The sequence below is a fragment of the Desulfocurvus thunnarius genome, from assembly GCF_055390965.1.
In genome coordinates this window covers 845,175-902,314 of record NZ_AP042411.1, presented here as the reverse complement: position 1 = coordinate 902,314, position 57,140 = coordinate 845,175, and the positions used below count along the sequence as shown (strand labels likewise).

Here is a 57,140-nt window from a genome sequence, read left to right as displayed (position 1 = left end):
GCACCACCGACCCGGGCGGCGCGCGCCTGCGCGACACGCTGCACAACACCGCCGTGGCCGATCTGTTCATCCCCGCCGGAGGCCGCCCCGACACCATCAACGAGGACAACTGGCAGGACTTCCTGCTGCCCGGCGGGCAACCCTCGGCCCGGGCGGTGGTGGAGGGGGCGAACCTGTTCCTCTCGCCGGAGGCGCGCGACCGGCTCCAGGAAAGCGGGGTGCTGGTGGTCCACGGCGCCAGCGCCAACAAGTGCGGGGTCATCAGTTCGTCGTACGAGATACTGGCCGGGCTGGCCCTGTCCGACGACGAGTTCCTGGCCATCAAGGACGAATACGTGGCCCAGGTGCTGGCCATCCTGCGCCGCCGGGCGCGCGACGAGGCGCGGCTTCTGGTGCGCGAATACCGCGCGGCGGGCGGCGCCCGGCCCCTGACGGCGCTGACAGTGGAGCTTTCGCGGGAGATCAACGCCCTGGCCGACGCCCTGGACGCGGCACTCAAGGCCGGCTTGGGCGACGCGCGGGCCCTGCGCGACGACCCGGCGCTGTACGCCCTGCTGCTGGACTACTGTCCGCCGGTGCTCGTGGAGCGCTACGAGGAGCGGCTGACCGGGCGGGTGCCCCTGGCCCACGTCACGGCCCTGGTGGCGGCGCATGCGGCCTCGCGGGCGGTCTATGCCGAAGGCATCGGCTGGATGCGTGCCCTGGCCGGGCGAAGTGCGCCCCTGGAAGCCATGCGCGCCTATCTGGCCCAGGAGCGGCGGCTGGCCGGAATCATCGAAGGGCTGGCGGCCAGCGGCGCGCCGCAACGCGAGGCCGTGGAACGCATCCTGCGGGCCACGGGCCGCAAGTTCCTCACCGAACGGGCCCTGGGCATGGAGCCCGGCTAGCATGCCTTGACCCTGATGCGATCCATTCGCAGGAGTGGACCGGCCCCGGGTGCCGTTTGTGGAAACGATGCCCGGGGTTTTTTCATTCTCCGTTGGGGGTGGTGAAATAAGCTGGCTCCTGCTTCGGTGGGCAAAGCATGGCCTCGCGCCAGGGCACCCCGGCCCCGGCCCGGCCCGCCGCGTCCGGAGGCGACAACGACGCCGCCCGGCCCGGGGAGGACGCCCGGGCCGAAACCGTCAGACAAGTCACGAGGCCCGGCGTCACTGGGCCACATGGCAGGAAGGCTCGCCCATCGATCTGGAAGCTGTGGACGTATTGGAGGGCGGGGCAAAACGTCCGGGGTGCCGTCCAAGAGGGGGAAAGACAAAAAGCGGAATTCCCGCAGGACCGGAGCAGCTATGAGACTCCGCTCTGGCCAAAGACGTTGCGGTTTCCCCTCCGCAATGCGCACACCGAAACTGGTGCCCCTTCTGCCTCTGCGTGATTGAAAACCGAAGAACCCGGCCCGCCGGGTGACGCCCCGGCGGCACCTGGGGCGCGCAGGAAAAAGACGGCGGGAGCCCTGGGTTCCCGCCGTCTTTTCGGCTGCTGCGAGTCGTTCCTGGTGTTTTGCGGAGGCCTTCCGGGGTTTCTAGCGCAGGAACAGGCGTACCCCGGGTTCGGCACCGGCGGCAGGCGCCGGGGCTTCCACCAGTTGCATTCGCGCCGGGTCCGCCCCGCGTTCGACCAGGGCCTCACGGACCCTGCGCGCCCGCCGCTGGGCCAGGGCGGGCAGGTCATCCGACCCGGGGGCCAGATGCTCGCGCAGCATGCGCTCCATCTCGGCCACGGGCTGGTCGGCCACGAAGCCGAGCATGGTGGTCGGCTTGTCGAAGGGGGCCTTCTTGTAGGCCTCGGTCAGGGCGTCTTCGTATTCCTCGGGCGAGAGCGGGGTTTCCTCCACCGACGCCGGGGCCTGACCCTGGTCCTTGAGTTCGTTGTAGCGCGCCAGGCGCACGGCGCGGCGGAAGCGCCGCTCGGCCAGGGCGGGCAGTTCGCCGGGCAGGGCCACCCCGCCGATTTCCAGCACCAGCCCCGGGCGCTCGGCCAGGGCCTTGGCCACGGTGTCCAGCTTGGCCCGGCTTTCCGGGCCCAGTTCCGTCCGGCCCGGAACCATGACCAGGGTGTCCAGGTCCTGGCTGGCGCCGCCGCCGAACATGCTGCCGATGAGGGCGAAGGGCGAGGTCATGGCCTTGACCAGCAGGTTCATCACCGCCCGGAACACCACACGGCTCAGGCGGAACTCGGGGTCGTCCAGGTTGCCGCGCACGGGGATGTCCAGCACGATGTCGCCGTTGGAATCGCGCAGCAGCGACAGGGCCAGGCCCACGGGCGCGTCGCTGGCGCCCTCGACCTGCTGCTTCCGGCCCAGGTCGAAGCGGATCAGGCGCAGCAGGCTGTCCGCGCTTACGTCGCGCCCGGCCACGGTCAGGCGTGCATCGGCTTCGAGCACGCCGGTGCTTACGGGATGGGCGATGGCCCGCAGGGCGTAGGGCGAGAGTTGGGTCAGGTCCAGCCCGCGAACGGTCAGCCGCAAGGAGGGGTTCAGGCCCTGGTCCGTGGGCGCGGTGTTGCCGGTCAGCGCCAGGGGCGCGTGGCCGTCCAGGGTGGCCTCGGCGCTCAGGCTGGCCGGGGCGCCGGGCGCGGTGGACAGACCCTCCAGGCGCAGGGTCAGGTTCTCCATGGTCGAGGAGAAGGCGGGGCTCAGGCTCTGGTCGCGGAAGCGCACGGCTCCGCCGTCCACGGCCAGGGTGTCGAGGCTCAGAGTGAAGGGTTCGGGCGCGGGCGTAGCCTCGGCCCCGGGGCCGGGCGCGGCGGTGCCCTGTTCCTGGGCGGCGCCGGAGGCCAGCGCTTGTTCGGGCGCCTTTTCGGGCAGGCCCTGGGCGCGGCGGGCGATGCGCGCGAGGTTCAGGGTGCCGTCGGGCGCGACCACCAGCCGCAGTTCCGGTGCCTGTACATCCACCATGGCCACGGCCACGGAGCGGGCGGGCAGATCCACCCGGGCATCGCGCACGGTGAGGGCGGCCAGGGCGGCGGCGTCGCGGGGCTGGCCGGGATCGCGCAGCGCCAGCCCCTTGAGGCCCAGGCTCTCCAGGGCCGCTACGGGCTGCGGGGCGCCCAGGTCGGCCACGCGGACGGTCAGCCCGCGCAGGTCCAGGGCTTCCAGAGCCGCCAGGGGGCTGCCCCCGGCGCCCAGGGCCAGGCCGCGCAGGCCGCCGCCCAGGCGCAGGTTCAGGGCTGGCGCCCGGTTCCGCGTCTGGCCGGGTGCCTGGCCGGAAGCTTGGCCCGGGGCCAGGGGCTCCAGTTCGTAGCGCCCGCCGAGGGACAGTGTGCCCCGGTCCAGGCTCAGGGCCGAAGTTGCCGGGCTCGCGGCGAGGTAGGGCCCGAAGGGCGCCAGAGGCACGGCCTTCAGTTCCAGGTCGCCCGCAACGCGCGCGGGCAGGCCGCCCTGGGGCACGAGGCTGCCGCTCAGGAGCAGGCCGCCCGTGGCCCGGGCGTCGCCCAGAGCCGCGTCCAGAGTGTAATCCATGGTGTTTTGCATGGGCCAGGAGATGTCCGACAGCGTCAGTTCGTTCACGCGCAGGAGCAGGGCGGCGGGCGCGGGCAGGGTGCGGTCGGCGAAGCGCAGTTCCCACTCGCCCAGGTGCAGCCGCTCCAGCGTCGCGCTCCAGGCCGCTCCTGGCTCGGCCGGGGCGGACGGCGCGGCTGCGGGGCGGGCGCCCTGTTGCCCGTCGGGGGCGGCGAGCAGGGCCGCAAGGTCCACTTCGCCGGACTCCAGGCGCGTGGCGGCGAGGGCGGCGCCATCCAGGGTCAGGGATTGGACGCCGACCTGCCGCGCGGCGAGGTCCACGCGGCCTCCGGCCAGTTCCAGGCTGGTCAGGGTCAGCAGAGGGTCTGCGGCCCGGGGCGCGGCCAGGGCGAACCGGGCCAGCCCCAGGGAGAGCTTGTCCACCACCACCTGCACGGTGCCGTCGGACCCGGGAGCCAGCGTGCAGTTGGCGCCCAGGCGCAGGGTGCCCGAGGCCAGCCGCAGGGGCAGCAGGTCCGCGTAGTAGGGGGCGTAGGCGGGCAGGTCCAGCCCGGAGAGGCCCAGGCTGGCGTCCACGGCCAGGGGGCTCGCGGTGGCCGTTCCGGCGGCCACGAGTTGCTCGCCGTCCGCCGGGCCGACGGCCAGGGAGAAGGACGCCGGAAGGGCGGGGTCCGGGGCGCTGGTCCAGTTGTCCACGCTCAGGGCGATGGGCGCCAGGGTCTTGTGCAGGCGTCGGCCGCCGGGATGGTCAGTGAATTCAAGGCGCCCTTCGGAGACTTCCAACGCCGCGACCTCCACCGTGAAGCCGGACGGCGGCGCCTCGGCCTCGGGCGCGGCCTCGGCGTCGGCGGCGAGTTCGGCCGTGGCGTTGTCTGCTTCCCGGGAGGCGGTCCGGGCCGCCTTCGGCGTCGCCTCGGGCCCGGGGGCGGCCGGGGGCAGCAGGCGGGTCCAGTCCAGCCCGCCGCCCGCGTCGCGCTCCAGGGCCGCGTGGGGCCGCACAAGGCGCACCGCTGCCAGCCGCAGCAGGCCCTGGTCCAGGCTCAGGCGCTCCAGGTCCAGCTCCAGGCTTTCGAAGCCCGCCAGTTCGCGTCCGTCGGCCCAGGTCAGGTTCAGGCCGTCCACCCGGGCCGTGCCTTCCAGGGCCAGCCCGGGCAGCACGCCGCCCGAGCGCTCGAAGGCCAGGCGCATGTCCAGCGAGAGCGTACCGCCCGTGGGTCGCACTTCCGGCGGCAGGGGCGCGTAAGGCGCGTAGGCCAGCAGGTCCAGGGCGTCCAGGCGCAGTGAGAATTCCGTGCGCAGGGACTGGGCAAAGGGCCGGGTGCGGCCCGTGGCCTGCACGGCGGTGCCGTTGACCACCGCCCGCAGCAGGGGCTCCACGTCGCGCTCGGTGTCGCCGGGCAGGGTGGAGGTGAAGGGCACCACGAGGTCCAGGTGCTCCACGGTGTGCGTGCGGCCCGCGGGCCGGTCCTCGAAGATCAGCCCGCCGTCCTCGATGACGAAGTTGCTGACCACCAGGGGGAAGGGCCCGGCGGGGTCGACCTGGGCGGCGTCCTCGCGGGCCTGTTCGTCGCCCGCCAGCCGCCGGACGATGTCCGAGAAATTGTATTGCCCCTCGCCCTGGTGGATCAGATGGACCCTGGGCCCGGTCAGGCGCACCTCGTCCACCAGCACGGCCAGGCGCAGCAGGGAGAACGACGAGGCATTGACCTCCAGACTGCGCACGGACACGAAAGGCGCCGGGGCGGGCGCGGCGGTGGCGTTGGTTGTGGCGTTGGCTGCTGTGGTGGCTGCGGATGGAGCCGTGGCATTGGCCGCAGGTGCTCCGGCGTCGGCGGGCGCTCCGGCAGGGGCCTCGGCCACGGTCAGGCCTTCCAGGGTCAGCTTGTGGGTCAGGGGGTTGAAGCGCACGCGCTCCAGAGTCACGACGCGGCCCAGGGCCTGCCCGGCCTGGGCGGGCAGCACGGCGCGCAGCACGGCGGGCAGCACCAGGAAGCCGCAAAACAGATAGAGCGCCACCGCGGCGCAGGCCAGGGCGGCCCAGCGCCGCGCGCGCGGCAGGGCCCGCCAGCGGGCGCGCAGGCCGGGGCGCGGGGTGGACGGGGCGGGTGCGGACATGGAACTCCTCCTGGGAACTGGAAAACTCTCGGCAGGAACAGTCTAGCGTATTTCCGGGATGCTGAGAAGGGAGTGGGCCGGGTTTCGCCAACCGGGTTGCGTTCCGGCTCCGGCGGGCTCCGCCCGGTGCTTCGGGACCGCCCGCGGGCAAATCAGAGGTTTCCCCTTGGGGGCGTTTGTGCTATGGGCGACAATGCGCCGCGCGGCGGTTTTCCGTGCTCCGACGCGAGCCGGTCCTGGCGCAACCGGCCACATCCCGTCCCTCCCCCGCAACCAGCAACCGGCAGGTTCCCCACGCATGCTGCTCAACGAACACCAGAGCAAAAAACTGTTCGCCGAAGCCGGCCTCGACGTTCCCGAAGGCTTGTTGCTCACTCCCGCCACCCTGGAAACCGTACACCCCGCATTCCCCCTGCCCTGGTACCTCAAGGCCCAGGTGCCCGTGGGCGGGCGCGGCAAGGCCGGGGGCGTCGTGCGGGTGGACGCCGCCGCCGACTTGGCGCCCCTGGGCCGCAAGCTGCTGGAGATGCACATCGGCGGGCACAAGGTGCCCCTGCTGCGCCTGGAGGGCGCGGCCCGGGCCGAGCGCGAGTTCTATTGCTCCTTCGCCGTGTCGCGCCAGCGCGGCGGGCTGGTGTTCACCGTGGGCCGCCAGGGCGGCGTGGACATCGAGGGCCAGAGCGGGGACAACCTCCTGGTGCAGGACATTCCCGCCGGAGCCGGGCTCCTGGAATTCCACCTGCGCGCGGCGTTTTTCCACCTGGACGTGGACAAGGTCTGCTGGTCCACCTTCCGCGAGTTCGTGAAGACGCTTTACGCGGCCGTGCGCCACTACGGGCTGCTGCTGGCCGAGGTCAACCCCCTGGCGCTCACCGCCGAGGGCACCTGGACGGCCCTGGACGGCAAGGTCGAGGTGGACGACAACCATCTGGCCCTGCATTCGGACATGGAGCGCTTCTACACGCCCGAGCACGCCTCGCGCGAGGAGAACATCGCCCGCGAGGCCGGGCTGTCGTTCCACAGCCTGTCGGGGCGCATCGGGCTCATGGTCAACGGCGCGGGCCTGGCCATGGCCACCATGGACCTGCTGAACCACTCCGGCCTGCCCGCGGCCAATTTCATGGACCTGGGCGGCGCGGCGGACTACGACCGCATGCGCACGGCCATGGCCCTGCTTTTCGAGGATCAGGCCGTCACCGCCGTGCTCATCAACATTTTCGGCGGGGTGCTCTCGTGCGAGAAGGTCGCCCTGGCGCTCTCCGAGGCCCTGGAGGGCCGCCCCCCGGCCAAGCCGCTGGTGGTGCGCCTTGCGGGCAACCAGTCCGTGCGCGGCCGCGAGATCCTGGCCGGGCTGGCCGGCGAGCGGCTGACCATCGTGGGCGACATGAGCGCGGCCATCGCCCGGCTGAAGGAACTGGACGGGCAGGACGGCGCGGCGGCCCCGCGCCAGACCGGCGGACCCCTGAGCCTGGAGTTCGCCCCCGCGCCCTTCCCCCCGGCGCTGGGCTTCGAGGCCGGGCTGCCCGTGCTGGTTCAGGGGCTGACGGGGCGCACGGCGCAGCTCCACGCGCGGCTCATGCAGGGCTACGGCACGAACATCGTGGCCGGGGTCACGCCCTTCAAGGGCGGCCAGGAGGCCTGCGGGGTGCCGGTGTACAACAGTGTGCGCGAGGCCCAGCGCCGCCATGCGGCCCAGGCCAGCATCATCTTCGTGCCCCCGGCCTTCGCCCCCGAGGCCATCGTGGAGGCCGCGCGCGAGGGCCTGCGCTGGATCGTGTGCATCACCGACGGCCTGACCCAGCAGGACATGCTCTGGGTGCGCGAGCAGTTGCGCCTGACGGACGCGCGGCTCGTCGGCCCCAACTGCCCCGGGCTCATCGCCCCGGGGCGGACCAAGATCGGCATCATGCCCGACCACGCCTTCCGGCCCGGGCCGGTGGCCATCGTTTCGCGCAGCGGCACCCTGACCTACGAAACCGCCGCGCGCCTGTCCGCGGCGGGCATCGGCCAGAGCCTGGCCGTGGGCATCGGCGGCGACCCATTCGGCGGGGTGGATTACATCGAGCTGTTCGGGATGCTGCGTGACGACGCGAACACCCGGGCGGTGGTCGTTCTGGGCGAGATCGGCGGCAGCGCCGAGGAGGACCTGGCGCGCTGGGTCGCGGCCACGGGCTTCCCCAAGCCGGTGGTGGGCTTCATCGCCGGGCAGACCGCGCCCCCCGGCAAGCGCCTGGGCCACGCCGGGGCCATCCTGGAATCGGGCACGGGCGTGCGCTCCAAGCTGGACACCATGAGCCAGGCCGGGTTCGCCCTGTGCCCGGACCTGTCGAGCATCCCGGCCACCGTGGCCCGCGTGCTGGGGCTGTAGGCACCGCCCGGCGCTGCGGTACCGCTCAAAACTGACGGGCCCGCCAGGAACAATCCTGGCGGGCCCGTTGCGTTTTTGGCTGGGCGCGGCGGCGTCGGCGCGGGCCGCCCGGGTGCGCTCAGGCCTTTTGGGCCTTGGCCCGGGGCTTTTTGGGGGCAGGCTTTTCGGTGCCACCGGCGCCGTTGCCGTTGTCGGCCAGGGCCATGGCGGCCCACATGGCCGGGGGCTGGCCGAAGGCCTTCTCGGCCTCGCGGTAGCCCATGTTCAGCGCCTTCACGTTCACGTCCACGATCTTGGCGGGCAGGGATTCCTCCAGGCTCTTTTTGATGATCGAGCGTTTGGCGAAGGGCAGGAGGAAGGTCACCGCACCGAGCACGATGGTGTTCATGGCCTGGGGCAGGCCCAGGCGGTCGATGCTCATCTCCGTGAAGGGCAGGCCCAGGTACTGGTTGGTGGGAATCTGCTTGACCAGGGTGGTGTTCACCAGCAGCACGGCCTGGGGCTTCATCAGCGGGTAGTACTTGTTGCACGCCTCCTGGGACAGGGCCACCAGCAGGTCGATCTTGTCGGTCTTGGGGTAGCTGATGGGCCGGGTGCTGATGACCAGGTCCGTGCGCGAGGCGCCGCCCCGGGCCTCGGGGCCGTAGCTCTGGGTCTGGGCGACGTTGAAGCCGTGGCCCAGGGCCAGGGCCTTGCCCATGACCTTGCCCAGGGTGATGACGCCCTGGCCGCCCAGGCCCGAGAGGCAGATTTCAAAGCGGTCGATCTGGATGTCCGGTTTCATGGCCTACCCCTTTGCGAACTTGGCGCGCATGGCCGCGTAGCGGGTTTCCAGCGCCGGTTCGTGGTTGTCCACGAAGACGCCGATGGGGATGCGCCCGGCGCGCTTGTCCGGGTCGAGCTTCTCGTATGCCTCCAGGGGCGTGGCGGTCTTCTTGAGCCACTGGTACATGTCCACCGGCGACTTGAACTTGTTCTTGCGGCCGAACTGGGTGTGGCAGGGCGTGAGCACCTCCACCAGGCTGAAGCCCTCGTGGGTCAGGGCCTGCTGGATGAGCTTGTCCAGGGTCTTGACGTGGAAGACCGTGCCGCGCGAAACGAAGTTGGCCCCGGCCGCGCGGGTCATCTCCACGAAGTCGAAGGATTTCTCCATCTGGCCGTAGGGCGTGGTGGTGGACCAGCAGCCCAGGGGCGTGGCCGAGGAGCACTGCCCGCCGGTCATGCCGTAGATGAAGTTGTTGAGCACGAGCACGGTCAGCCCGATGTTGCGCCGGGCGGCGTGGATGAAGTGGTTGCCGCCGATGGACAGGGCGTCGCCGTCGCCCTGCACGACGATGACGTGCATCTCGGGCTTGGCCATCTTGATGCCCGTGGCCACGGTCAGCGCCCGGCCATGGACGGCGTGCACGGTGTTGAAGTCCACATACACGGCCACGCGGCCCGAGCAGCCGATGCCCGCCACCAGGGCCACGTCGTCCTTGGCGATGCCCAGGGCGTGGACGCTGCGGATCAGCGAACCGAGCACGATGCCGTGGCCGCAGCCCGGGCACAGCACGTGGGGGAACTTCTTGTCGTGGCGCAGGTATTCATGAATGAGCTGGGTGACTTCGGCCATGACTATCCCTTCCTGATGCTTTCAAGGATCTGCTTGGGCGTGATGATGTGGCCGTCGACGCGGTTGATGGTCCACACCGTGCTCGTGCCGGGGTTGACGCGTTTCACCTCGCGCGAGATCTGGCCCATGTTCATCTCGGGCACGATCACCGTGCGGCAGCGGCGCAAGAGGCCCTCCACCGCCGCCCGGGGGAAGGGGAACAGGGTCTTCAGGTCGATGAGCCCGGCCTTGATGCCGCGCTCGCGGGCCTGCTCCACGGCCAGATGCGCCGAGCGGGCCACCGAGCCGTAGGCCACCACGCCGACCTCGGCGTCCCCGGTCAGGAATTCGTCGGTGATCTGGATGTCGAAGAAGAACTGGTCGATCTTGCGGAACTGGCGCGAGATGGCCGCCGTGACCTCGTCGGGCTTCTGGGTCGGGTAGCCGTGGTCGTCGTGGGTCAGGCCCGTGGCGTGGAAGCGGTAGCCCGAGCCGATGGGCGGCATGGGCGGCACGCCGCGCACGGTCTCCTCGAAAGGTTTGTACCATTCCGGCGGCATGGAGGGTTGCAGGCGGTAGAGGATTTCCAGGTCCTTGGCCTGAGGCACGGTGATCTTCTCGCGCGTGTGCGCGGTCACCTCGTCCAGCAGCAGGATGACCGGGGTGCGGTATTTCTCGGCGAAATTGAAGGCCTTGACGGTCATGTGCAGGCAGTCCTGCACGTCGGTGGCCGAGAGCACGATGATGGAGTGGTCGCCGTGGGTACCCCAGCGGGCCTGCTGCACGTCGCCCTGGGCCGGGCTGGTGGGCAGGCCGGTGCTCGGCCCGCCGCGCATGACGTTGACCAGCACCAGGGGCGCCTCGATCATGCAGCCGTAGCCGATAAGCTCCTGCATGAGCGAGAAGCCCGGGCCGGAGGTGGCGGTCATGACCTTGCGCCCGGCCAGGGATGCGCCGATGCACGCGCCCAGGGAGGCGATCTCGTCCTCCATCTGGATGAACACTCCGTCCTCGGTCTTGGGCAGGCGCTCGGCCATGCCTTCCATGATCTCCGACGAGGGCGTGATGGGGTAGCCTCCGTAGAAGCTGCATCCGGCCAGCAGCGCACCCTCCACGACGGCCTCGGCCCCCAGGGCGAATATCTCCCTTGCTGCGGTCTTGCGTTTGGCGCTCATGGTCAGTCCCCGTTTTCCTGGGGGGGCCGGGCGGCCCCGTTTCTGGTCTTGCCCCTGGGCGTCACCACGATGGCGAAATCGGGACAGTGCAGCTCGCAGAAGCCGCAGTTGATGCACTCCTCCTCGCGCACGGCCCGGGCGCAGCCCGCCGTAACGTCGATCTCCAGCACCTTTGCCGGGCAGAAGGCCACGCACAGGCCGCAGGCCTTGCACCAGTCCGGATAGATGGTGATCCTGGTCTGTCCTTTCTTCGGGTTGGTCATGGGCTCCTCGCTGTCTCCCGAGCCGGGGCGCAGAAAAGGGGTGATCGCCCGGTGGCGATCACCCCTGACAAGCCTGGTTCATGTGCCCCGCGTGTGTCGCTGACGCATGGTAAGGTTCCGGAAAAGGTCGAGATTGCAACACGAATGCAAGCCGATGAACACCGGGTGTACCTCAAGCGGAAGACTATGGCAACCGCACGGGGGCGCTTTTCCGGGTTTCGGGCGCGGTTTATGGCTTTTTGGCCGCTCCGGGCCAGACCTCCATGCGCCAGCTCGTGGGCAGGTAGTACTTGGTGTGCGGGCCGAACCAGCGGTTGTAGAGCCGCATGTACTCGCCCGAGAGCCACAGCCGTTGCAGGGCGAGGTTCACGCGGTCGCGCAGGGCGGAGTCGTTCTGCGGCAGGCCCAGGGCGAAGGGTTCGTCGGTGATGTAGTCCCCGGCGATGGTCCAGGCGGCGGGGTCCTGGTCGGAGTTCTTCAGGCCGAGCAGGATGGTCGCGTCGGCGCTGATGGCGTCGACCTGCCCGCGCTTGAGGGCCAAAAAGGCCTCCGCGTAGCCCGGGAAGGGCAGCGGGCTGCACTCGGGCTGGGCCTCGCGCAGGGCCTGGGCCGCGAAGGTGTCCTCCACGACGCCCACCCGCCGGGCCGCGAGGTCCGCCGGGGAGCGCACGGGCGAGCCCGCGCGGGTCAGCAGCTTCTGCCCGTCCATGAAATAGGTGATGGAGAAGTCGAGGTCGGCCTCGCGCCCGTGGTGGTGGGTCAGGGTCGCGGCGATGCAGTCGATGTCGCCCGCCAGCAGGCGCGGCAGGCGCGTGGAGGGCGTGACGGCCACCAGCTCGGCGCGCAGGTCCATCTCCTGGGCCAGGGCCCGGCACAGGTCGGGCTCGAAGCCGATGATCTGCCCGCTGGCGGCGTCGGCAAAGGCGAAGGGGATGATCGCGTCGCGCACGCCGCAGCGCAGCACGCCGCGCTGGCGGATGGCCTCCAGGCGGCCGGGGGCGCCGGGCCGGGTCGGCGCGGGGGCGGCCTCGGGGCAGGGCGGGCAGGGCGGGGCCGGGGCGCCGGACGCCTTGGAGGCCCCGGGCGCGGGGTCGCTGCCGCAGCCCGCCAGGGCCAGCAGCGCCAGGGCCGCCAGCAGGGCGGCCAGGGCGGCCAGGGGGCCGCGCGGGGCTCGGGGCAGGGGCATGCAGGCTCCGCAGGGTTGGGGTCCGCCCGCCGGGTGCGGGCACAGTGCGGAGTTGTCGGTCATGGACGCGCGGCTGTCAAGGCGCCGGGCAGGGTGAAGCCCGGCTGCAACGCCGACCGCGCGGAAGGGGGCTGCCGGGGGCTTCAGTCGTCGCGGGCGGCCACCAGCCGGGCGCGCAGGCCCCGGGCGGCCAGCTCGCGGGCGTAGTGCTCGGCGCGCTGCTGGTCGGCAAAGCGCCCCGCCACCATCTGGACGGTGTTGGCCTCGTCCCAGACCCAGACGCATTCCGCCGGGGTCACGCCCAGGGCGGCGGCGTGGCGGCGCAGGGCCTCGCGGGCGCGCTCGCGCTGCCCGAAGTCGGCCGGGTCCAGCGCCTCGCCGCAGACCAGCACCCACCAGCGCCCCGGCGCGGCCACGGGCAGCGGGCCGCCCCAGGTTGTTCGCGCCGTGCGGCTCATCTGGTCGATGATGGACTCGATGTCGTGGGGTTGGAGCATGGCGGGCCTCCGGATGTGCCCAGGATACGGTGCCGATTGCCCATTATGCGGCCAGGGGCCGGGCGCTGACAACAGGAATTTGACGCCGCCCGGCCCAGGCACTATATCGTTGCATGGCGCACCCGCACCGGGCCGCCACCACTTCCCCGGAGAAATCGCCATGCCCGCACGCCGTTTCGCTCCGCCCCGGAGCATCCGGGCGGGGCTGCCGTTTCTGGCCGCCCTGGCCCTGTCCGTGCTCCTGGCCGCCTGCGCCACGACGCCCTACACCGGCCGCAGCCAGCTCATTCTCGTCTCCACCGGGCAGGAGGCCAAGCTCGGGGCCGACGCGGCCAAGGAGGTGCTCTCCAAGGAGAAGATGAGCACCGACAAGGCCAAAATCGAGCGCGTGCGGCGCATCGGCGAGCGCATCGCCGCCGCTTCGGAGGTCGAGCAGGCCTGGGAGTTCCACGTGGTGGACAACGACGAGATCGTCAACGCCTTCGCCCTGCCCGGGGGCAAGGTCTTCGTGTATACGGGGCTCATGCGTCTGGCGCGGTCCGACGACGAGCTGGCCGCGGTCATCGGCCACGAGGTGGCCCACGTGACCCTGCGCCACGGCGCCGAGCGCATGAGTCAGTCCATGGCCCTGGGCCTGGGGCAGCAACTGGCCGCGACCCTGTACGGCGGCTCGTCGGCCGGAGCCCAGGCGGCCATGGTCGCCTTCGGCATCGGGGCCAACGTGGGCGTGCTGCTGCCCTATAGCCGGATCCACGAATACGAGGCCGACCACGTGGGGCTCCTCTACATGGCCAAGGCCGGATACGAGCCCGGGGCGGCCCTGGACTTCTGGGAGCGGATGCTCGCCCACAGCGAGGAATCGGGAGGGAAGAGGCCGCCGGAGTTCCTGTCCACCCACCCGGCCACCGCGAACCGCATGGAGGCCATCCGCGAGATGCTGCCCGAGGCCCGCAGCCACCTGCCGCGCAAGGGGCAGGCCGCACCCGGGGCTCCGGGCGCGGCGGCCAGCCCCGCGCCTCCCGCCGCCCCGGCGGGCACCCTCTGACCGACGGCTGAAAACATCGGGCTCCGCAGGCCGTTCAGCAATGGTGCGGTGCAGGGGTGCGGGAGAACCCAGGGCGCGCATGGGCATATAATGCACTGCGCGCCCTGGATTTTTTCGCTTCTTTGCGCCTCGCCGTCGGGGGCGGTCCGTTAGGCTCCGGCCCCGCCCCGCCCGCGCGGGCGCGTGGACAGCCGGTTGTAAACGGCCAGAATCTCCAGTTCCCAGCGCGCGCGTTCCAGGGCGGCGGCCACCACCTGGCGCGAGGTGCGCCCGGCGAAGCGCCCGGCCTCCTGACGCGTGCGCACCCATACGGCCAGGTGCGAGTCCAGGTGCAGCAGCAGCAGGCGGGCGGTCTGGTCGCCGGACAGTTGCAGCGAGCCGAGGGTCGTGCCGTCCAGGGCCAGCAGGCGGCCCAGGAATTCGCCGTCGCGGTTCTGGTCGCTCCCGGAGCCCGGCGGGCAACTGCGGCGCAGGTCGGCCACCAGATCGCGCACCGGGCGGGCCTGCACGGCTTCCAGGGCCTTGGCCAGGGTCGCGGCCTGGGCCTTGGCCGCCGCGCCGCCCACGCCCAGGCGCTCCAGCGCCTCGCGCGTTCCCGGCGCCCCGCGCAGCAGGTCTTCGGAACTCACGCCCCCCGCGCGTCCGCCCAGGGCCGACACCGCGAAGTACACCGGCTTGATGCGGGTGGACACGGCCTGCTTCAGTTCCTTGGATTCCAGACAGGCGTTGGCGAACAGCAGCAGCCGCCCCGGGGAGGTGAACACCCGGTCCAGGGTCAGGCGTGCGTCGCGCAGGCCGTCGAGGTAGGCGGCGTCGGCCTTGAGGGCGGTTACGTCGGCGGGCAGGCGCGGTTTGGCCAGCACGGCGGCCAGGGCCGTCAGGCGCTGGTCCGTCAGGGCTTCCAGGGCCTGGCGGGCGTCGTCGGCGTCGGCGGTGTCCAGGCTGTGCAGCAGGGCGCGCAGGGCGCGCAGCACGGACTCGGTCAGGTCGCGTTCGGCCTGCTCCAGGGCCGGGCGCGGCGCGCCGGGCACGATGGCCAGGGCCAGGGCCAGGTAATGGTCCAGCCTGCGCAGGTTGGCTTCCAGCAAAATGCCGCCCGGGGCGATGAAATTGCGGCCCAGGCCGAGGATCAGGCACATGCGGTCCAGCCGCCCGGTGATGTCGCGGGCCACGTCGGGCGGCAGGGCGATCATGGCCCGTTCCTTTTCCTCGCGCTCGGCCTCGCGCTGGGCGGCCGCGTCCTCGGCGGTCAGCCGGTTGTAGCGGCGCACGGTTTCCAGGGTCTGGCGGGCCCAGGCGCGCAGGGTACCCAGCAGCCTGCTTCCGGCCTCGGCGTTTTCCAGAGGCTCGGGGGGCAGGGCGGCCACGGCCTGGGCCAGCAGGCGCGCCAGCGGGTCCGCCGGGGGCTGGCCCGTGTTCAGGGCCGCCAGGACCTGGCGCAGCCGGGGTGCGGCCGGGCCGCGCAGGGCGGGCAGGGCCAGGGCCAGCAGGGCCCTGGGCTCCAGGGCCGGGGCGTCGGGGTGCCCGGGCTGGTAGAGGGCGCGCAACAGGGCCCGGTCGGCCTCGCCCGCAGGCCCGGGGTCGGCGGGCATGGCCGCCAGACGGCGCACCAGTTCGCGCGGGGCCATGGCCCGCAGTTCGCGCAACTCGGCCTCCAGGGGCGCGCAGGTCTGGGCCCGGCCCAGGGCGCGCAGGGTTTCGCGCAGGGGGTGCAGGGTCCGGTCGGGGTGTTCCAGCAGGGCGTCCAGCCCCGGCGGATCGGGCGGACGCAGGGCGCCCACCACGGCGTCCAGGGCCCGGGTCAGGGGCGCCAGGGCCTGTTCCAGGTTGGCTTGGGCCCGGGGCGAGCGCAGGGCCAGACGCAGGGTCCGGGCCATGGCCAGCCCGTCCCCGGCCAGGGCGGGCGGCTCGGCCTGCCCGTCCAGCAGGGCGGTGACGGCCTCCAGGTCGGCCTGGGCCGCCTTTTCGCTGAGGCGCGGCCGGGGGCGCGCGGCCAGGGCCAGGGCCGCCGTCTGGTCGGCCTCGGTGACGGCCGCCAGGGCCCCGTCCACGGCCGGAGCGTCCACCGTCCTGGCTTCGAACAGGGCGCCCAGGGCCAGCAGGGCGTCCACCAGCCGGCGCGCACCCGCGGCCTGGGCGTCCAGCAGCGGGTCGCGGGCGATGACGCAGGCCACGTCCGGCCCGGGGAAGGCCGCGTCCAGCGCCAGCAGCAGGTACAGGGCCAGGCGCTGCGCGTCGTCGGGCACGCGCGAAACGCTCTTGACCACGAAATCCGCGCCCAGGCCCAGCTCCAGGGCCAGGCGTTCCAGGCGTGCGTGCACGGCCTCGAAGGTCTCCTGGGGCAGGCGCTCCTGGCGCACCTGGACCCAGGTCTCGCCACGCCAGGCGTAGCTGCTCAGAATATTTTCGCCGCGCAGGACGAAGGCGGGGGCGGCGGGGTCGTCGCCGGTGTCCAGGGTGAAGGTGTCGCCGCGCAGGGCCAGGCAGCGGCCGGGTTCCAGGCCCCAGGCCAGCAGGCGCTCGGGGCCGAAGACCGCCCCGGCCAGCCCGCGCAGCCCCGCCAGCCGCAGGTCGCCGCCGTGGCGCAGGGGCGGCGGCTCCTGGCGCAGCATCTCGTGGTGGATGACCAGATCGCCGTCCACGATCAGGCGGTGGGTGAAGGTTCTGGCCACCACGCGTGCGCCCGGGGCCATCAGCGCCCCCCGCACGCGTTTGATGTCTTTGGGGATGTCCAGGTTGCCCACGTCGTCGGAGAGCACCAGATCGGCCAGCCAGGTGCCCTGGCGGAAGAGGATGCCGATTTCGCCGCTGTCGGGGTCGGGCCCGATGCGCGTGCGCGCGGCCAGCGATTCGAGAAAGCGCGTCCACACGGCGCGGTTGGCGGGGGTGTCGGCCACGCCCGCCCCGGGCAGGAAGCCCACGGCGTAGCCGCCGGGGCCGTCGCCGCCCAGGCGCAGTTCGCGCAGGGGCGCGGCCTGGGGCTGGCCGCCCTGGGCGCGCTCCACGGCCAGGGCCGCCAGCCGCGCGGCGCGGGCCGGAGCGCCCCCGTCGGCAAGGCCCAGCCGTTCCAGGGCGCGCAGGGAGAACACTTCGAGCTGCCTGCGGGCCTCGCCTTCGTCGCCGCGTTGTTCGATCAGGCGCAGATAGGCCGAGGCGATTTTTTCCAGCAGGCGGCTTTCCAGGGATTTCTTGATGGTCATTGCTCTCCGGGCCGGATGGGTCGTGGGCAGGGCGGCGCGGCGATGGTAGGGCCTGCCCGGGGCGGGCGTCAAGGGGCAGGCGGGCGGCGGGCGCGCAATCGCGCGCCGCTCCGGCGCGTTCGCGTGCTAGGCCTCGATCATGGTGCCCTGATAGAAGAGCAGGTCGCCGTCGTCGTCGCGGATGGCGCGCACGTTTTCCACCACGTCCAGCTCGGAGCCGTCCTTGCGGCGCACCCGGGCCGGGAAGCCGCGCACGACATCGCTTGCGCGCATGGCCTCCAGGAAACGTTCGCGATGGCCGGGCTCGGAGTAGATTTCGCGGCGGATGCTGCGCACCGAGTCGGTGACCTCGGCCGGGGAGGCGTAGCCCAGCAGCCGGGCCAGGGCCGGGTTGGCCAGCACGAAGCGTCCCAAAGGCGTGCTCACGTACATGCCCTCCACGGCGTTCATGAAGAAATCACGATAGTTGGATTCCGCCCGCCGCAGGGCTTCCAGGGCGCGCATCCGGGGGGTCAGGTCGTTGTAGACCGCGTAGACGCCCACATTGCCCTCGGGCAGGGCCACGGGAATGCCCACAGCCGAAATGTGGACGAGGGAGCCGTCCTTGCGGCGGCGGGTCGATTTGAGTTGCGTGACGTGGCCCTGGCGCAGCCGTTCGGTGACGGCGCGGAACTCGGCCAGCTCGGCCTCGGGCACGATGAGGTCGGCCAGATCCCGGCCCCAGGCCTCGGCCTGGGTGTAGCCGAACAGGGCCTCGAAGGCCGGGTTGACCCTGGTCACCAGCCTGCGGGAATCGAGCACGGCGATGGCCACGGGCGAGTTGTGGACCAGCCCGCTCTGCATGGCCAGGGCCAGGGCGCCTTCGCGGCGGGCCGTCCCCTCGCGGCGGGCCCGCCAGGCCGCCAGGGGCAGGCGGTCCAGTTCGGCCTGATCGAAGGCGTCGAAGGCGCCCAGGCGCACGGCCAGCATGGCCCGGGGCCCGGAAAGGCCCGGGGCGAATGCCACGAAGGGCGGGTGCCCGGGCGCCGCCGCCAGCAGGGCCGCCAGTTCCACGGGGTCCAGGTCGTCCAGGCCGGGGTCGCCCAGCAGCAGGTCGCGCGGGGATTGCAGAGCGGCGCGCAGCTCCTCGCGGGTGCGCACGGCGGTCAGCCGCGCCGGGCAGTCGCCTTCGGCCAACAGGTGGGCCACGACCGCCTCGTCCGTGTCGGGGCGGGCCAGCAGCAGGGTATCCAGCAGGTCGGTCATGAAAATATGCCTCAAAAAGTTGACCGGAAAGGGAATGAGGTGTCCACGCGATCACGATGCCACAGTTGCGGCGTTCTGGCTACTGGCTGGCGAAAAATCCTCGCCAGTCGCCCCCGGTGTTGCCTTGGACGGCCCGGGAGGGTACACAGGCCCCACCCGGCGCAGCCCGTCGGGCAACGCCAAGCACGCCAAGCGATGGACGATTGATGCGCACGCAATTGGAAAAGAGCCTGTGTTCGGGCCGGGTCTGCGACCTGACCCCGTTCCTGGTGATGGAGGTTCTGGAGCGGGCCCAGACCATGACCCGCCAGGGCATCGACGTGATCCACCTGGAGGTGGGCGAGCCGGACTTCGACGCGCCCCCGGCGGTGGTCGCCGCCGCCGACCGCGCCATGCGCGACGGCCATACCCACTACACCCACAGCATGGGCCTGCCCGAGCTGCGCGAGGCCGTCTGCGAGCACTACCTGGACCGCTACGGCGTGAGCGTGGACCCCGGGCAGGTGATCGTCACCGGCGGCACTTCCCCGGCCATGCTCATGGCCTTCTGCGCGCTTTTGGAGCAGGGCGACGAGGTGGTCGTCTCCGACCCGCACTACGCCTGCTACCCCAACTTCATCCGCTTCGCGGGCGGGCTTGTGCGCAAGGTGCGCGTGCTCGAGGAGGACGGCTTCCAGTATCGCCCGGAGGCCATCGCCCAGGTGCTCGGCCCGCGCACCAAGGCCGTGCTGGTCAACTCGCCCTCCAACCCCACGGGCAACCTGCTTTCGCCCGAGCGCATGCGCGCCGTGGCCGACCTGGGGCCGTGGGTCGTTTCCGACGAAATCTACCACGGGCTGGTCTACGAGGGCACGGAGCACAGCATCCTGGAGTTCACCGACCGGGCCTTCGTGTTCAACGGCTTCTCCAAGCTCTACGCCATGACCGGCCTGCGCCTGGGCTACGTCATCGCGCCCCGGGCCTTCGTGCGCGGGCTTCAGGTCATGAGCCAGAATTTCTTCATCAGCGCCAGCGCCCCGGCCCAGTGGGCCGGAGTGGCCGCCCTGCGCGAAACGGCAGCCGACGTGGCGCGCATGCGGGCCGTCTACGACGAGCGGCGCCGTTTCATGATCCGCCGCCTGAAGGAGATCGGCTTCGGCATCACCGTGGAGCCCACGGGCGCCTTCTACGTGCTGGCCAACGCCGCGACGCTCAACCCCGGGCGCGCGGCGGACTCCCTGGCCCTGGCCTTCGACGTGCTGGACAAGGCCCACGTGGGCGTGACCCCGGGCATCGACTTCGGCGAGGGCGCCCAGGGCTACCTGCGCTTTTCCTACGCCAATTCCATCGAGAACATCGCCCGGGCCATGGACCGCCTGGAGCGCTACGTGGCCGAGCACCTGCGGGCCTAGGAGGAAACGCCATGCCGCGCAACATCGTGCCCAAGAACGCCATGATGCGGAAAGCCGAGATCCAGGACGCGCAGCGGACCATGGTCTTCCGCCACGGCGCGGGCACGCCCGGCGGGGAACTGGGCGGGCGCCACGTCTTTTTCGTCGGCCTGCGCGCCAGCGGCAAGACCACCCTGGGCGCCGAGGTGGCCCGCAGGCTGGGCCGCCCCTTCGTGGACCTGGACACCCTGATTCAGGAGCGCGCCGGGACCAGCGTGGCGGCCATTGTGGCCCAGGGCGGCTGGGAGGCCTTCCGGCGCCTGGAAACCGAGGCCCTGGCCGAGGTCTGCGCCCGGCCGGAGCCCACGGTGGTGGCCACCGGGGGCGGCGCCGTCCTGGCCGAGGCCAACCGCGAACTGCTGCGCCGGGGCGGGCCGGTGTTCTTTCTCATGGCCACCACGCTGCTGGTGGTCGAGCGCCTGACGCGCGACCAGGACCCGGCCCTGCGCCCGCCGCTGACCGAACTGCCCCTGGCCGGGGAAATGGGCGCCCTGCGCGAGGAGCGCGACCCGCTGTACATGCAGGTGGCCAACTTCGTGCTGCGCGCCGAGGAGCCGACAAGCACCCTGGCCGCCGAGGTGCTGGACCGGCTGGCCCTGGTGGGCCGGTAGGCCTCCCGCCCCGGTCCCCTTCCGGGCCCTTCCCGCAGGCGCGCGAACGCGAAGGCGCCGCCCCTCCCCGCGCGGGGAGGGCGGCGCCTCGGTTTTTCCGCTCCGGGCGGCGGCCGACGCGGCGGGCGCGCCCGCCGGGGCTAGCGCACCGTCAGTTCGCCGTCCTCGGCGTCCACGGTGACCTCGCCGCCGTCGGCGATGGTCCCGGCGATGAGCGCCTTGGCCAGGGGCGTTTCCACGCGGTTCTGCAGGTAGCGCCGCAGGGGCCGGGCGCCGAAGCTCGGCTCGTAGGCCTGATCGACCACCAGGTCCTTGGCCGCCTCGGTGAGCACCAGGGTGATCTTGCGCTCGGCCAGCCGCCGCCGCAGGCCCGAGAGCATCAGGTCGATGATCTCCTTGAGCTGCGCGGCCAGCAGCGGCGTGAAGAAGACCACCTCGTCCACGCGGTTCAGGAACTCGGGCCGGAAGTGCCCGCGCAGCTCGCCCATGACGCGCTCGCGCACGCCGGGGCGCAGCTCGCCCGTTTCGCTGATGCCCTCCAGCAGGTACTGCGACCCGAGGTTGGAGGTCATGATGACGATGGTGTTCTTGAAGTCCACCGTGCGGCCGTGGCTGTCGGTCAGCCGTCCGTCGTCCAGCAGTTGCAGCAGGGTGTTGAACACGTCGGGGTGGGCCTTTTCCACCTCGTCGAAGAGCACCACGGAGTACGGCTTGCGGCGCACGGCCTCGGTGAGCTGGCCGCCCTCGTCGTAGCCGATGTATCCGGGAGGCGCGCCGATGAGCCGGGCCACGGTGTGCCGTTCCTGGTATTCGCTCATGTCCAGGCGGATCATGTTCTCCTCGGTGTCGAACAGGGCCTGGGCCAGGGTCTTGCACAGCTCGGTCTTGCCCACGCCGGTGGGGCCGAGGAAGATGAACGAGCCGATGGGCCGCCCGGGGTCCTTGAGCCCCGCGCGGGCGCGCAGCACGGCGTCGGACACGGCGCGCACGGCCTCGTCCTGGCCGATGACGCGCCGGTGCAGCTCGTCGGCCAGCTTGAGCAGCTTCTCGCGCTCGCCTTCGAGCAGGCGCGTCACCGGGATGCCCGTCCAGCGGGCGATGATCTGGGCCACGTCGTCGGGGCCGACCTCCTGGCGGACCAGGGTGCAGCACTCCTTGCCCTCGGGCCCGGCGGGGCTTGCGGCGAGGCGGGCCTCCAGGTCGCGCAGGGTGCCGTACTTGAGCTGGGCGGCGCGCTCGTAGTCCGCCGCGCGCTCGGCCTCTTCCATCTCGCGGCGCACGTCCTCGATCTGGCGCTTGATTTCGGCCACCCCGCCGATGGAGGCCTTCTCGCGCTCCCACTGGGCCATGAGCGCGGCCTGTTCGGCCTTGTGGTCGGCCAGTTCCTTTTCCAGCTTTTCCAGGCGCTCGCGGCTGGCGGCGTCGGTTTCGCGGCGCAGGGCCTCGCGTTCGATCTCAAGCTGCATGACCTTGCGGTTCAACTGGTCCAGCTCGGCGGGCATGGAGTCGATTTCCGTGCGGATCATGGCCGCGGCCTCGTCGATGAGGTCGATGGCCTTGTCCGGCAGTTGCCTGTCGGGCAGGTAGCGCTGGGAGAGCACGGCGGCCTCCACCAGCGCGGCATCGGCGATGCGCACCCCGTGGTGGACCTCGAAGCGCTCGCGCAGGCCGCGCAGGATGGAGATGGAATCCTCCACCGTGGGTTCGTCCACCAGCACGGGCTGGAAGCGGCGCTCCAGGGCAGGGTCCTTTTCGATGTACTTGCGGTACTCGTCCACGGTGGTGGCGCCGATGCAGTGCAGCACGCCGCGCGCCAGCATGGGCTTGAGCAGGTTGCCCGCGTCCATGGCGCCCTCGGTCTTGCCCGCGCCGACGATGGTGTGCAGTTCGTCGATGAACAAGAGGATGCGGCCCTCGGACTTCTCCACCTCCTGGAGCACGGCCTTCAGGCGCTCCTCGAACTCGCCGCGGTACTTGGCCCCGGCGATGAGCGCGCCCATGTCGAGGGCGAAGAGGGCCTTGTCCTTCAGGCCCTCGGGCACGTCCTTTTTGAGCACGCGCTGGGCCAGGCCCTCGACGATGGCCGTCTTGCCCACGCCCGCCTCGCCGATGAGCACCGGGTTGTTCTTGGTGCGCCGCGAAAGGATGCGGATGCAGCGGCGGATTTCCTCGTCGCGGCCGATGACCGGGTCCAGCCGCCCGGCGCGGGCTTCCTCCACGAGGTCGCGGCCGTATTTCTTCAGGGCGTCGTAGGTGCCCTCGGGGTTGTCGGAGGTCACGCGCTGGGAGCCGCGCACCTTGCCAAGCACGCCGAGCATTTTTTCGCGGTCCAGCCCGAAGCGGGCGTTGACCCGCCCGGCTCCCGTGGAGCGCGGCTCGTCGAGCAGCGTCAGGAACAGGTGCTCCACGCTGACGTACTCGTCCTTCATGTTGCGGGCGAGGTCCTGCGCGGCGACCACGGCGCGGCTCACGCGCTCGGTGACGTAGATGCTCCCGGGCTGGGCCCCGGGGCCCGACACGCGCGGCAGCTTGTCCAGCTCCTGCTCCAGGGCCTTGGCGTAGGCCTGCGGGTCCGTGCCCGCCTTTTCCAGCAGCGAGGGCACGAGCCCCTTGTCCTGCCGGGCCAGGGCCAGCAGCAGGTGCTCGGCATCCACCTGCTGGTGGCCGGACTTCACGGCCAGGCTCTGGGCCTCGGCCAGGGCCTCCTGGCTTTTCTGGGTCAGCTTGTTCAGGTCCATATGGTTTCTCCTTGGGGGGCGGTCGGCGCGCCGGTCAGCGCAGGCCTTCCAGTTCCCGAATCTTGCTTTCCAGCGTCTCGATGCGTTCGAGCAGATCGACGATGATCGTGCCGCCCACGGTGCTTACGCCCAGGTCCAGGCACAGGCGCTCCAGCTTGCGGGTGCGGTACACGTCGCGCACCCGGAAGAGGTACAGCTCCTGGCTGGTCCGCCGGGGATCCAGCCAGCCCAGGTCGATGAGTTCGCCCAGGCGCGAGGGGTGGATCTGGGTCTGCTCCACGAACTGCGCCCAGGATACCATTTCCGACGGCTCGGGCAGGCCGGGGCCGCAGGCGTTCAGGTCGGTTTTGTCGTCGTGCATCGTTGCTCTCCCTGGGGTCCGCTAGTCGGCCCGGGGGTCGAACCGCGAGGCCTGGGCCAGCTCCTGCCAGAGCTTGCGCTGGGCCTCGTCCAGGTTCCTGGGTGTCCGAATCATGATCCGTACCAATTGGTCGCCGCAGGCGCCGCCGCCCAGGCCCTTGCCGCGCAGGCGCAGCTTCTGCCCGCTGGAAACGCCCGGGGGCACGGTCATCTCCACGCTGCGCTCCAGGGTCGGGACGGTGACCGTGGTGCCCAGGGCGGCTTCCCACGGGGCCAGGAACAGGTCCGTGACCACATCGTCGCCGTCCACGCGGAACAGCCTGTGGGGCAGGATGCGCACGCGCATGTACAGGTCGCCCGCCGGGCCTCCGGCCGCGCCGGGGTTGCCCTGGCCGCCCAGGCGGATGCGCGCCCCGTCCCTGACCCCGGCGGGGATTTTCACTTCCAGGGTCTTGGTGTGCATGGTGGGCATGCCGCCCGGCCCGGCCGTCTGCTCCTGGATGGTCACGTTCTTGGGGCCGCCGCGGTAGGCTTCCTCCAGGGTCAGTTCGAGCACGGCCTCGGCGTCGGCTCCGCGCCGGGGGCGCCGGGCGTGCTGGCCGCCGAAGTCCTGGAATCCACCCTGGCGGAAGCCGCCGCCGGAAAACCCGCCGCCGAAAATGGTCTCGAAAAAGTCCGAGAAGCCCCCGGCGTCGAAGCCCGCGCCCTGGCCGCCGAAGCGGATGTTCTCGAAGCCCGGCGGCGGCTGGAAGTTCTGCCCGTGCTGCCAGTTGGGGCCGAGCTGGTCGTAGAGCTTGCGCTTTTCCGGGTCCTTGAGCACCTCGTAGGCCTCGTTGGCCTCCTTGAAACGAGCCTCGGCGCCCGCGTCCCCGGGGTTGAGGTCGGGGTGGTGTTTGCGGGCCAGGCGCTTGAAGGCCTTGGAAATCTCTTCCTGCGAGGCACTCTTGCCCACACCCAGGATTTTGTAATAATCCTTGTATTCGACGCTCATCTCGTTTAGCACTCCTTGGGCCGCATTGCCTGCCGCGCGGCTCTACAACAATAAGCCGCCAATCCGTTCAGTCAAGCATCCGAGCGAGTTAAGCAAGCCGAGCTTTCCATGCCCAAAAGCCTTCCCGTCCTCATGTACCACTACGTCAGCTCCTGGCCCAACCCCATCGCGGTGGACCCGGACGTGTTCGAGTCGCACCTGGAGGGGCTGGCCCGGGCGGGCTACCGGGGCGTCGGGCTGGCCGAGGCCGAGGCCTTCCTGCTCGACGGCGAGCCCCTGCCCGACAAGGCCGTGCTGCTGACTTTCGACGACGGCTTTCTGGACAACTACGTCAACGCCTGGCCGCTGCTGGCCAAGCACGGGCACAAGGGCACCATCTTCGCCGTGACCAACAAGATCGTGGAGGAGGGCCTGCCCAGGCCGACCCTGGACGACGTGTGGTCCGGCTTCGTGAAGATGGACGACCTGCCCCGGGTCAACACCCCCGTGGGCAAGACCCGCGAGGGCCTGCGCGTGCGCACGGACCTGTTCTTCTCCTGGCAGGAGGCCCGGCTCATGGAGGCCTCGGGCTGGATCGACGTGGCCGGGCACACGCACACCCACCGCTCGGTGTTCACCGGCCCGGGCTTCGACGGCCTCATGGAGGCCGGACCCCGGCGGCGGACCTTCGACCGCGTGGAGCAGCAGGTGCTGTTCGGCATGCCCGGCTTCGAGCGCGGCCCGGCCATGGCCCACCGCGCCTTCCTGCCCGCGCCCGAGGTTTACGACATGGTGCGCGCCGCCGTGCCGCAGACCGGGCACGAGGCCCGGGAGTTCCTGGCGGGCGAGGGCGGGCAGGCGCTGCTGCGCCGCCTGAAGGCCCTGCCCAAGGAGCGCCTGGGGCGCATGGAGACCGACAACGAAATGCGCGCGCGCCTGCACGACGACCTGGCCTCCTGCCATCGCCTGCTGGAGGCCAACCTCGGGCACCCGGTGCGGACCCTGGCCTGGCCCTGGGGGCGCTTCTGCTCCGAAGCCCTGGAGATCGCCAAGGAAGTCGGCTTTTCGGTGTTCTTCACCACCAAGGCCGGGCCCAATCTGCCCGGGCGGAGCGCCGACGCCGTCTGCCGCTTCAAGGCTCGCAACCGGGGTGCGCGCTGGCTGCTGTCCCGGGTGGGGGTCTATTCCCGGCCGCTTCTGGCCCGGGCCTACGGAGCGATCCGCTCCTGATTTCCACCGCGTGCGGGGAGCCTTTACACGGGGCCCCGCTGCCCGTACCGTGGCCTTCCATCCGGCCTCGGGGCGCCCGGCCCCGGCCCGGCCAGAGGACAGGCCAGCCATGACGCCACCACCGCACCTTCCCCGCCGCGCCGTTGCGCTTTCCGACCGGACCCTGCGGGCCCTGTGGGCCCTGTTGCTGCTTGCGGCGCTGGCCCCGGCGGGACGGGCCCCGGCCGCCGACCCGGCGGACCTGCTGCCCTTCGGCCTGCTGGGTGCCGGGAGGGCTTACGGCGTGGAACTGCGCGTCGAGGCCGGGCAGGAGGAAGCCGGGGCCGCCGGGGGCGGGGCGTCCGGCCTGCCCGGGGTCGGGGCCGTGCCGCTGCTGGGGCCGCTGCTGGCCCCGCAGCCGCAGGGGCTGCCCCAGGAGGTCCGCGAGGCGCTGTTGAACGCCTCCCAGACCCGGGCCCAACGCGACGAGGCCGTGCCGTCCCGGGCGCTGCTCTTGCGCCGCGCCCGCGACGACGAGCCGCGCCTTGAGGCCGCGCTGCGGGCCTTCGGCTATTTCCAGGGCCGGGTGCGGGCCCGGGTGGAGGCCGCCCCCGCGCCGGGCGCGATCCAGGCTCCGGACGAGCCGACGGAAACGGCGGCGGCCCCGGGCGACGGCGGCGGGGCGGGCAGGCCGGTGGTGGTGTTCGCCGTGCAGCCCGGGCCGCGCTTTGCCCTGGGCGCGGTCACGGTGCGGGCCCGCACGCCCGAAGGCGGCGAGGCGCCCGTTGCCCCCGGAGCCATCGGCCTGACCCCGGGGCGGCCCTACCGCGCCGACGAGGTGGACGCCGCCGGGCAGGCCCTGGTGCGCCTGCTGGCCGAGCAGGGCCGCCCCCGGGCGCGCCTGGAGGGCCTGGACCTGACCGCCGACCACGCCGTGCACGAGGTCCGCGCCGTGTTTCGCGCCGAGGCCGGGCCCGAGGCCGTGTTCGGCGCCGTGCGCCTGCTGGCGGCGGGCGCGGGCGACGCGGAGCAGGGGGCGGAACAGGGGGCGGACACGGCGGATGCCGCCCCGGACGCCGCCCCGGACGCCACTCCGGACGCGGCCTCGGACACTGCCTTGGACGCCGCCCTGGGCGTGGACGCCGCTTACCTGCGCGGGCTCATCCCCTGGCGCGAGGGCGAGCCCTACCGCGCCTCGCTGGTGGAGCGCGCCCGCGAGGCCCTGTTCGCCACGGGCCTGTTCGCGCGCGTGGAGCCCGACACCTCGGGCGAAATCCGGGCCGGGCGGCTGGACGTGGCCTTCACCCTGACTCCGCGCCTGGAGCGCACCGTGCGCCTGGGCGCGGACTATACCAGCGACTTCGGCCCGGGCGGCTCGGCGCGCTGGGAGCACCGCAACATCCTGGGCGGCGGGGAGCGCCTGGCGGCGACCCTGCGCGGCGACGACCTGCGGCGCGGCGCGGAGCTGGAGTTCCGCAAGCCGCGCGTGCTGGGTCGGGACCAGGACCTCGTGGCCAGACTGGACGCCTCCTCCGAGCGCAGCGACGCCTACACCAACTCGGCCACGGACCTTTCCGCCGTGCTCGACCGCCGCTTTCACGGCGGCTTCGGCGTCAGCGCGGGTGCGGGCTACCGCTACTCCCACCAGCACGACGCCACCCTGGAAAGCACCGACGCCACAGGCTTCGTCTACCTGCCCCTGACCGCGCGGCTGGATCGGCGCGACGCCATGCTCGACCCCACCGAGGGCTTTGCCGCGTCCATGGGCGCGGCCCCGTTCTGGGATACCCTGGGCAGCGATACGCGCTTCTGGCGCCTGCGCGGCGCGGCCAGCGCGGCGGCCAGCCCCGCGCGGCGGCTGACCCTGGGTCTGCGCGGGGCCTGGGGCTCCATCCAGGGCGCCGACTTCGCCGACGTGCCCGCCGACCTGCGGCTCTACGCGGGCGGCGGCGGCTCGGTGCGCGGCTACGGCTACCAGCTCGCGGGCGACGTGGACGGCGACACGCCCCTGGGCGGGCGCTCGCTGCTGGAATGCTCCGCCGAGGCCCGGCTGCGCCTGGACGGCGACTGGGGGCTGGTGGCCTTCGTGGACGGCGGCTCGGCCTACCAGGACCCCGTGCCCGACCTGGACGCGCCGTTTTTCTGGGGCGCGGGCCTGGGCCTGCGCTATTTCACCGGCTTCGGCCCCCTGCGGCTGGACGTGGCCGTGCCCCTGAACCGCCGCCAGGGCGTGGACGATGCCTTCCAGGTCTACGCCGGGATCGGCCAGGCCTTCTGAGGTGTGCATGGACGGACGGCGGGCGTTGCGCGTGGCGGGTTGGGCCGCCCTGGGGCTGGGGGCGCTGCTGGCGGCCCTGGTCTGGCTGGCCTGCACCGCTGCTGGCGGGCGTCTGCTGGCCCGGGGCCTGGAGCGCGCCACCCGGGGCGCCGTGCCTTATGCGCTGCGCCTGGACGGGCTGGACCTGGACCTCGGCCCGGGCGGCGGGCGGTTGCGCGTTGCGCATGCGGCTTTGGCCGACGCCGCCGGGCCCTGGCTGGAAGTCCGCGAACTGGACCTGGAGCTGGCCTTGTGGCCGCTGCTGGCCGGGCGGGTGGACCTGCCCCGGCTGGCGGCGCGGCAGGTGCGCCTGGAGCGGCTGCCCGACGATGCGGCGGCCCCTGAGGCGGCCATGCCCCCGGCGCGGGATGCGGCGCCCGGACCGTGGCGGCTGCCGCTCCTGGCGCAAATGCGCCTGGGCGCCCTGGACGTGGCGCGCCTGGACCTGGGCCCCGGAGTCGCGGGGGCGTGGCGGGCCTATGCCGTGTCCGGCGCGGTGCGCGCCGGGGCCGGGGGACTGGACGCCCGCGTGCATGCCCATGGCTTGGGAGACCTGGGTGACCCGGGAAACCAGGACATCCAGGGCCCGCAGGCCCCCCAGATTCCGCAACCACCGGACGCCGAACGCCTGGACCTGGACGCGGCCTGGAACCCGGCGGGCCCGGCCCTGCGGCTGGCCCTGGACGCCGAGGACCCGGCGGGAATCCTGGCCCGGCTGGCCGGATTGCCCGGCGGCGCGGCGCGGGTGCGTCTGACCCTGGCCGGGCCGCCGGAGGCCCTGACCGGCGAGGTGGCCGCGCGGATGGCCGGGCTGGGCAGCCTGGACGGCGGCATCGGCGCGCGGGCCGGGAGCGGCGCGCCGGGCATGGATTTTTCGGGCCGGGTGGCCCTGGAGCCGGGAGTGCTGCCCGGGGAGGCGGAAGCCGTCCTCGGCCGCACGGCGACCCTTGCGGGCGCGGCAACCCTGGACGGGGCCGCGCTACGCGTGCGCGGGCTGACCCTGGGCCTGGCCCCCGGCGCCCTGACTCTGGACGGCGGGCTGGACCTGGACTCCGGGCGCCTGGACTGGCGCGCCGAGGCCGCGCCCGGGCTGGTGCTGGCTGCCGCGCGCGAGGCCGGGGTGGCCCTGGACGCCCCCGGAGCCCTGGCTCTGGACGGCCAGGGTCCGCCGGAGCGCATGGCCGTGCGCGCCGCGTTGCAGGCCCGGGGGCTGACCTGGGAGGACGTGGCCCTGGCCGGGCCGGGCCTGGAAGCCTCGGCCACCCTGGACGCCGTGCGGGGCGCGGCCCTGGCCGCCGGGTTGCGCGGGGAATGGGCCGGGCTGGCCCTGGCGGGCTGGCCCCTGGGCCCGGGCACGGCCCGGGCGGCCCTGCGCCCCGGGGGCCCCGGCGCCGGTATGCCGGACACACCGGGTGCCGCGGATGCACCGGACGCACCGGATGCAGAGGACAAGGACAGTTGGCTGGTGGACGAAATCTCCCTGGCCCTGCCCGGGGCGGGCACGGCCCTGGACGGCACGGGCACCCTGGGCGCGGCGGGAGCCACGGCCCGGGTGCGGCTGGCCTTCACGGACCTCGGCCTTTTGGACGGCGCCCCGGAGGCGGCCCGGGGCACGGCTCTGGACCTGGACGCCGACCTGACCACGGGCGGGGCGGACGGCTGGTCCGAAGTGCGCGCGGCGTATACGGGGCGGCTGCGGCCCGGGCCGGGGCTGCCCGCGCCGGTGGGCGCCCTGCTGGGGCCCCAGGCGGCCCTGGGCGGCGGCGTGACCCTCGATCTGGGCGCCGCCATGCGTCTGGACCTGTCCGGCGCGACGTTGAAGGCCCGGGCTCTGGACGCGACCCTGAATGGCACCTGGGGCCTGGCGGACGACGCTCTGGCCCTGGCGGCCCGGGCCGAGGCCGCGACCCTGGCGCTGGATGCGCAGGGCGCCGCCGTGCTGCGCGGGCTGGGGCTGGACCTGAACCTGGACGGCACCCTGGACGGCGGCACGGCCCGGGCCCGCTGGACCCTGGACGGAGCGGACCTGCCCGGCGCCGCCCTGCGCGCCGCCTCGGGCCGGGCCACGGCCCGGGGGCCCTGGGCCGCGCCCGTCGTGGAACTGGACCTGCGCACCGAAGTGCTGGCCGGGGTCCTGGCCGCCGTTGCCGGGGAGGCCGTGCCGTCCTTACCCGGTGCGCCCGGCGCGCCCGGTGAATCCGTTTTGTCCTCTGCAAAGGGCGCAAAGGGCGCAGAGGATGCACCGGGCACCGGCGGCCCCTGGCTGCCCCTGGCCCTGGACGCCGCCCTGGCCTGGAACCCCTCGACCCACGGGCTGGACGGCACGGCGCGCCTGATTCAGGAGCAGGCCGTGCCCGCCCTGCGGGCCTTGGAGGCGCGGGCGGAACTGGCGGCCACCCCGGCGGGCCAGCGGGTGGAACTGACGGCCCGGGCCGGGCGTCTGCGCCTGGGAGCCTTGTCCGGGCGCGAGGCGGCCCTGCGGGCCGTGGTGGCCGACGCCCTGGGCAGCCCCGCGCTGGACGGCGCCGCGGACCTGGAAGCCCTGGCCCTGGGCGGGCTGACCCTGGACACGGCGCACCTTGCCGCCCGGGGGCCCTTGCAGGCCTTGGATTTTACCGCCCGGGGCACGGGCCGCGCCGCTGGCGGCGCCACGGCGGTGGAGATTGCGGGTGCCCTGGCCCTGGGCGACGCGGGCGGTTCCTTGCGCCTGGACGCGGCCCGGGGCCGCTGGGCCGGGCTGGCCCTGGCCCTGGCCCACACGGCGCGCCTGGAATGGGGCACCGCAGGCTGGCGGCTGGCCGGGCTGGCCGCCACCCTGGGCCCGGGCTCCCTGCGCGCCGACGCCGCCCGGGACGGCCGGGAGGTGACCCTGGCGGCCCGGGCCCGGCGCCTGCCCCTGGGGCCGTTGCTGGAACTGGCCGGGCTGCCCCTGGCGGGCGACCTGGACGCCGACCTGGACGCCCACGGCCCGGCCGGTCAGCCGCAGATGACCCTGGGCGCCTCGGGCGGCCTGCGCGCCCTGGCCGCGCCCATGGGGGCGCCGGGTGCGGCGGCCCCCGAGGCGGCCTTCACCCTGCGCGGCGACGCGGGCCCCGGGGGCACGGCCCTGACCCTGGCCCTGGACGCGGGAAACGGCACCCGGCTCGACGCCGGGGCCACGCTGCCCCTGCGGCCCGATGCCACCCTGCCGGGGTTCATTCCCCTGGCCCCCGGCCCGTCCGTCGCGGACGGTGTGAGCAACGCCGCGTTGGACGGCTTCGCCCGGGGGCGGCTGGACCTGGCTCTGGTCGAGGCCCTGGTTGCCGACGAGGAACAGCAGTTCTCCGGCACGTTGGACCTGGACGCGACCCTGGGCGGCACCTGGGAGCACCCCCAGGCCCGGGGCACGGCCCGGGTGGACGGCGCACGCTACGAGCACACCGGCCTGGGGCTGATCCTGGCGTCCCTGCATGCCGAGGCGGCCTTCGAGAACGACGCCCTGCGCCTGCGGTCCCTGAGCGCGACGGACGGCGGCTCCGGGCGGGTGGAAGCCACGGGTCACTGGACCCCGGGCGCCCACCCGGCCTTCGCCCTGCATGCCGCCCTGCGCCAGGCCACCGTGTTGCGTCACCGCTGGGTCACGGCCATGGCGGACGGCAGTCTGGACCTGGAGGACGCCGCGCCGCTGCCCGTGCTGCGCGGGCGCCTTGCCCTGCCCCAGGTGGAGGTGCGCGTACCCGAGGAGTTGCCCGGCGGCCCGCCGGAATTGGAGGTCCGCGAGATCAACGTGCCCGAGGAACTGGCGCGCGGCGCCGCCGCCGGGCAGGAGGCCGCCCCGGCGGCGCCCCTGGCCCTGGCCGTGGCGCTGGACGTGCCGGGCCGCTTCCACGTTCGCGGCCGGGGGCTGGAGGTGGAGTTCCGGGGCGGCGTGACCGCCGGGGGCAGCACCGCCGCCCCGGTGCTGGGCGGGCAGCTTGCCACCGTGCGCGGCACGTTCCGTTTCCTGGACCGCGTGTTCGACATCACCACGGGCACCCTGGTCTTCAGCGGCACCTCCCTGGTGCCCGACCTGGACGTGGAGGCCGGGGTCAGCGTGTCGGACACGGAGGTGACCGCCACCCTTCAGGGTCCGGCGGATCATTTCACCCTGGCCCTGGAATCCGAACCCAGCCTGCCCCGGGACGAAATCATCTCGCGGCTGCTTTTCGGGCGCTCCATGGCCTCCCTGAGCCCGGTCCAGGCCTTTCAGCTCGCTTCGGCCCTGCGTCAGCTTTCGGGCGGAGGCGGCGGGTTCGACCCCGTGGGCACCCTGCGCGCCCTGGCGGGGCTGGACCAGCTCGGCGTGAGCCAGGGCGAGGACGGCCAGGGCATGCGCGTGGGCGCGGGCAAATACATTCACGAGCGCGTGTATCTGGAAGTGCAGCACGACACGGGCAGCGGGGAGGACAGCGTGTCCGTGGACGTGGAGCTGACCCCGGACGTGGGCGTTACCGGCACGGCGGGAGCCTCCGCCGGGGGCGTGGGCGTGTATTGGAAGAAGGACTACTAGGCGGGCCGCCGCCCCGCCCGGGCGCCCGGCGGCGCGGGGGCGGGGCAACGCGGCCGGTCAGCGCTTCTGGTCGACCTTCTCGAAGCAGGGGATGCACAGGGTCCGGCCCTCGAGGCGCCGGGTACGCGACTCCATGATCATCTCGCCGCAGTCGGCGCAGACCAGGCTCTCCAGGATGCTCGGGCCGCGCGGGATGGGCGTGGCGGGCGGCTGGATTTCGAAGACATCCTCCAGGGGCAGTTCCAGCAGGGCGCGCTTGGCCTCGTCGCGCAGGGCGAGCAGGCGGGCCTTGTCCTCGGGGCTGCCGTTGCCCTCGTTGACCTTGCGCTGCAACTCCGCGGCCTCGGGGCGCATGGGCCGGGCCGAGGGTTTGAGCAGGGCGCGCAGGCCCTTGCCGTCGCAGCGGCGGTAGAAGGTGAAGGCCATCTTGCCGTAGTCGCGCTGGATGAGGTTGCCCTTGCCCACGGTGCAGCCGGTCAGCGCCTGGATGGCGTCCACGCCGCACATGTCGGTCTCCACCACGGCGGTGAGCGGCACGTCGTTGTTGTGGCCGAATTCGCGCAGGCACAGTTCGGCGGCGCGCAGGCCGATGGCCAGCCCGGGGCAGTCGTGGCCGTGGAAGGCGATGGCGAACTCGACCTGTTCTTTGGTCAGGGCGCTGTGGTTCACGGTGTGGTCCTCCCTTTTGGGTTCGGGGACGGGCCGCGCGGCACGATGACGGGGCGGCCTTCGTGGCGCAGCAGGTCCACGGCCACGCCGTAGACCTCCTCCACCATCCCGGGGGTGATCTCGTCGCGGTCGCAGAGGGCGAACACTGCGCCGTTCTTGAGGAAAAGGAACCTGTCGCCGAAGCGCAGGGCGGTGTTCAGGTCGTGCATGGTCATGACCACGGCCACGCCGTGCCCGCGGGCCACGTCGCGCACGGTGTGCAGCACGTCCAACTGGTTCTTGAGGTCCAGGGCGCTGGTGGGTTCGTCCAGCAGCATCACCGCCGGTTCCTGAACCAGGGCCCGGGCGATGCACACCCGTTGCAGCTCGCCGCCGCTCATGCTGTCTATGGCCCGCATGGCGAGGTGCTCCACACCCACCCGCCCGAGGGCGGCGGAGACCATGCGCAGGTCGGCCTCGCCCGCGCGCCAGTTGATGTGCGGCAGCCGCCCCAGGAGCACGGCGTCGAAAGCCGTCATGCGGCAGACCTCGCCGCGCTGGGGCACGTAGCCCATGGTCCGGGCGATCTCCGGGGCGCTCATGCGCAGCACTTCGGCGTCGTCCACGCGCACCACGCCCCGGGCCGGGCGCTGGATGGCGTTCAGGCAGCGCAGCAGGGTGGTTTTGCCCACGCCGTTGGGCCCGAGCACGGCCAGCACCTCGCCCGCCGCCACTTCGAACTCCACGGCGCGCAGCACGCCGTCGCCGTTGTAGGCGTAGTGCAGATCGCGGACGGCGAGCCTCACCGGCGCCCCCTGCGCAGCAAAAGCCAGATGAAGCCCGGCGCGCCGATGAACGCCGTGAGCACCGCCACGGGCAGGGCGTGGGGTGCGAGCACGAGCCGGGCCGCCGTGTCCGCCGCCAGGAGCAGCGCCCCGCCCACGAGGCAGCTCGCGGGCATGAGGTAGCGGTGGTCGTCGCCGATGATCCGCCGGACCATGTGCGGGCAGATGAGGCCCACGAAGCCGATGACGCCCAGGGCGGCGACGATGACCGCCGTGACCAGGGAGGAGACGAACATGCCCAGCATGCGCACGCGCTCCACGCGCACGCCCAGGCCCCGGGCCGTTTCGTCCCCGGCGTCCATGGCGTTGTAGTTCCAGGCGTTGAGCATGAAGAAGGCCGTGCCGCCCACGGCCATCGCGCCCAGAATCCACACTTCGCGCCAGCCCGCGCGGGCCACGTCGCCGAAGGTCCAGAAGACCATGGCCGCAAGCTGCACGTCGTCGGCGAAGAATTGCAGGACCATGGTCCCCGCCGTGCAGAAGGCGCCCAGGGCCACCCCGGTGAGGACCATGACCTCGGGCGAGGCGCCCCGGTAGCGGGCCATGGCGATGACCAGCCCGGCGGCCAGCAGCGAGCAGACAAAGGCGCTCCCCGTGGTCAGCAGCGGGTTGGAGATGGTCACCGCGCCGACGGTGGAGCTTTGCATGACGCCCGAGCCGAGGATCATCACCGCGAAGGACGCGCCCAGGGCGGCGGCCTGGGCGATGCCCAGGGTGAAGGGCGAGCCCAGGGGGTTGCGCAGCACCGACTGCATGGCCGCGCCCGAGGCCGCGAGGCCCATGCCCGCGAACAGCGCGGCCAGGGCGTGGGGCAGACGGATGTCCAGGACGATGAGCGCGTCGCGCCGGGAGGCGGCCTGCCCGGCCAGGGTCCGCAGCACGTCCCAGGCCGGAATGCGCACCGCGCCCAGGGACACGGCCATGATCAGCAGCCCCGCCGTGGCGAGGGCCAGCGCCGCCAGGAACAGCGCCTTGCGGTTCAGGTAGGCCGTGTATGCGGCGGGGATTTCCCCTTGGGCCAGGTGATGCATGGGCGGCTACCTGAGGGGCACGCGCGCGAAGACCAGCCCGGGGAAGTTCCGGCTGATGCGCGCGAAGACCGGCTGGCCGACCAGGGCGGTGTAGATCGCGTCGGCCATGGCCGCCGGGTCCACGTCGGCAAAGCGCCCGGGGTGCAGGGTCTTGCCCACGAAATAGGCGTTGGCGAAGATGGAGCCGTAGTTGGAGTGGTACGAGTTGTAAGGCAGCACGCCGTAGACTTCGCCCGCGCGGACCGCGCGCAGCATGGACAGGGCCGGGTCCGTGCGCAATTCGTGCAGGCCGCCCGCGCCCTCGCCCATGGTGGTCGAGGACACGTCGAGAAAGACGATCTGCGGGTCCCAGGCGACGATCTGCTCCTTGGGCACGCCGGTGCGCACCTGATCGCGGCCCTCGGCCGCCTGGGTGTGTGCCACGTTGCGCGCACCGGCCATGCGGAAGGGCGGATAGGTCGGCTCGGTGGACTGCATGCCGTGGGTGCCCTTCATGGAGATACCGCCCACGTAGCACCAGGGGCGCCGGTCCTCGGGGATGTCCGCCGTGCGCGCGGCCAGGTCCGCCTGCCACGTGTCGAACAAGGCGATGACCTCCTCGGCGCGCTCGCGGCGATGGGTCACGTCGCCCATGAGCCGCAGGGCGGCGTCGAGCAGGGGCCGTCCTGCGCTCAGGTTGCCGTATTCCAGGACCACGGTGGGGATGCCCGTCTTGGCCTGCAACTGGTCGGGGTCCAGGCTCTCGCCGGGCATCATGACCTTGAATATGACCTGCGGCGCCGGGTTCAGCCCGACAATCAACTCGGGGTTGTCGCGCCCGCGCACCTCGCCGAACAGGGGCAGGGCCTTGAACTGCGGGTTGGCGATGCCGTAGGGGCGGGTTTCGATGGCCGTCTCGCGGCGCTCCACGCTGTCCACGGCCACGGCCATGTGCTGGGCCTGGAGGTAGGTCAGCAGGCGCAGGCAGCCCGCCCCGGAGCAGATGACGCGCTCCACGCGATCGGGCAGCTCCACGCCGCGCCCGGCCATGTCGGTGATGGCCCTGGCCTGGGCGGGCAGGCTCCAGGCCGCCAGCAGCAGAACGAGAAGTGCGGCGACCGCCCCGGGCGCGCCAAAAGCGCCCCGGAGGGCGTGAATGCGAAGTCTTGCGGATGGCATGTATTCTCCAGAAGCGCAGGAAAAGAAAATTCGTCACACTGCACGGCTATTGATTTGTAGAGAATTGACGGGCTGTGTCAAGCCCCGCTGGCGGAAAATGGCCGCCGGGCGGGGTGAATCGATTTTGTATTTGTCCTTTCGTCCCGGACGGAGTACACCAAGATATGCGTGGACTTGCGTCTCTCCCGGGCCGCTTCGGGGCGCCCGCAATGGCGGTGCTGGTGGGCCTGGTCCTGCTGGCGGCGGCGCCGTCGGCCGTGGCGCGCGGGCCGCTTGTCATGGCCACCGACGAGTGGCCGCCCTATGAATTCCTTCAGGACGGTACGGTGGCCGGGTTGTGCACCGAGGTGCTGACCGGGGTGCTCGCGCGCATGGGCGAGCGGTTCGAAGCCCCGGCATCGTATCCCTGGCGGCGCGGGCTGGACATGCTCGCCAGGGGCGGGATCGACATCCTGTATTCCGGGGTGTACGACGCGCGGCGGTTGCCCTTCGCCCGCTACGGGGCCGAGTCGCTGGTCGATTCGCACTGGGTGCTCCTGACGCGCGCCGACCGGGCTCCGGTCGCGCCGCCCGGCAATCTGGCGAGCCTGGCCGGGCAGCGGGTGGGGGTGGTCATCGGCTACGCCTACACCCCCGAGTTCGACGACTGGGCCCGGGGCAACCCTCTGGTGGAGCGCGTGGCGTCGGACAGCAACCTCCTGGTCATGCTGGCCCAGGGCCGCCTGGACTACGCCGTTGGCGAGGCCCGCAACCTGCGCCACCACGCCCGGGCCCTCGGCCATGAGGGCGGGTTCAGGGCGTTCCCCGTCCCCTCCGCCGCGCCCTTCGGGATATACCCCATGTTCAGCAGGGAGCGGCTGGATCAGGACTTCGTGGACCGTTTCGACGCGACCCTGCGGGCGTTCAAGGCCGAGACGGGTTATCGGAGCATTCTGGAGCGCTATTCGGAGTAACCTCCCTTCCATTTTCGGGCTTTTCAGCGTTTCGGGGCCGTGCTAGGTCCGGCCTTTGCCGCTGCCGAGGAGCGCCGGGCTCCGGCCGTGCGGGCAAAGAGGGAGGCGGACGATGCGCGGTCCTGGCGCCCCGGGGGCACTGCCCCTGGCGGCCCTGCTGGTCACGGTGTGCCTGTGGGCCAGTTCCTTTGCGGTGATGAAGGTCGCCATCGGTACCTTCGGCGCGGGTTTCGTGGTCTGGTCGCGCATGGCCGTGGCCGTGGCGGTGCTGCTGCCCGCCGCGCCGCGCATCCTGGCCCGCGCCGCCTATGCCCCGGGCGACTGGAAATGGCTGGGCCTCATGGCCCTGCTCCAGCCGTGCCTGTACTTCCTGCTCGAAGCCAACGCCCTGCGCTACACCACGTCCTCCCAGGCGGGGATGATCGCGGCGCTGCTGCCGCTCATGGTCTGCGCCGGGGCCGGGGCGCTGCTCGGCGAGCGCGTGGCCGGGCGAACCTGGGCGGGCTGCGCCGTTTCAGCCCTGGGCGTGGCCTGGCTGACGTGGCTTTCGGCGCCCTCGCAGGCCGCCGCGAACCCGGTGCTGGGCAATACCCTGGAGGTCGCGGCCATGGCCAGCAGCGCGGGGTTCATGCTCCTGGTGCGTCGTCTGGCCGCACGCTACGACGCGGATTTCCTGACCCTGGTCCAGTTCGGCGCCGGGGCGCTGTTCTTCCTGCCCGGCGCGCTGGACCCGGCCCCCTGGCGGGCGCTGGCCTCGCCGTGGGCGGCGGCGGCGCTGCTCTACCTCGGCTTTTTTGTGACCCTGGGCGCCTTCGGGCTGTGGAATTGGGCCTCGCGGCGCGTGCCCGCCTCGCAGTCCTCGGCCCTGGTGAACCTGATGCCGGTCATCGCCGTGGGCCTGGGGCTGGGGTTTCTGGACGAGCGCCTGAGCGCCTTGCAGGGCGTGGCCTGCGCGGTGGTCGTCGCCGGGGTGCTGCTGGGCCAGTGGCGGCCGCGGCCCAGGGCGGGCGGCCCCGAAAAGCCCGCGCCGCAAGGGGTTTCCAGCCCGGTCCGTCCGTGATAGGAATCGGGCGCGGCCCCGGGCCGCCGGAACTTCGTCGAGGAGCCCCCGAGTGATCCGTTTCCTGTCTTTCGTCGCCGTGCCGCTGGCCATGGTCGCCCTGGCCTGGGGCGTGCTGGTCTGGCTGCGCGTGGTGCCCTCGGCCCTGGCGGCCTGGGCGGCCTATGCGGCCATGCTCCTGGCCCTGTTGGCCTGCTGGCGCTTCCGGCGCACGCGGGTGGTGCTGCCCCTGGGGCTTGTGGCGCTGGCGCTGTGGGTCTGCGGGCTGTTCGGGGCCGGTGGCCCTGTGGGCAGCCTGGGGCGGGTGGTCGTTCCCGCCGTGGGGCTGCTGCTGCCGCTCAACTGGCTGGCGGCGGCCCTGGCGGGCGACCGGGGCGTGGTGACCCGCGTGCCGCTGACCCTGGCCTTTGTCGTTTCCCTGCAAGCCCTGGCCGTGCTGCTGGTGGCCACCGGGGTTCCCGACGGCTCCGTGCCCGGGCGGCCCGGGGCGCTGCAAACCCTGGTGCAGGGCGCGGCCCTTTGGAATCCGCTGCCCTGGGCCCTGCCCGTGCGCCTGCCCTTTTTCGGGGCCCTGTGCGCCGTGGTGGGCATGGGCTGGCTGCTGCTGCGCGCCGCGCGCGACGATTCGCCCATGGACGCCGGGCTGGCCGTGGGCCTGGGCGCGGCCATGGGCGTGTTGCATTTCGCGGCCTTCGAGCCCCGGGCGGCGGCCATGGCGGCCGGGGCGGCCCTGGCCTGCGCCGCACCCCTGGCGCAGGACTCCTACCGCATGGCTTTCCTGGACGAACTGACCCGCCTGCCCGGGCGGCGCTCGCTGCTGGCGGACATGCAGACCCTGGGCGGACGCTACGCCGTGGCCATGGCCGACGTGGACCACTTCAAGAAGTTCAACGACACCTACGGCCACGACATCGGCGACGAGGTGCTGCGCATGGTGGCGGCGCATCTGGGCCGCGTGGGCGGCGGGGGGCGGGCCTACCGCTACGGCGGCGAGGAGTTCACCATCCTGTTCCCCCGGCGCGAGCCCGCCGGGGCCGTGGAGCACCTGGACGCCGTGCGCGAATCCATTGCCGGGGCGGGGTTCGTGGTGCGCGCCGACAAGCCGGGGCCGCCGCCGGGCGGGGGCGAGCGGCGCAGGGGCAAGGCCGCCGGGGGCGCCCGGAGCCGGACCCCGGGCACGGTGACGGTGACCATCTCCATGGGCGTTGCCGGGCCGGGCAGCGGCGGCGCCGCCAGCCCCGCCGAGGTGCTCAAGCAGGCCGACAAGGCCCTGTACAAGGCCAAGAAAAACGGGCGCAATCGGGTGGAAAAGGGCTAGATCCCCGTCCGCCCGGCGGCGCCCGCCGTGTTACTCTTCCTTTTCCGTGCGCCCGGCCTGCCACCAGGGCCATCCGCCCCGGGCCCGGAGGCCCCGCGCGCGCCGTGTTTCAGACGAACTGGCCCGTGCCTATCGGCTGGGGCTGGACACCGGCCAGCCCCTGGAGCGCCGTGAGCAGGTCGGGCGGCAACAGAACGTGCAGCCCGCCCCGGGGCACGGTGTGCTCCATGACCGGATTCTCGGTGCTCCCGGTGTCGATGGTCTGTTCGAGCATCATCCATTGCCCCTGTTCGCGAATGAGCATGGCCGAACCCGCGCGGATTCTGCCGTCGCCGCCCCCCTGGGCCACGGTCTGGTAGTCGTTGCCCTGGGTGTAGACCGTTTCCGTGAACGCATAGCCCGCCACGGTCTGAAGGTTTTCCATGACCATGAGCGCCAGGCCGTTGCGCAGGTATTGCTGCGGGTCCTGGCCCTTGAGGTCCGTGACTTCCTGGTGCGGGTGCAGGGCAAGGTAGGCGTCCACCAGGGGGGCCAGGGTCTGGTCCGGGTGTTGGGCGCGGATGGCGTCGGCCACGGGCAAGTGCGGAGCCAGGCGGTTCAGCAGCGGCTGGTCGGGCATCTGTTCCTGAACATGGAACACCGTATCCTGGCCGTTGATGGAGAGCATGAAGAAGCTGCATCCCGTGAACGGATCGGTAAGCACGTAGTCCGTCTGGGGGTCGAGGACGGCGTGTCCGTCGGTGGCCACCGCCTGGACGTTGTGCAGCGTCACGTCCGGCTGGGCGGGCATGGGGGTGCCCTGGGGCACGAATTGGACGTTGAGGTCGGTGCCCGGCTGGTGCCCCAGGTCGACGAACGCATCGCCCCGGGCCGTTTGCCCCTGGAGTTGCTGCACCAGGGGGCGTTCGGCCATCAGTTCCAGGAGTTGCTGGGCCGTGGGGTTGACGATGGCCTGGGGCTGACCGCCCTGCTGGCCGAGGTTGACCGGCGGCGGGCCGCCGACGCCGCCGAGGCCGTGGGTTCCATTGGGCATGGGAGCCTCCTCGCTGCGCGGCCCGGGCGGGGCGGGATTGCGCCGCCCGGGCCATTGCAGACCGAATAGAGGATGCCCTGTTTCAGGCGCGGTGTCGAGCCCGCAGGGCTCAGGCGCCCACGGCGCAGATCACGTCGTTCAGGCGCCGGGCGGCCTCCGCGAGGCCCTGCACTCCTTGGGCGGCGGCGGCCATGTCATGCTCGGCGCCCTCGGCGCTGGCGCGCACGTCCTCGACCACGGAGCTGATGTGCTCGCTGGAGGAGGACTGCTCCTCGGCGGCCGCGGCGATGGTCCGCACCTGATCGGAGGTGTTCACGGCCAGTTCGACGATTCCGGCCAGGGCCCGGCCCGAGGCCTCGGCCAGCCCGTGGGCCCGGGTCACGGCGCTGGCGGCCTGATCCATGCCCGTGGCGCTGGTCCTGGCGCCTTCCTGGATGGCCTTGATGGCCGAGGCCACCTCCTGGGTGGCGCCCATGGTTTTTTCGGCCAGCTTGCGCACCTCGTCGGCGACCACGGCGAAGCCCCGGCCCGCGTCGCCCGCGCGGGCGGCCTCGATGGCGGCATTCAGCGCCAGCAGGTTGGTCTGGTCGGCAATGTCGGTGATCACGTCCATGATCCGCCCGATGCCTTCGGCCTGGGTGCCCAGGCGGGCCATGTCCTGCTTCACGGCCTCGGCGCGGCGGCTGACCTCGGCGATGGCCTCGGCGGCGTCGCGCACGACCCGGGCGCCTTCCTCGGCCTGCTTGCGGGTCTCTTGGGCACGGCTTGCGGTGTCCGCCGCGCTTTTGGCCACGTCGAGGACGGCGGCGTTCATCTGCTCCATGGACGAGGCGGCGTCCTGGGCGCGGGCGGCCTGTTCGCGCGCGGCGGCGCTGGCCTCGCGCACCTGGGTCGCCAGGTCCTCGGCGGAGGTCGCCACGCCCTGGGAAATGTCCTCCGAGGTGCGCACGGCCTCGGCGATGCGTTCGTTCTTGGCTTCCAGCTCGGCCTCGCGGGCGCGCAGGGCCGTCAGGTCCTGGTAGATGCACAGGGCGCCCATCAGCGCGCCGTCCAGGTCGTAGAGCGGCGAGGCGTGGATGTGGATGATCCGCTTGCCGCCCCGGCGGCCGATGAGTTCGACCTCTTTGGCGGTGGTCACGCCGCGTTCCAGGCTGTCGCGCAGCACGGTGCGCCGCGAGGCGTCGCCGTAAAAGAAGTGGGCCACGTTCTGGCCGTAGTGGTCCTCGGGTTTGCCGTTTTGTTCCAGGATTTCGATGAGGCTCGGGTTGGTCATCACCAGACGTTCCTGGGTGTCGACCACCACGAAGGGCGCCTGGATGCCCGAGAGCACCCCGCGCGAGAAGGACAGTTCGCGCTTGAGCGTGGCGTACATCTCCGCCAGGGCGGCCTCGGCCCGGCCCAGCTCGCAGTTCGAGTCCTCCTGGAAGGTGCAGTCGTAGCGGCCCTGGGCCACGCAACCGGCGGCGGCGCCCAGGCGTACGGCGCAACCGCGTATGCGCAGCACGAGGCCGACCAGCGGCACGGTTCCCAGGGCCGCCAGCCCCAACCCGGCGGCCCAGGCCGTAAGGGAACCGAAACCCTCGGGCGCGGCCAGGACTGCGGCGGCCCCCACGGCCGCCACGGTGCAGACGCCCTGGGCCACGAGCAGGGCTGTGGTGGAAAGGGATTTCATGAGCGACCTCCTGCGCTGCGGCCCCGCGTGCACACCCACACGCTTCGCACCGCGCGGGGCCGGTCGGTGCAAGGTTTTCTTATAGCAAAAGGCGAACCAATGCCCAAGGGAAAGGCGCCCTATTTTCCCCAAGGTTTGGGGGGAATGGAGCGGCAGGCCGCGTGGGCGCGCGCAGGGGCGGTGTCCGGGAAGGCGGACATGGGGGGCGGGGCGTCCGGAAAACCGGACGCCCGAAGGCGGAGTCCGTGATTTCGGACGGCTCAGGGCCGCAGGGTCAACTCCGCCCGGCCGGGAGCGGTGTCCAGGCTGTGGCGCAGGCCGCCGCGCGGCAGGTCGAGCACCACGCGCACGAAGCCTGCCTCGGGGTGCCAGCCGGTGCGGATGCGTTCGGCCAGGGGGCCGCCCACGGCCAGGGCCTCGGGCAGGGCCGCCGGGGGCGCTCCGGCGTCCAGCACGTCCAGCACCACGCGGGGCGGGCCGTCCAGGGTGAACACGCGGCAGCGCGGGGCGCCGGGGCCGGGCACGGCCACGCGCACGACGAGGCCTTCGCCCTGGGCCGCCCAGGTCACGGCGGTGACCGTTGCGGCGGGAGCGGGGGCCGCCGGAGCGACGGGCGCGGCAGGGGAGGGCGGTGTTGCCGAGGGAGCGGTGGGGGCTGCGGGTTGTGCGGCGGCCGCTTTCCGTGGATTTGCTGGAGTATCTGGCCGGTCAGGCTGTTCAGTGTCGGGCGGAGTAGGGGCGGCAGCCTTTTCCGGCTCCGCGGGCGCGGCCTCGGGAGTTTCCGGTGCGGCGGCAACGGGCGGCCGGGGCACGACCTTGTAACGGATTTCGTGCACCGCGTGGCCGCCTTCGGCCAGCAGGGCGTTGACGTGGCGCAGCTTCTGGCGGGCCTGCTCCAGGTGCTGGTCCAGGTAGGCGCGGGTGGTGTCCTGCCCGGCCTGGGGCGCTTCCTGCGGCGCGGGGGGCAATTCCGCGCGGTGTTCTTCCAGGGTGCGGATTTCGTTCGTCAGGGCCTGGCGCTCGCGCAGCAGTTGCGGCCCGCTCATGGCCGCGGCCCGGGCGCGGTACTCCTGGCCCGGGTCGCCCGTGGCGCAGGCGGCCACCAGCAGGGCGGCGGCCCACAGCCCCGAAAGCAGGGCGGCGGCGAGAAGGATGTGGCGCGGACGGGGCATGGCGTCTCCTGGCCTCAGGGGGCCGTGGCGTTGGTGTCCTGAGCCGGGGCCGCCGGAGCCGGGGGCTCCCCGCTCGCGTCCGGTTCGGCGTTCTGTTCGGCGCCCGGGGCGGTTGCGGCCTCGGGCCCGGTGTCCGGAATCTGCTCCGGGGTCTGCGCCGGGGCCAGGGTGGCGGGTGCCGGGTCGGGCCGGGTGGCGTTGGCTCCGGCCTGGGGGGCGTCGGCTTCGACGGGGGCGGCGGAAAGCTGCCCGCCCGCGGCGTCTTCCCCGGCCCCGGGTGCTTGCGGCGCCGGGGGCGCCCCGGGCGCGGCGTTGTCCTGCACGGCCAGGACGTAGGGCTGGTCCACGATCCATTGCTCATGCACCAGCCGCAGGCCGGTCGGTCGGTCGGTCCACTGGTCCCAGTAGCGGCGCTGCATGCCGATGACGACCTTGGGTTCGGCGGCCAGCACCTGGGCGATGCGCTCCATGTCCTGGGTTTCGAGCACGTCGTGGCCGCTGTAGTAGGTGTAGACGCCGGAGTAGATCTTATAGGCCACGGGCACGTAGCCGTCGGCCACGTAGTCGCCCATGAGCCGGGCCTGGGCCTTGGGACTCATCACCGCGTCCAGGGACGGCAGGACGACCATGGTCAGGGGCAGGACCCAGGCCGTGACGGCCAGGGCCGCCACGAGCAGCCCCGAGGCGGGCCCGAGCCGCCGCGCGGCCCAGAACATCAGGCCCGCCGCCAGGGCCGAGGCCAGGGCGGTCCACCACAGCCCGGCGACCTCGAAATCGGGCCAGGGGTGCAGCATGTTGCCGAAGGGCAGGGCCACGGCCAGCACGGCGAACAGGCCGCACAGCAGCCACCACAGCCGCCGCGTGCGCCGCGCGTCGAGGCCGAGCAGGGCCTTGGCCGTGAGCACGGCCAGGGCCGGGAACAGCGGCAGCAGGTAGACGATGATCTTGGTGGACAGGGCCGAGAGCAGCACGAAGCCGGTCAGGACCATGCTCCAGAGGTAGGCCGTGCCCTTGGTTTCGTCGGCGCGGCGGCCTTGCCACAGGCCGCGCCAGAAGCCCGGGCGGCCCAGAAGGCCCAGGGGCAGGGCGGGCAGCAGCAGCGTCCAGGGCAGCCACGCGGCGGGCAGGGTGGCCAGATAGTGCCAGAAGGGCTGCTCGTGGTGCGAGGCGTTCACCGCGCGGCGGTAGATCTGCTTGTAGAAGATGTCTTCCACCAGTTCGCGCTCGCCGCCGAGCCACGCCGCCAGCACCCAGGCGCCCAGAAGGCCCAGGCACAGCCCCAGGCCCACGGCCACGTCGCGCCGGAAGAAACGGCGCAGGTTGCCCGTCCAGGCCAGATGGCCCAGGCTGGCCAGCAGGGGGAAGACCAGCCCGAGGGGGCCCTTGGTCAGGGTCGCCACCCCGGCGAGCAGGAAGCCCGCCACGGCCCAGCCCATGGCCCGCTCGCGGCTCCAGGCGCGGAACAGGCAGACATGGGCGGCGGTGATCAGCGTGGCGAAGAGCAGGTCCATGCGCGAATAATGGGCCAGACCGATGACGTAGAAGCACGACACCAGCACCAGCCCCGCGCCCAGGGAGACCTCGCGTCCGGCGCGGGCCACCATGCGCGACAGGGCCATGGTCGCCGTGAGCAGCAGCAGGGCCGAGGCCGCCGCCCCGGCCATGAACAGCGCGGGGCCGGCCGCTTTGTACACCGGCAGCAGCGCGGTCAGGAACCAGAAATAGACCGGCGGCTTGTCCGGATAGGGCACGCCGTTCAGGTACATGACCAGCCATTTGCCGCCGTGGATCACGTTCTCGAAGACGTTGGCGTAGCGGATTTCGTCCGAGAACCACAGCGCCCGCGAGTCGAGCGCGGGCAGGGTCTGGGCGGCCAGCAGGGCCGCGGGCAGCAGCAGCGGCACCCAGGCCGCCAGCCGGAACAGGCGCGAGAGGAATTTATCCATGGCCGGGGGGGCCCTCCTTGGATGTGCCGAACGTGTAGGCCGCGAAGCCCGACAGGGCCCCGAACATCCAGCCGAAGAACACGTCGGACGGGTAGTGCTGGAGCAGGTAGAGCCGCGACAGGCCCATGACGGCCACGACCAGCCCCAGGGCCAGGGCCCAGCGCGCCCGGCCCAGCCACAGGGCGAGAGCCAGGCACGAGCCGGAGATTTCCGCCGTGTGCCCCGAGGGCAGGGAGTGGAAGGCCGGGCTCAGGGTCAGGGGCTGGTAGAGTTCCAGGAACGTATAGGGCCGGGGGCGGCCCAGGGCCATCTTGGTCAGGTGCAGCAGCAGGAAGCAGACGACCACCTGGGCCAGGACGTAGGCGACGACGAAACGCAGGGAGCGCCGGTCGCGCCTGTGCCAGGCGTTGAACAGGATGACCAGGAACGGCAGGTACATGACCTGGTTGCCCCAGTCGGTGAACAGGCGCACGAGTTGTTGCAGGGTCAGGTGGGCGTTCTTGTGCGCGCGCATGGCGGCCATGAGCTGCTCCTCGCTACCGAAGAGGCCCATGGCCAGGGCCAGCAGCCCCAGCAAGGGAAGGGAGACCAGCAGGAAGTTCCCGGCCAGGGCGTTTGCGCGCATGGGGCGTCTATAAAATATCGCCCCCGCCCTGGCAAGGGCGGCCGTCGGGCCGCCGGGGCCGGGCCGAAAACGGCGGGTGCCTTCCGGGGCGAAACCGGATATGCTGCCTGCGGCGGGCGCCCGCCGTCCCGGCGGCGTGTCCGGCCTGTCCCCATGGTTTCTGTCCGGAGGATGGATGGCAAGGATTCTTCTGGCCGCCGCCCTGGTGGTCGCGCTGTGCGCCGCGCCGCATCCGGGCCGGGCCGAGGGCTCCCAGCCCCGCAAGCAGGACGGCGCCCAGCACAAACAGTCCCGGGGCGTGGAATGCATGACCCGCCCCCGGGCCGGGGCCCCGGCGCCGGTGACGGCCTCGGTGTCGGCCTACAGCGCCGCGGAGACCGGCGGGGCGCGCACGGCCTCCGGCCGCCGCCCGAAGCCCGGCATCGTGGCCGTCTCGCCGGACCTTTACAAGGCGGGCTGGACCTTCGGCCGCGAGGTCTGCGTGTCCGGCCACGGGATTTTCGTGGTCGGCGACCTCATGGGCCCGGGGCGGGCCAAGGCCGTGGACATTTTCATGGACACCCGCACCAAGGCCCTGCGCTTCGGGCGGCGCACGCTTCAGGTCCGCCTGCTGCCCCTTGAGCCCGACGGTGCCCCGGCGGCCCCCAAGGCCGCCCCGAAAGCCGCCGCAAAGGCCGCCGCGCCGGGCCCGGCCGCCCCGACGGCGCCTGCCCTCGTGCCCTAGCTAGCGGCCCGCCCTGCGCGCCAGCTCCCCGGCCATGCGCCGGTCGTGCTCGCGGATCTTGAGCCGGTGCCCGACCAGCACCCCCAGGCAGACCCCCAGCAGATTCAGGCCGATGTCGCCCAGCGAGGGCGACCGCCCGGGCACCAGGGCCTGGCCCACTTCCAGCACCGCACCGTAGAGGATCATGCCCCAGGCCAAGGTGAACGCCCTGTCGCGTTGCAGGAAAGCGCGCAGGGCCAGGGCCGCCAGCCAGGCGTAAGCCAGGGTCTGGGCCAGGGCTCCGGCCCAGGGCAGGGCCCGGGCCTCGGCCACGGCCTCCGGCCAGGGCAGCACGGTGGCGGCGGCCACGATCACCAGGGAGAAAATCCACAGGGCCAGCAGGGCGGGACGGACGGTGCGCATGGTGCGGTGGTACTCCTTCCCGCCGCCGGGGGCAAGGCCGGGCCCCGGCGGAGCGGCCCGAAGCGAAGCGGCCCGGGGCGCCACCCCGCCCCGGGCCGCCCGAAGGAAGGCCGCCGGAAATCTTGCGCCGCTCAGGCCGCCCGCAACGGGCTGTCTGCGCCCAGGGCGCGGTCCATCTCGCGGACCTTGGCCAGGGCCCGGGCCAGGATGCGCCGCACCTGGGTGAACTCGCCCGGCGCGTGGGTCGCGCTCAGGCGCGCCAGCCCGGCCAGGTCCATGATTTCGTTGTAGAGATAGGGCGTGTACAGCGGGTCCTGCTTGAGGAACATGAGCAATTGCTCCAGAGTCTGGCGGATGTCGTTCTGGCGGGTGCCCGCCTTGCCGTAGAGCCGCCCCAGGCGCTTTTGCACCGCGCGCAGGGACGACTGCCACTGCCCGGCCCGGGGCTTGAACACCGGCACCGGCCGGGGCCTGCCCGCGCGGTACAGGGCGGCCCGGAAGCGGTCCAGCGCCCCGGGCTCCGAGCGCAGCAGCCCCTGCGCGGCCACCTCGCCGGGCCCGACCACCGCCGCGCCCGCCAGGGGCAGGCCGCCGCCGTAGACGTTGTGGACCGGCATCTCCAGGCGGGCGATGTCCGCCTCCATGTCGCGCTGGGCGGAAATGTAGGACAGGGTGGAGATGATTTCCTCGCCGTGCAGGTTCTGCAGGCGCACGTGCCGCGCGGGGTCGAAGGCGCGCACGGGGCGCTGGGCGTGGTGCCCGGCGACGTGGGAGCGCTCGCCGGACCACGCGAAATCCTGGCCGACCAGGGTCACCCGCGCGGCGCCGCACCACGCCAGCAGGCGCAGCAGCGCCACGCTGACGTTGCCGCCCGCGTCCAGCACGGGCTCGCGGTCATGCATCAAAAACGTCGCCAGCCCGCCCAGGGTCCACATGGGGATGGCCGGGCCGGGGTAGCGTTCCACCACCTCGGGCAGCACCTTGGTGGAATAGATGAACGGGATGGTCGCGGCCCAGTCGCGGTCCAGGCGGTCGAAGACCTGGACGATGCCCGGGCTGTAGTCGATGGCCATGCACAGGTCGGGGGTGATGCCCAGGGCCTGGGCCGCGGGCAGGGTCTGCAACGCGGTGACCGTCAGCGCATCGGCGGCCAGGGGCGCAAGGCGCGGGCCCAGCGCCGCCAGGGACGGTCCGGCGCCGACCACCAGCCCGGCCACGCCCCGGGCCGCATCCTGCAACGGGCCGATGCTGCCCCGGGCGAACGCGGTGCGGAAGTTGCCGATCTCGTTGCCGACCATCACGTCCTGCATCCGGCGCAGGGTGTTCAGCTCAATGCTCACGTTTTCCATGGTCTTCTGGACCAGGGCGGCGGTGCGCGCGTATTCGGAGCCGAGCTGCTGGCTGGGCATGTCGGCCCGGAAGTGTACGGCGCCGTGGATGAAGCGCAGGTCCTGGCGGCCCAGGGCCCGCCAGATGCTCTCGGCGTCGGGCGCCACGAATTCCAGGCGCCCCTGGGCGATGAAGGGACGGTAGTCGGTCATGCCCAGGCACAGGGCCAGCATCTCCGGGCGCGGCTCGACCACGGCCACGGCGTGCAGCGGGGGATGCGTGGTCAGCACATGGTTCAGGCCGTAGCCCAGGTTGCAGCCGACGATGACCGTGGCCCCGCGCGCGGCGCGCGGGTTGGGCGCCAGGGTCCAGGATTTGTAGAACACCTTGGGCGGCACGGCGCCGAAGAGCGTGCCGCCGCCCGAAGGCAGGGGCAGGTCGCGCAGGCCGAAGGCGTTGACGCGCAGTTGCTTTTCCAGGGCGTTCAGGTCAAGATTCCGCCCGCCGAGCCAGGGCGCGGCGGACTGGCCGCGCCGGGTCATGGCTTCGAGGTTCGGTCGCAGGAATTGCAGCAGTTCCATGCCGTGCTCCGGGCTGTGGTGGTGCTTCGGCCCCGCCCGCCGGGGCGGGGTGCCGCCCGGGAAATTGCAAGGACCTTGCCACCCCGGGCCGGGCGGGCCCACCGCCGCGGGCCCCCGGGCAGACGGGGCTCCATCATTGCGGAATCCAAGGAAATCATCATGATCTACAAGAGCGTCCTTGAGTTGTCCGGCAACACCCCGCTGGTGGAGCTTTCGCGCATCGGGGCCGGGAACGGCGTCAGGATTTTGGCCAAGATCGAGTCCGGCAACCCCGGCGGCTCCATCAAGGACCGCGTGGCCCTGGCCATGATCCGCGCCGCCGAGGCCAGCGGCGAGCTGACCCCGGACAAGACCGTCATCGAGGCCACCAGCGGCAACACGGGCATCGGGCTGGCCATGGTCTGCGCCGTGCGCGGCTACCGCCTGAAGCTGCTCATGCCCGACACCGCCTCCCAGGAGCGCAGGCGCATCATGCGCGCCTACGGCGCCGAGATCGTGCTCACCGAGGGCCGCCTGGGCACCGACGGAGCCATTGAGGAGGCCTACCGCCTGGCCCGCGAGGAGCCGCAGCGCTACGTGCTCATGGACCAGTTCAACAACCCGGCGAGCATCCAGGCCCACTACGAGGGCACGGGCCGCGAAATCTGGGAGCAGACCGAAGGCCGGGTGACCCACGTGGTGGTCGCCCTGGGCACCTCGGGCACGGTCATGGGCTGCGTCAAGCGGCTCAAGGAGTACTCGCGCGAGGTCACCGTGGTGGCCGTGGAGCCCTATCCGCGCCACAAGATCCAGGGCCTGAAGAACATGCAGGAGTCCTACCCGCCGGGCATCTTCAACAAGCACCTGCTGGACCGCATCGTGCGCGTGGAGGACGAGGCGGCCTTCGCCATGTGCCGCAGGCTGGCCCGCGAGGAGGGTATCCTGGCGGGCATGAGCTCCGGGGCGGCCCTGGCGGGCGCGCTCCAGGTCGCCGCCGGGCTGGACGAGGGCCTCGTGGTGGTCATCATCCCCGACGGCGGCGAGCGCTATCTGTCCACGTCGCTGTACGCCCCGCCCGCCGAGCGCGGGCCGGGCCTGCGCTGCGTCCAGGGCGGGCAGGTGCGGCTGGCGCCCCAGGGCCGGGCCATGGGCCTGTACACCCCCGGTCCCAGCCTCGACCGCTGGGACGACCCCGAATTCTGGCGCCGCGTGGTGCTGCTCGACGTGCTGGCCCGGCGTTTGGCGGAGGACGGCGGCGAGGTCCGCCTGTCCGCCGGGCTGGCGGACATGGACGACCGGACCCTGGCCGGGGCCCGCGCCGCCGGGGTGCCCCGGGCGGCCTTTGCCGGGGCCGTGCGCGAGGCCATGCTCGCCCGCGCGGCGGGCCTCGGGCTGGCCGGGCGCGTGCACCTGCCCCTGGCCGGGGAGCGCGCGGCGGACTGCGCGGCCCTGGCCGAGCGCCTGCTCTCGCGCGGGCTGGCCTACGAGAAGCTGCGCAGCGTCTACTTCGACGTGCTGCGCGACCAGGACTACGGCCGCATGGGCCAGATGGACATGGAGCACCTGTCCCTGGGCAAGACCGTGGACCTGGCCGACTACGTGAAGGCCAACCCCCAGGATTTCACCCTGCTCAAGCGGGCCACCCTTCAGGACATCAAGGAAGGCGAATTCTGGCCCACGCGCTGGGGCAACGTGCGCCCGAGCTGGTTCATGCAGATGGCCGTGGCCGCCCTGGACGGCGGCGCCGGCCCGACGGTCTTCTGGGGCGGCGAGGCCCATCGTTTCCCGCATCTGGAAAACCTGCGGGCCATCTGGGCCAGCGGGGCCGAGTGCGCGCCTCGGGCCTGGGTGCTCTCCAAGCCCGTGGGCGGGCCCGAGAGCGGCGCCGAGGGCGGCATCGGCGCCGCGAGCCTGGGCGCGCTGCTGGAGGGCGGCATTCCGGCGGCGGCCCTGCGCCTGTGGCTGCTCTCCGCGAGCCACCACAAGCCCCTCGACTTTTCGCGGGCGACCCTGGACATGTGGACCCGCAACCAGCGCACGGTGCAGGACCTCGCCGCGCTGCTGGCGGCGCTGCCCGGGGGGGCGGCGGGCGAGCCCGGCCCGGCCGTGGCCCAGCTCTTGGTGGAGGTCAAGGGCGCCCTGCGCGAAGCCCTGGAGAACGATCTGGCGCTGTATTCCTTCTGGCCCGTGCTGCTGCGGTTCTGCCGCGAGGTCAAGAAACTGCTGGCCGCCGGGCGGCTGAGTGCCGCCGAGGCCGCCGCCTGCCGCGCGCGCCTGGACGAAATGGACGCCCGACTGGGCATCCTGGACCGCGCGGCCCTGCCCCTGGCCCCGGAGCGCTGGCCCGCCGAGGCGGCGGAGCTTGTGGCCCGGCGGCAGGCGGCCCGCGCCGCGCGCGATTACGCCGAGGCCGACGCCCTGCGCGCGGCCCTGGCCGCCCTGGGCTACACGGTGGAGGACGGCCCCGAGGGACCCCGGTTGCACGCCGCCCCCGGGGCCTGAGCCGCAGCCCGGATCCGGGTCGGGGGCGCCCGGGGCAGGCGGGATTCCGCCCCGCAGCGCGCCGCGCGGGAATTGCCTTGCGCGGCGCGGACGCGTATGGATGGCAGCGACACGCACCGCTACCGGGGGAGTCCCCTGGGGGTTCCATGGTCAAGAAAGCATCGCGCGATATCATCGGCGCCCACGGTCTGTCCGCCACCCTGCGGGCGCTGGAGGAGGCCTGCCTTGCCGGGGACCTCGGCCCGGAGGATTTCCTGCGCCGGGCCGACGAGGAGCTGGCGCGCCTGCGGACGCTGCTGGACGCCGGGCCCGCCCCGCTGGACGGGGCGGCCGGAGCGGCCGGAGCGGCCGAGGCGGTGACGGCGGAGGCCCCGGGTTGGCCCGATGTGCCCGATGCGCCCGCCATGGCGGGGCTGGAGGAGGACGCCGCGTCGCGGTACGTCGCCTCCGGGACCGAGGTCGTCCGGGCCCAGACCCGTGAGCTGGACAATTTCAAACAGCGGCTGGCCGAGGAACTGGCGGGCATCCGCACGGCATATGCCGAGGACCGCGTTCTGCCCGGGCCGCCGGACGACGGGTTCCCGCCCATCCCGGGCGACGACGCCTTTGCGGAGCCTGAAGGGCCCGATGCCCCCGTTGCTCCCGACACCCCCGGGCCGGACTTCACCCTGGAGCCCGAGTTCGCCCCCGAAGGCCCTGAGAGGGAATACATCCTGGTGCCCGAGCCGGACTATGAACCGGAGCAGGAGCAGGAGTTGGATTTCATCCTGGAGCCCCGCCCCGCCCCGCCGCGCCCGGCGCGGGAGCCGCAGGCCGCCCCGCTGCCCGGGCAGGGCGGAGAGCCCGGGCCCGAGGCGGATTTCACCCTGCGGCAACACGCGTGGTTCGCGGAGGAAGAGCTGCGGGAGACCGGGACCGCCGACGAGGACGCCCCTCTGGACCTGGGCCCGCCCGTGGCCGCGCCCGTTGCGCCCGTTGCGCCCGTTGCGCCCGTTGCGGCGGACGCGGCGGAAGCGCCGCCCCGCGCGACCCGCAGGCTGGGCATGCTCTATAGCGTGGATCTGCCCGAAACCCCGCCCCTGGGCCTCCGCCCGGGCCGCCCCGGCGCGTTGCGAAGCACCCCGCCGGACGGCGTGCCCGCCCTGGGTCGGCGGGAGGCCGCCGCGCCGGAAACGCCCCGGGCTCCGGTGTCTCCCCCCCCAAGCCTGCCGGAGACCTCCGCCGCCCCGGACGCCGGAGCCCCCCAGGGCATTCTGCGCGCCCTGCGCCACGCTGTGGCCGCTCCCACGGAACCGGACACGGATGCTTTCGTGGAGGACACGGAGGACATGGAAAGCATGGGGCCGGGGGCCAGCGTGCCGTTCCCGCGCCGGGGCGTCGTTTCGGTCGATGATTTTCCCGCGCCCGACGACTCCGGGGCCGAAGACACGGGCGTGCCCGACCTGCGCCGCGCGGCCCGGGCCCAGGCCGCGCCCTCCGCGCCCGCGCGGCTCGTCGCCCCCGGAGCAGGCGCGGTGCAGGCGCCCCGGGATTCCCGCCCCGCCGATCCCGCCGATCCCGCCCGCCCGCAGGCCGTTCCGGGCCGGTCGCGGGTGGTGGTTTCGGGCTGCGCGGCCTGGGAAACCACCGACAACGACATGGCCCTCAGCATGTTCGTGCCCGGCAGCCAGATGGATATGGCCCGGCCCGCCAGCACGGCGGACCAGATTCTGGGTGCCGTGGGCCGCAGCCCCGAGGGCGAGGCCGCCCGCCAGCGGCTGGCCCGGATGACCCGCGAGGATCGCCTGCCCCGCAAGAGCCCCGGCGGAGCGGCGGCCATTTCGCTGTTCATGGCCGGGGCCGGGCTGCTGTACACGGGCAACATGGCCCTGGGGGCGGTCCTGTCCCTGGTGCATGTGGCCTGCGCGGCGCTGGTTTTCCTGACCCAGAGCCCGCTGGCCGTGGGCGGCATGGGCGCGGCCAGCCTGCTGGGCGCATGGCTGGCCTGGCGCGAGGCCCGGGAGCAGAACGCCTGCGAGCTGGCCCGCCGGGAGGCGGAGCGCCAGGGCCCGACCCTGGGCGGCGCCCGCGAGACCTGCCTGTCCGGGCGCGACCTGCGCCTGTAGCCCGCTGCCCGGCCCATTGGGGCCTTTTCCGGGCCGCGCAACGCAAGGGCCCCGGGGGAGTCGTCTCCCCCGGGGCCCTCGGCGTCCGGCCCTTTGCCCGCCGCGCGGCCTACTGGCCGTAAGGCCGTTTCTTGGCCCGGGCCACGGCGTACTTGCGCGAGTCGATGCGGTACTTCTTCACCTTGTAGTTGACGATGCGGTAGCTGGCCTTGAGGTCGCGCGCGGCCTGGAGCATGTTGCCGCGCGACTTCTTGAGCGCGTCCACCAGCAGTTCCTGCTCGAAGCGGGCCACGGCCTCGCCGAAAGACAGGCTCGTGTCCGTGGCCGAGCTTTCGGCGGTTTGCAGGCTGGGCGGCAGGTGGTAGGTGCGGATGACCTCCTCGTCGCAGACCAGCACCGCGCGCTCCATGCAGTTGCCCAGCTCGCGGACGTTGCCGGGCCAGTGGTACTGGGCCAGCAGGTCGATGGCCGGGGTGGAGATGCGCTTGACGCTTTTGCCGTATTCCCCGGCGAAATGGTCCATGAAGTGCTCGGCCAGGGGCAGGATGTCCTGCCTGCGCTCGCGCAGGGGCGGGATGAAGATGGGGAAGACGTTGATGCGGTAGAACAGGTCCTCGCGGAAGGTGCCCTCTTCGAGCATCTTTTCCAGGGAGCGGTTGGTGGCGCAGATGAGCCGCACGTCCACGTGGATGACCTGCTCGCTGCCCAGGCGCTGGATTTCGCGCTCCTGTACGGCGCGCAGCACCTTGGCCTGGGCGTCCAGGGACAGTTCGCCGATTTCGTCCAGGAACAGCGTGCCGCCGTGGGCCAGCTCGAACATGCCCTTCTTGTTGGCCACGGCGCCGGTGAAGGCACCCTTCTGGTGGCCGAAGAGTTCGGACTCCACGAGGTCCGCCGGCAGGGCCGCGCAGTTGAGCTTGACCAGCGGCTTGCCCGTGCGCGGGCTGACGCTGTGGATGGCCTCGGCCAGCAGTTCCTTGCCCGTGCCCGATTCGCCGCGCAGCAGGACCGTGGCCCGGCTGGGGCCGACCTGGGACACCTGCTGGAGCACCATGCGCATGGCCTTGGAGGCGGCCACGATGTTCGGGTGGGCGTAGCCGTCGCCGCTGGCGCCGGGGGTCATGCCCTGGGCCAGCAGGTGGCGCTGCATGGCCATCTCTTCCTGGAGGGTGGCGGCTTCCTTGGCGACCATGGCCGCCACGACCTCCAGGAAGCGCAGGTCCGGGAGCAACTCCTCTTCGGGCCCGGCGGGCAGGTCCACGGACAGGGTGCCCAGGATCTCCTTGCCGCCCTCGGCCTCGTTCATCACCGGCACGCAGATGAACCCCAGGCGGGCCATCTCCTCCTTGGTGCGTCCGAAGGCCAGGTTGAGGAAGGATTCATGGTCCTTCATCACCGGCACCACCACGGGCTTGCCCGAGTCCATGACCTTGCCCGTCACGCCCTGGCCCGGGGTGTAGGACACCTGGGCGTATTTCTGCGAACCGTAGGTCACCGACAGGCGCATGGAGTTCGTCTCGGGGTCGAGAATGGTCAGCAGCGCCCGCTTGTAGCCGTGGCTTTCGCACAGGGTGCGCAGCAGGGCCTTCAGGCCCGTCTGCATGGCTCCCCTGGGGGCCATTTCCCGGATCACCTGTTTCAGGGTCGAGAAATAGCCGACCAGGGCGTCGGTGGGGATGGTGCGCGTCATGCTGGCTCCCGGTCCCGGCTATGCCGGGCGGACTTCCGCCACGCCGTATTCCACGGCCTTGAGGTTCATGTCCACGAGCTTGGGCTTCAGGGCCTTGCGCACCGAGGCCGCCAGGTCGGCGGGGGTCATGGGCACGGCCCCGGTGGCGCACAGGGCGCCGAGCAGGGCCAGGTTGCCGCATTGCAGGGCTCCGGCCTTCATGCCCAGGGTCTGGCAGGGCAGGAACACGCTGCGCCCGGCGCAGGCGTCCACCCGGGCGCGGATTTCGTCCAGCCCGGGGGCGGTTTCGCGGCCCATGGTCACGCCGATGGCCGGGATGGACTCGGAATTGCTGATCACCACGCCGCCCGGGGCGAGGTAGGGCAGGGCGCGCAGGGTTTCCAGGGGCTCGAAGCCGAGCAGGATGTCGGCCTCGCCCTTGGCGATGCGCGGGCTCTTGAACCCGCCGATGAGCAGGGTGGATTCCACCACGCCGCCGCGCTGGGCCATGCCGTGAACCTCCCCGGCGGTGACCGCGAGGCCCTTGTCCATGGCCGCCCGGGCGAGCATGATGGTTGCGGTGAGCGTTCCCTGGCCGCCGACGCCGGTCAGAAAGATGCGGACCTTGGGCATTACTCGCTCCTCTTGCGGGCCTTGATGTCCTTGCAGATTTGCAGGCAGAACATGCAGCCCGTGCACTGGTGTTCGTTGATGGTCACCTCGCCGCCCTCGGTGACGGCGAAGGCCGGGCAGGCCAGCGTCGTCAGGCACTGGCGCACGGCCTCGCCCTGCCGGGCCACGGTGGCCACCATGGGCATGGCCTTCTTCATGGTCCGCCGGGCGAAGAGCACGCAGGGCTCCTCGGCGATGATCACGCGCACGCCGGACTGGCCCTTCATCTCCTCGATGGCCGCCGCGGTGGCCTTGTAATTGTAGGGCGTGACCTTCTTGACGTTGCACACGCCGCAGCCGCGCACGATGGTTTCGATGTCCACCTGACAGGGGTTTTCGCCGTGGATGGTCAGCGACACGCCGGGGTGCGGCTGGTGGCCGGTCATGGCCGTGGTGCGGTTGTCCAGCACGACCACCAGGAGATCGTGACGGTTGAACACGGCGTTGATCAGCCCCGTGATGCCGGAGTGGAAGAAGGTCGAGTCGCCGATGAAGGCGACCACGGGCTTGGCCTGCGCCTTGGCGAAGCCGGACCCGGCGGACACCGACGAGCCCATGCAGATCAGGAAATCCGCAGCCGAAAGGGGCGGCAGGATGCCCAGGGTGTAGCAGCCGATGTCCGAGGAGTAGACGGCGTCGTCGCCGAAGGCCCGGCGCACGGCGTAGTACATGGCGCGGTGCGAACAGCCCGCGCAGAGGTTCGGCGGGCGCATGGGCAGGGGCCCGGGGGCCTCGCAGGTCTTCGCCGCCGCCGGGCGCTTGCCCAGCACGCGGTACATGGCCGCGCGGACCTCGGCGGTGGAGTATTCGCCCAGGCGGGTCAGGTCGGCGCCCTTGCCGTGCACGGCAAGGGTCGTCAGGCCCTTGTCGTGGGCCAGGGCGCGCACGGCCTGCTCCACCAGCGGTTCGCCCTCCTCGATCACGAGGACCTTGGTCAGCCCCTTGAGGAAGCGGGCCATCTTCTTGACGGGCAGGGGGTAGGTCAGGCCCAGGTCGAGCACCTTGAACTTCCCCTTGAAGGGCGCCTCGGCGAGCACGTCGGCCACGTAGGCCCGGGCCATGCCCGAGGCGATGATGCCGACCTCGCCGCGCCCGTGCACGGTGTTCCAGGGCGATTTTTCGACTTCCTCGGCGATCTCCTCCAGGGCCTTGAGCAGGGCCACGTGGCGCACGCGGGCCACGGCGGGGATGGGCACGAAGCGCATGGGGTTCTTCTTGAACTCGGGGCCGTGCTGGGCGCCGGGGCGGTCGCCGAAGACGACCGGACCGCGCACGTGGGCCGCGCGGGTGGTCGTGCGCAGCATCACGGGCTGGCCGAAGCGCCGCGACAGCGCGAAGGCGTCGCGGGTCATGTCCTTGGCTTCCTGCGCGGTGCAGGGCTCGAACACGGGCAGCCCGCCCAGGCGGG

General features: G+C 72.5%; 40 protein-coding genes (2 of these 40 cut by a window edge). 14 read left to right on the top strand and 26 right to left on the bottom strand.

Going from position 1 to position 57,140, the window contains the following annotated elements; all coding sequences use genetic code 11:
* On the top strand, nt 1-887 hold the 3' end of the coding sequence (locus tag ACZ5KV_RS03890; protein WP_464241033.1) for an NAD-glutamate dehydrogenase domain-containing protein. The gene continues 2,107 nt to the left of window position 1, outside the view; 887 of the gene's 2,994 nt are visible here — the last part of the coding sequence; its start codon lies off the left edge, out of view; the stop codon is at nt 885-887.
* A 632-nt stretch (nt 888-1,519) separates the two neighbouring features.
* Here the strand turns inward: ACZ5KV_RS03890 and ACZ5KV_RS03885 are convergent.
* A complete protein-coding gene (locus tag ACZ5KV_RS03885; protein ID WP_464241032.1) occupies nt 1,520-5,572 on the bottom strand; it encodes a DUF748 domain-containing protein in 4,053 nt (1,350 codons plus the stop codon).
* Nucleotides 5,573-5,870: 298 nt separating this feature from the next.
* On the opposite strand from ACZ5KV_RS03885, the gene sucD reads away from it, so the two are divergent.
* A complete protein-coding gene (sucD, locus tag ACZ5KV_RS03880; protein WP_464241031.1) occupies nt 5,871-7,940 on the top strand; it encodes a succinate--CoA ligase subunit alpha in 2,070 nt (689 codons plus the stop codon).
* A 118-nt stretch (nt 7,941-8,058) separates the two neighbouring features.
* Here the strand turns inward: sucD and ACZ5KV_RS03875 are convergent, their stop codons facing one another.
* The 6 genes from ACZ5KV_RS03875 to ACZ5KV_RS03850 all read right to left on the bottom strand — a co-directional run bounded on the left by ACZ5KV_RS03875 (nt 8,059) and on the right by ACZ5KV_RS03850 (nt 12,655).
* The gene (locus tag ACZ5KV_RS03875; RefSeq protein ID WP_464241030.1) at nt 8,059-8,724 is read right to left on the bottom strand and encodes a 2-oxoacid:acceptor oxidoreductase family protein; all 666 of its coding nucleotides are present in this window, start codon (nt 8,722-8,724) and stop codon (nt 8,059-8,061) included.
* 3 nt (nt 8,725-8,727) lie between these two features.
* Nucleotides 8,728-9,555, bottom strand: coding sequence for a 2-oxoacid:ferredoxin oxidoreductase subunit beta (locus ACZ5KV_RS03870; RefSeq protein WP_028588545.1), 828 nt, complete (start codon nt 9,553-9,555; stop codon nt 8,728-8,730).
* A 2-nt stretch (nt 9,556-9,557) separates the two neighbouring features.
* A complete protein-coding gene (locus ACZ5KV_RS03865; protein WP_464241029.1) occupies nt 9,558-10,709 on the bottom strand; it encodes a 2-oxoacid:acceptor oxidoreductase subunit alpha in 1,152 nt (383 codons plus the stop codon).
* A gap of 2 nt (nt 10,710-10,711) precedes the next feature.
* Complete coding sequence (locus ACZ5KV_RS03860) at nt 10,712-10,972, bottom strand: 4Fe-4S dicluster domain-containing protein (RefSeq protein WP_464241028.1); 261 nt, start codon at nt 10,970-10,972, stop codon at nt 10,712-10,714.
* A gap of 229 nt (nt 10,973-11,201) precedes the next feature.
* Nucleotides 11,202-12,158, bottom strand: a complete 957-nt coding sequence (locus tag ACZ5KV_RS03855) for a transporter substrate-binding domain-containing protein (protein ID WP_464241027.1) — start codon at nt 12,156-12,158, stop codon at nt 11,202-11,204.
* A gap of 143 nt (nt 12,159-12,301) precedes the next feature.
* Nucleotides 12,302-12,655: a hypothetical protein gene (locus ACZ5KV_RS03850; RefSeq protein WP_464241026.1), complete on the bottom strand. Its 354-nt coding sequence runs from the start codon at nt 12,653-12,655 to the stop codon at nt 12,302-12,304.
* A 160-nt stretch (nt 12,656-12,815) separates the two neighbouring features.
* Here ACZ5KV_RS03850 and ACZ5KV_RS03845 point away from each other — a divergent pair, with 160 nt between their 5' ends.
* Nucleotides 12,816-13,700: a M48 family metallopeptidase gene (locus ACZ5KV_RS03845; RefSeq protein WP_464241025.1), complete on the top strand. Its 885-nt coding sequence runs from the start codon at nt 12,816-12,818 to the stop codon at nt 13,698-13,700.
* 149 nt (nt 13,701-13,849) lie between these two features.
* On the opposite strand, the gene ACZ5KV_RS03840 is transcribed toward ACZ5KV_RS03845, so the two are convergent.
* Both ACZ5KV_RS03840 and ACZ5KV_RS03835 read right to left on the bottom strand, forming a co-directional pair.
* Nucleotides 13,850-16,900: a hypothetical protein gene (locus tag ACZ5KV_RS03840; protein ID WP_464241024.1), complete on the bottom strand. Its 3,051-nt coding sequence runs from the start codon at nt 16,898-16,900 to the stop codon at nt 13,850-13,852.
* 126 nt (nt 16,901-17,026) lie between these two features.
* Nucleotides 17,027-18,145, bottom strand: coding sequence for a PAS domain-containing protein (locus ACZ5KV_RS03835; protein ID WP_464241023.1), 1,119 nt, complete (start codon nt 18,143-18,145; stop codon nt 17,027-17,029).
* A gap of 206 nt (nt 18,146-18,351) precedes the next feature.
* Here ACZ5KV_RS03835 and ACZ5KV_RS03830 point away from each other — a divergent pair, with 206 nt between their 5' ends.
* Both ACZ5KV_RS03830 and aroL read left to right on the top strand, forming a co-directional pair.
* The gene (locus ACZ5KV_RS03830) at nt 18,352-19,536 is read left to right on the top strand and encodes a pyridoxal phosphate-dependent aminotransferase (protein WP_464241022.1); all 1,185 of its coding nucleotides are present in this window, start codon (nt 18,352-18,354) and stop codon (nt 19,534-19,536) included.
* Between the two features lie 11 nt (nt 19,537-19,547).
* The gene (gene aroL, locus ACZ5KV_RS03825) at nt 19,548-20,186 is read left to right on the top strand and encodes a shikimate kinase AroL (protein ID WP_464241021.1); all 639 of its coding nucleotides are present in this window, start codon (nt 19,548-19,550) and stop codon (nt 20,184-20,186) included.
* Nucleotides 20,187-20,326: 140 nt separating this feature from the next.
* Here the strand turns inward: aroL and clpB are convergent, their stop codons facing one another.
* The 3 genes from clpB to ACZ5KV_RS03810 are packed head-to-tail and all read right to left on the bottom strand — an operon-like array spanning nt 20,327 to nt 24,275.
* Complete coding sequence (gene clpB, locus ACZ5KV_RS03820) at nt 20,327-22,924, bottom strand: ATP-dependent chaperone ClpB (RefSeq protein ID WP_464241020.1); 2,598 nt, start codon at nt 22,922-22,924, stop codon at nt 20,327-20,329.
* Nucleotides 22,925-22,958: 34 nt separating this feature from the next.
* Entirely contained in the window at nt 22,959-23,285 is a 327-nt protein-coding gene (locus ACZ5KV_RS03815; protein ID WP_464241019.1) for a chaperone modulator CbpM, read from the bottom strand.
* A gap of 21 nt (nt 23,286-23,306) precedes the next feature.
* Complete coding sequence (locus ACZ5KV_RS03810; RefSeq protein ID WP_464241018.1) at nt 23,307-24,275, bottom strand: DnaJ C-terminal domain-containing protein; 969 nt, start codon at nt 24,273-24,275, stop codon at nt 23,307-23,309.
* 108 nt (nt 24,276-24,383) lie between these two features.
* On the opposite strand from ACZ5KV_RS03810, the gene ACZ5KV_RS03805 reads away from it, so the two are divergent.
* From ACZ5KV_RS03805 to ACZ5KV_RS03795, 3 genes are all read left to right on the top strand, one after another.
* A complete protein-coding gene (locus ACZ5KV_RS03805) occupies nt 24,384-25,484 on the top strand; it encodes a polysaccharide deacetylase family protein (RefSeq protein ID WP_464241017.1) in 1,101 nt (366 codons plus the stop codon).
* A 109-nt stretch (nt 25,485-25,593) separates the two neighbouring features.
* Entirely contained in the window at nt 25,594-27,741 is a 2,148-nt protein-coding gene (locus ACZ5KV_RS03800; RefSeq protein WP_464241016.1) for an autotransporter assembly complex protein TamA, read from the top strand.
* 7 nt (nt 27,742-27,748) lie between these two features.
* The gene (locus ACZ5KV_RS03795; RefSeq protein WP_464241015.1) at nt 27,749-32,308 is read left to right on the top strand and encodes a translocation/assembly module TamB domain-containing protein; all 4,560 of its coding nucleotides are present in this window, start codon (nt 27,749-27,751) and stop codon (nt 32,306-32,308) included.
* A gap of 57 nt (nt 32,309-32,365) precedes the next feature.
* Here ACZ5KV_RS03795 and ACZ5KV_RS03790 read toward each other — a convergent pair whose 3' ends face one another.
* Genes ACZ5KV_RS03790 through ACZ5KV_RS03775 form a run of 4 tightly spaced genes read right to left on the bottom strand, consistent with a single transcriptional unit; the run spans nt 32,366 to nt 35,990 of the window.
* The gene (locus ACZ5KV_RS03790) at nt 32,366-32,977 is read right to left on the bottom strand and encodes an FmdE family protein (RefSeq protein ID WP_464241014.1); all 612 of its coding nucleotides are present in this window, start codon (nt 32,975-32,977) and stop codon (nt 32,366-32,368) included.
* Nucleotides 32,974-33,762 carry an ABC transporter ATP-binding protein gene (locus tag ACZ5KV_RS03785; RefSeq protein WP_464241013.1) on the bottom strand — a complete coding sequence of 263 codons (789 nt, stop codon included), beginning with the start codon at nt 33,760-33,762 and terminating at the stop codon, nt 32,974-32,976. Before ACZ5KV_RS03785 ends, ACZ5KV_RS03790 begins: the two co-directional genes overlap by 4 nt.
* A complete protein-coding gene (locus ACZ5KV_RS03780; RefSeq protein WP_464241012.1) occupies nt 33,759-34,832 on the bottom strand; it encodes a FecCD family ABC transporter permease in 1,074 nt (357 codons plus the stop codon). Before ACZ5KV_RS03780 ends, ACZ5KV_RS03785 begins: the two co-directional genes overlap by 4 nt.
* Before the next feature lie 6 nt (nt 34,833-34,838).
* The gene (locus tag ACZ5KV_RS03775) at nt 34,839-35,990 is read right to left on the bottom strand and encodes an iron ABC transporter substrate-binding protein (RefSeq protein WP_464241011.1); all 1,152 of its coding nucleotides are present in this window, start codon (nt 35,988-35,990) and stop codon (nt 34,839-34,841) included.
* Nucleotides 35,991-36,199: 209 nt separating this feature from the next.
* Between ACZ5KV_RS03775 and ACZ5KV_RS03770 the strand changes: the two genes are divergently transcribed.
* The 3 genes from ACZ5KV_RS03770 (at nt 36,200) to ACZ5KV_RS03760 (ending at nt 39,321) form a co-directional block, all read left to right on the top strand.
* On the top strand, nt 36,200-36,943 hold the full coding sequence (locus ACZ5KV_RS03770) for a substrate-binding periplasmic protein (RefSeq protein ID WP_464241010.1): 744 nt from the start codon (nt 36,200-36,202) through the stop codon (nt 36,941-36,943).
* Nucleotides 36,944-37,055: 112 nt separating this feature from the next.
* Complete coding sequence (locus ACZ5KV_RS03765) at nt 37,056-38,003, top strand: DMT family transporter (protein ID WP_464241009.1); 948 nt, start codon at nt 37,056-37,058, stop codon at nt 38,001-38,003.
* Between the two features lie 52 nt (nt 38,004-38,055).
* On the top strand, nt 38,056-39,321 hold the full coding sequence (locus ACZ5KV_RS03760) for a GGDEF domain-containing protein (protein ID WP_464241008.1): 1,266 nt from the start codon (nt 38,056-38,058) through the stop codon (nt 39,319-39,321).
* Between the two features lie 109 nt (nt 39,322-39,430).
* Here the strand turns inward: ACZ5KV_RS03760 and ACZ5KV_RS03755 are convergent, their stop codons facing one another.
* The 5 genes from ACZ5KV_RS03755 to ACZ5KV_RS03735 form a co-directional block, all read right to left on the bottom strand.
* A complete protein-coding gene (locus tag ACZ5KV_RS03755) occupies nt 39,431-40,354 on the bottom strand; it encodes a hypothetical protein (protein WP_464241007.1) in 924 nt (307 codons plus the stop codon).
* A gap of 109 nt (nt 40,355-40,463) precedes the next feature.
* A complete protein-coding gene (locus ACZ5KV_RS03750; RefSeq protein ID WP_464241006.1) occupies nt 40,464-42,026 on the bottom strand; it encodes a methyl-accepting chemotaxis protein in 1,563 nt (520 codons plus the stop codon).
* A 260-nt stretch (nt 42,027-42,286) separates the two neighbouring features.
* Nucleotides 42,287-43,198 (bottom strand): AMIN domain-containing protein, encoded by a 912-nt coding sequence (locus ACZ5KV_RS03745; protein WP_464241005.1) that lies wholly within the window; start codon nt 43,196-43,198, stop codon nt 42,287-42,289.
* A 14-nt stretch (nt 43,199-43,212) separates the two neighbouring features.
* A complete protein-coding gene (locus tag ACZ5KV_RS03740) occupies nt 43,213-45,144 on the bottom strand; it encodes a dolichyl-phosphate-mannose--protein mannosyltransferase (RefSeq protein ID WP_464241004.1) in 1,932 nt (643 codons plus the stop codon).
* A complete protein-coding gene (locus ACZ5KV_RS03735; protein ID WP_464241003.1) occupies nt 45,137-45,769 on the bottom strand; it encodes a phosphatase PAP2 family protein in 633 nt (210 codons plus the stop codon). The genes ACZ5KV_RS03740 and ACZ5KV_RS03735 overlap by 8 nt, the downstream gene beginning before the upstream one ends.
* A gap of 175 nt (nt 45,770-45,944) precedes the next feature.
* On the opposite strand from ACZ5KV_RS03735, the gene ACZ5KV_RS03730 reads away from it, so the two are divergent.
* A complete protein-coding gene (locus ACZ5KV_RS03730) occupies nt 45,945-46,493 on the top strand; it encodes a 3D domain-containing protein (protein ID WP_464241002.1) in 549 nt (182 codons plus the stop codon).
* Here ACZ5KV_RS03730 and ACZ5KV_RS03725 read toward each other — a convergent pair whose 3' ends face one another.
* Together ACZ5KV_RS03725 and ACZ5KV_RS03720 are read right to left on the bottom strand one after the other, a co-directional pair.
* Nucleotides 46,494-46,895, bottom strand: coding sequence for a VanZ family protein (locus ACZ5KV_RS03725; RefSeq protein WP_464241001.1), 402 nt, complete (start codon nt 46,893-46,895; stop codon nt 46,494-46,496).
* A 131-nt stretch (nt 46,896-47,026) separates the two neighbouring features.
* Entirely contained in the window at nt 47,027-48,805 is a 1,779-nt protein-coding gene (locus tag ACZ5KV_RS03720) for a motility associated factor glycosyltransferase family protein (protein ID WP_464241000.1), read from the bottom strand.
* A gap of 159 nt (nt 48,806-48,964) precedes the next feature.
* Between ACZ5KV_RS03720 and ACZ5KV_RS03715 the strand changes: the two genes are divergently transcribed.
* Together ACZ5KV_RS03715 and ACZ5KV_RS03710 are read left to right on the top strand one after the other, a co-directional pair.
* A complete protein-coding gene (locus ACZ5KV_RS03715; protein WP_464240999.1) occupies nt 48,965-51,286 on the top strand; it encodes a cysteine synthase in 2,322 nt (773 codons plus the stop codon).
* 146 nt (nt 51,287-51,432) lie between these two features.
* Nucleotides 51,433-53,391, top strand: a complete 1,959-nt coding sequence (locus ACZ5KV_RS03710; protein WP_464240998.1) for a hypothetical protein — start codon at nt 51,433-51,435, stop codon at nt 53,389-53,391.
* A 109-nt stretch (nt 53,392-53,500) separates the two neighbouring features.
* Here ACZ5KV_RS03710 and ACZ5KV_RS03705 read toward each other — a convergent pair whose 3' ends face one another.
* The 3 genes in view from ACZ5KV_RS03705 to iorA are tightly spaced (at most 18 nt apart) and all read right to left on the bottom strand, a layout consistent with a single transcriptional unit that may run on beyond the window.
* Nucleotides 53,501-55,081 carry a sigma-54-dependent Fis family transcriptional regulator gene (locus ACZ5KV_RS03705; RefSeq protein WP_464240997.1) on the bottom strand — a complete coding sequence of 527 codons (1,581 nt, stop codon included), beginning with the start codon at nt 55,079-55,081 and terminating at the stop codon, nt 53,501-53,503.
* 18 nt (nt 55,082-55,099) lie between these two features.
* Nucleotides 55,100-55,693, bottom strand: coding sequence for an indolepyruvate oxidoreductase subunit beta (locus ACZ5KV_RS03700; protein WP_464240996.1), 594 nt, complete (start codon nt 55,691-55,693; stop codon nt 55,100-55,102).
* Nucleotides 55,693-57,140, bottom strand: the 3' portion of a protein-coding gene (iorA, locus tag ACZ5KV_RS03695) for an indolepyruvate ferredoxin oxidoreductase subunit alpha (protein ID WP_464240995.1). The gene runs 400 nt beyond the window's last position; only the last 1,448 of its 1,848 coding nucleotides appear in the window; its start codon lies beyond the right edge, outside the window; its stop codon occupies nt 55,693-55,695. Before iorA ends, ACZ5KV_RS03700 begins: the two co-directional genes overlap by 1 nt.

Excerpts from the sequence above, each read along its gene's own strand:
- ACZ5KV_RS03885 (WP_464241032.1), bottom strand. The coding sequence starts at position 5,572 with ATGTCCGCACCCGCCCCGTCCACCCCGCGCCCCGGCCTGCGCGCCCGC.
- sucD (WP_464241031.1), top strand. The coding sequence starts at position 5,871 with ATGCTGCTCAACGAACACCAGAGCAAAAAACTGTTCGCCGAAGCCGGC.
- ACZ5KV_RS03875 (WP_464241030.1), bottom strand. The coding sequence starts at position 8,724 with ATGAAACCGGACATCCAGATCGACCGCTTTGAAATCTGCCTCTCGGGC.
- ACZ5KV_RS03870 (WP_028588545.1), bottom strand. The coding sequence starts at position 9,555 with ATGGCCGAAGTCACCCAGCTCATTCATGAATACCTGCGCCACGACAAG.
- ACZ5KV_RS03865 (WP_464241029.1), bottom strand. The coding sequence starts at position 10,709 with ATGAGCGCCAAACGCAAGACCGCAGCAAGGGAGATATTCGCCCTGGGG.
- ACZ5KV_RS03860 (WP_464241028.1), bottom strand. The coding sequence starts at position 10,972 with ATGACCAACCCGAAGAAAGGACAGACCAGGATCACCATCTATCCGGAC.
- ACZ5KV_RS03855 (WP_464241027.1), bottom strand. The coding sequence starts at position 12,158 with ATGCCCCTGCCCCGAGCCCCGCGCGGCCCCCTGGCCGCCCTGGCCGCC.
- ACZ5KV_RS03850 (WP_464241026.1), bottom strand. The coding sequence starts at position 12,655 with ATGCTCCAACCCCACGACATCGAGTCCATCATCGACCAGATGAGCCGC.
- ACZ5KV_RS03845 (WP_464241025.1), top strand. The coding sequence starts at position 12,816 with ATGCCCGCACGCCGTTTCGCTCCGCCCCGGAGCATCCGGGCGGGGCTG.
- ACZ5KV_RS03840 (WP_464241024.1), bottom strand. The coding sequence starts at position 16,900 with ATGACCATCAAGAAATCCCTGGAAAGCCGCCTGCTGGAAAAAATCGCC.
- ACZ5KV_RS03835 (WP_464241023.1), bottom strand. The coding sequence starts at position 18,145 with ATGACCGACCTGCTGGATACCCTGCTGCTGGCCCGCCCCGACACGGAC.
- ACZ5KV_RS03830 (WP_464241022.1), top strand. The coding sequence starts at position 18,352 with ATGCGCACGCAATTGGAAAAGAGCCTGTGTTCGGGCCGGGTCTGCGAC.
- aroL (WP_464241021.1), top strand. The coding sequence starts at position 19,548 with ATGCCGCGCAACATCGTGCCCAAGAACGCCATGATGCGGAAAGCCGAG.
- clpB (WP_464241020.1), bottom strand. The coding sequence starts at position 22,924 with ATGGACCTGAACAAGCTGACCCAGAAAAGCCAGGAGGCCCTGGCCGAG.
- ACZ5KV_RS03815 (WP_464241019.1), bottom strand. The coding sequence starts at position 23,285 with ATGCACGACGACAAAACCGACCTGAACGCCTGCGGCCCCGGCCTGCCC.
- ACZ5KV_RS03810 (WP_464241018.1), bottom strand. The coding sequence starts at position 24,275 with ATGAGCGTCGAATACAAGGATTATTACAAAATCCTGGGTGTGGGCAAG.
- ACZ5KV_RS03805 (WP_464241017.1), top strand. The coding sequence starts at position 24,384 with ATGCCCAAAAGCCTTCCCGTCCTCATGTACCACTACGTCAGCTCCTGG.
- ACZ5KV_RS03800 (WP_464241016.1), top strand. The coding sequence starts at position 25,594 with ATGACGCCACCACCGCACCTTCCCCGCCGCGCCGTTGCGCTTTCCGAC.
- ACZ5KV_RS03795 (WP_464241015.1), top strand. The coding sequence starts at position 27,749 with ATGGACGGACGGCGGGCGTTGCGCGTGGCGGGTTGGGCCGCCCTGGGG.
- ACZ5KV_RS03780 (WP_464241012.1), bottom strand. The coding sequence starts at position 34,832 with ATGCATCACCTGGCCCAAGGGGAAATCCCCGCCGCATACACGGCCTAC.
- ACZ5KV_RS03775 (WP_464241011.1), bottom strand. The coding sequence starts at position 35,990 with ATGCCATCCGCAAGACTTCGCATTCACGCCCTCCGGGGCGCTTTTGGC.
- ACZ5KV_RS03770 (WP_464241010.1), top strand. The coding sequence starts at position 36,200 with ATGGCGGTGCTGGTGGGCCTGGTCCTGCTGGCGGCGGCGCCGTCGGCC.
- ACZ5KV_RS03765 (WP_464241009.1), top strand. The coding sequence starts at position 37,056 with ATGCGCGGTCCTGGCGCCCCGGGGGCACTGCCCCTGGCGGCCCTGCTG.
- ACZ5KV_RS03755 (WP_464241007.1), bottom strand. The coding sequence starts at position 40,354 with ATGCCCAATGGAACCCACGGCCTCGGCGGCGTCGGCGGCCCGCCGCCG.
- ACZ5KV_RS03750 (WP_464241006.1), bottom strand. The coding sequence starts at position 42,026 with ATGAAATCCCTTTCCACCACAGCCCTGCTCGTGGCCCAGGGCGTCTGC.
- ACZ5KV_RS03745 (WP_464241005.1), bottom strand. The coding sequence starts at position 43,198 with ATGCCCCGTCCGCGCCACATCCTTCTCGCCGCCGCCCTGCTTTCGGGG.
- ACZ5KV_RS03740 (WP_464241004.1), bottom strand. The coding sequence starts at position 45,144 with ATGGATAAATTCCTCTCGCGCCTGTTCCGGCTGGCGGCCTGGGTGCCG.
- ACZ5KV_RS03735 (WP_464241003.1), bottom strand. The coding sequence starts at position 45,769 with ATGCGCGCAAACGCCCTGGCCGGGAACTTCCTGCTGGTCTCCCTTCCC.
- ACZ5KV_RS03730 (WP_464241002.1), top strand. The coding sequence starts at position 45,945 with ATGGCAAGGATTCTTCTGGCCGCCGCCCTGGTGGTCGCGCTGTGCGCC.
- ACZ5KV_RS03725 (WP_464241001.1), bottom strand. The coding sequence starts at position 46,895 with ATGCGCACCGTCCGTCCCGCCCTGCTGGCCCTGTGGATTTTCTCCCTG.
- ACZ5KV_RS03720 (WP_464241000.1), bottom strand. The coding sequence starts at position 48,805 with ATGGAACTGCTGCAATTCCTGCGACCGAACCTCGAAGCCATGACCCGG.
- ACZ5KV_RS03715 (WP_464240999.1), top strand. The coding sequence starts at position 48,965 with ATGATCTACAAGAGCGTCCTTGAGTTGTCCGGCAACACCCCGCTGGTG.
- ACZ5KV_RS03710 (WP_464240998.1), top strand. The coding sequence starts at position 51,433 with ATGGTCAAGAAAGCATCGCGCGATATCATCGGCGCCCACGGTCTGTCC.
- ACZ5KV_RS03705 (WP_464240997.1), bottom strand. The coding sequence starts at position 55,081 with ATGACGCGCACCATCCCCACCGACGCCCTGGTCGGCTATTTCTCGACC.
- ACZ5KV_RS03700 (WP_464240996.1), bottom strand. The coding sequence starts at position 55,693 with ATGCCCAAGGTCCGCATCTTTCTGACCGGCGTCGGCGGCCAGGGAACG.